The organism is uncultured Dokdonia sp. (genome assembly GCF_937910895.1).
GTDB lineage: Bacteria > Bacteroidota > Bacteroidia > Flavobacteriales > Flavobacteriaceae > Dokdonia.
Map to the genome: position 1 here is coordinate 1 of NZ_CALEMI010000019.1, position 57,671 is coordinate 57,671.

At 34.3% G+C, this 57,671-nt stretch carries 50 protein-coding genes (1 of these 50 running past the window's edge); 13 read left to right on the top strand and 37 right to left on the bottom strand.

The genetic code is table 11. The features are described 5' to 3' along the window. Nucleotides 1-127: 127 nt before the first annotated feature. Entirely contained in the window at nt 128-1,045 is a 918-nt protein-coding gene (locus tag Q0505_RS01875; protein WP_299208165.1) for a hypothetical protein, read from the bottom strand. 258 nt (nt 1,046-1,303) lie between these two features. Here Q0505_RS01875 and Q0505_RS01880 point away from each other — a divergent pair, with 258 nt between their 5' ends. The 6 genes from Q0505_RS01880 (at nt 1,304) to Q0505_RS01905 (ending at nt 15,408) form a co-directional block, all read left to right on the top strand. Beyond that, complete coding sequence (locus tag Q0505_RS01880; protein ID WP_299208167.1) at nt 1,304-2,959, top strand: hypothetical protein; 1,656 nt, start codon at nt 1,304-1,306, stop codon at nt 2,957-2,959. A gap of 557 nt (nt 2,960-3,516) precedes the next feature. After that, a complete protein-coding gene (locus Q0505_RS01885) occupies nt 3,517-7,821 on the top strand; it encodes a hypothetical protein (RefSeq protein WP_299208169.1) in 4,305 nt (1,434 codons plus the stop codon). 159 nt (nt 7,822-7,980) lie between these two features. Continuing rightward, on the top strand, nt 7,981-10,224 hold the full coding sequence (locus Q0505_RS01890; protein WP_299208171.1) for an SH3 domain-containing protein: 2,244 nt from the start codon (nt 7,981-7,983) through the stop codon (nt 10,222-10,224). Between the two features lie 9 nt (nt 10,225-10,233). Further along, nucleotides 10,234-10,806 (top strand): hypothetical protein, encoded by a 573-nt coding sequence (locus Q0505_RS01895; protein WP_299208173.1) that lies wholly within the window; start codon nt 10,234-10,236, stop codon nt 10,804-10,806. Nucleotides 10,807-10,811: 5 nt separating this feature from the next. Further along, nucleotides 10,812-13,835 carry a type IV secretion system DNA-binding domain-containing protein gene (locus Q0505_RS01900; protein ID WP_299208175.1) on the top strand — a complete coding sequence of 1,008 codons (3,024 nt, stop codon included), beginning with the start codon at nt 10,812-10,814 and terminating at the stop codon, nt 13,833-13,835. Nucleotides 13,836-13,914: 79 nt separating this feature from the next. Next, nucleotides 13,915-15,408, top strand: coding sequence for a recombinase family protein (locus Q0505_RS01905; RefSeq protein WP_299208177.1), 1,494 nt, complete (start codon nt 13,915-13,917; stop codon nt 15,406-15,408). Here Q0505_RS01905 and Q0505_RS01910 read toward each other — a convergent pair. From Q0505_RS01910 to Q0505_RS01920, 3 genes are read right to left on the bottom strand one after another with little or no spacing between them, the layout of a single operon-like run. After that, nucleotides 15,329-15,916, bottom strand: a complete 588-nt coding sequence (locus Q0505_RS01910) for a DNA-processing protein DprA (protein ID WP_299208179.1) — start codon at nt 15,914-15,916, stop codon at nt 15,329-15,331. The two genes, Q0505_RS01905 and Q0505_RS01910, sit on opposite strands and share 80 nt — an antisense overlap. A 49-nt stretch (nt 15,917-15,965) precedes the next feature. Continuing rightward, nucleotides 15,966-17,126: a hypothetical protein gene (locus Q0505_RS01915; RefSeq protein WP_299208181.1), complete on the bottom strand. Its 1,161-nt coding sequence runs from the start codon at nt 17,124-17,126 to the stop codon at nt 15,966-15,968. A 1-nt stretch (nt 17,127) separates the two neighbouring features. Next, nucleotides 17,128-17,388, bottom strand: a complete 261-nt coding sequence (locus Q0505_RS01920) for a hypothetical protein (protein ID WP_299208183.1) — start codon at nt 17,386-17,388, stop codon at nt 17,128-17,130. A 265-nt stretch (nt 17,389-17,653) separates the two neighbouring features. Here Q0505_RS01920 and Q0505_RS01925 point away from each other — a divergent pair, with 265 nt between their 5' ends. Then, a complete protein-coding gene (locus Q0505_RS01925; protein ID WP_299208185.1) occupies nt 17,654-18,589 on the top strand; it encodes an SPOR domain-containing protein in 936 nt (311 codons plus the stop codon). 149 nt (nt 18,590-18,738) lie between these two features. Further along, nucleotides 18,739-19,257 (top strand): acyl-CoA thioesterase, encoded by a 519-nt coding sequence (locus Q0505_RS01930; protein ID WP_299208187.1) that lies wholly within the window; start codon nt 18,739-18,741, stop codon nt 19,255-19,257. 158 nt (nt 19,258-19,415) lie between these two features. On the opposite strand, the gene Q0505_RS01935 is transcribed toward Q0505_RS01930, so the two are convergent. The 19 genes from Q0505_RS01935 to Q0505_RS02025 form a co-directional block, all read right to left on the bottom strand. Next, complete coding sequence (locus Q0505_RS01935) at nt 19,416-20,648, bottom strand: peptidoglycan DD-metalloendopeptidase family protein (protein ID WP_299208189.1); 1,233 nt, start codon at nt 20,646-20,648, stop codon at nt 19,416-19,418. Beyond that, nucleotides 20,638-21,414 (bottom strand): DUF4292 domain-containing protein, encoded by a 777-nt coding sequence (locus Q0505_RS01940; protein WP_299208191.1) that lies wholly within the window; start codon nt 21,412-21,414, stop codon nt 20,638-20,640. The genes Q0505_RS01935 and Q0505_RS01940 overlap by 11 nt, the downstream gene beginning before the upstream one ends. Next, on the bottom strand, nt 21,411-22,790 hold the full coding sequence (locus tag Q0505_RS01945; RefSeq protein WP_299208193.1) for a hypothetical protein: 1,380 nt from the start codon (nt 22,788-22,790) through the stop codon (nt 21,411-21,413). Before Q0505_RS01945 ends, Q0505_RS01940 begins: the two co-directional genes overlap by 4 nt. Before the next feature lie 28 nt (nt 22,791-22,818). Then, on the bottom strand, nt 22,819-23,838 hold the full coding sequence (locus Q0505_RS01950; RefSeq protein ID WP_299208195.1) for a sugar phosphate nucleotidyltransferase: 1,020 nt from the start codon (nt 23,836-23,838) through the stop codon (nt 22,819-22,821). Nucleotides 23,839-24,025: 187 nt separating this feature from the next. Further along, nucleotides 24,026-24,460, bottom strand: a complete 435-nt coding sequence (gene dut, locus Q0505_RS01955; RefSeq protein ID WP_299208196.1) for a dUTP diphosphatase — start codon at nt 24,458-24,460, stop codon at nt 24,026-24,028. Further along, entirely contained in the window at nt 24,457-25,887 is a 1,431-nt protein-coding gene (locus tag Q0505_RS01960) for an oligosaccharide flippase family protein (RefSeq protein WP_299208198.1), read from the bottom strand. Before Q0505_RS01960 ends, dut begins: the two co-directional genes overlap by 4 nt. A 93-nt stretch (nt 25,888-25,980) precedes the next feature. Then, nucleotides 25,981-26,520: an outer membrane beta-barrel protein gene (locus Q0505_RS01965; protein ID WP_299208200.1), complete on the bottom strand. Its 540-nt coding sequence runs from the start codon at nt 26,518-26,520 to the stop codon at nt 25,981-25,983. A 1,253-nt stretch (nt 26,521-27,773) separates the two neighbouring features. Further along, on the bottom strand, nt 27,774-28,634 hold the full coding sequence (gene atpG / locus Q0505_RS01970; protein ID WP_299208202.1) for an ATP synthase F1 subunit gamma: 861 nt from the start codon (nt 28,632-28,634) through the stop codon (nt 27,774-27,776). Nucleotides 28,635-28,763: 129 nt separating this feature from the next. Beyond that, nucleotides 28,764-30,341, bottom strand: a complete 1,578-nt coding sequence (gene atpA / locus Q0505_RS01975; protein ID WP_299208204.1) for a F0F1 ATP synthase subunit alpha — start codon at nt 30,339-30,341, stop codon at nt 28,764-28,766. A gap of 67 nt (nt 30,342-30,408) precedes the next feature. Beyond that, nucleotides 30,409-30,951 carry an ATP synthase F1 subunit delta gene (atpH, locus tag Q0505_RS01980; RefSeq protein WP_299208206.1) on the bottom strand — a complete coding sequence of 181 codons (543 nt, stop codon included), beginning with the start codon at nt 30,949-30,951 and terminating at the stop codon, nt 30,409-30,411. A gap of 6 nt (nt 30,952-30,957) precedes the next feature. Continuing rightward, a complete protein-coding gene (locus Q0505_RS01985) occupies nt 30,958-31,458 on the bottom strand; it encodes a F0F1 ATP synthase subunit B (RefSeq protein WP_299208208.1) in 501 nt (166 codons plus the stop codon). 89 nt (nt 31,459-31,547) lie between these two features. Then, a complete protein-coding gene (gene atpE / locus Q0505_RS01990) occupies nt 31,548-31,769 on the bottom strand; it encodes an ATP synthase F0 subunit C (protein ID WP_299208210.1) in 222 nt (73 codons plus the stop codon). A gap of 69 nt (nt 31,770-31,838) precedes the next feature. Beyond that, on the bottom strand, nt 31,839-32,957 hold the full coding sequence (gene atpB, locus Q0505_RS01995) for a F0F1 ATP synthase subunit A (RefSeq protein WP_299208212.1): 1,119 nt from the start codon (nt 32,955-32,957) through the stop codon (nt 31,839-31,841). 108 nt (nt 32,958-33,065) lie between these two features. After that, the gene (locus tag Q0505_RS02000; protein ID WP_299208214.1) at nt 33,066-33,449 is read right to left on the bottom strand and encodes a hypothetical protein; all 384 of its coding nucleotides are present in this window, start codon (nt 33,447-33,449) and stop codon (nt 33,066-33,068) included. Between the two features lie 7 nt (nt 33,450-33,456). After that, complete coding sequence (locus Q0505_RS02005; protein WP_299208216.1) at nt 33,457-33,678, bottom strand: AtpZ/AtpI family protein; 222 nt, start codon at nt 33,676-33,678, stop codon at nt 33,457-33,459. Then, nucleotides 33,647-34,054, bottom strand: a complete 408-nt coding sequence (locus Q0505_RS02010; RefSeq protein WP_299208218.1) for a polymer-forming cytoskeletal protein — start codon at nt 34,052-34,054, stop codon at nt 33,647-33,649. Before Q0505_RS02010 ends, Q0505_RS02005 begins: the two co-directional genes overlap by 32 nt. Before the next feature lie 19 nt (nt 34,055-34,073). Further along, on the bottom strand, nt 34,074-36,578 hold the full coding sequence (locus tag Q0505_RS02015; RefSeq protein WP_299208219.1) for a hypothetical protein: 2,505 nt from the start codon (nt 36,576-36,578) through the stop codon (nt 34,074-34,076). A gap of 307 nt (nt 36,579-36,885) precedes the next feature. Continuing rightward, a complete protein-coding gene (locus Q0505_RS02020) occupies nt 36,886-37,593 on the bottom strand; it encodes an ABC transporter ATP-binding protein (protein ID WP_299208220.1) in 708 nt (235 codons plus the stop codon). A 4-nt stretch (nt 37,594-37,597) separates the two neighbouring features. Then, nucleotides 37,598-39,067, bottom strand: coding sequence for a DUF5687 family protein (locus Q0505_RS02025; RefSeq protein ID WP_299208222.1), 1,470 nt, complete (start codon nt 39,065-39,067; stop codon nt 37,598-37,600). A gap of 95 nt (nt 39,068-39,162) precedes the next feature. On the opposite strand from Q0505_RS02025, the gene Q0505_RS02030 reads away from it, so the two are divergent. The 3 genes from Q0505_RS02030 (at nt 39,163) to Q0505_RS02040 (ending at nt 41,493) form a co-directional block, all read left to right on the top strand. Continuing rightward, on the top strand, nt 39,163-40,218 hold the full coding sequence (locus Q0505_RS02030) for a ferredoxin--NADP reductase (RefSeq protein ID WP_299208266.1): 1,056 nt from the start codon (nt 39,163-39,165) through the stop codon (nt 40,216-40,218). A gap of 322 nt (nt 40,219-40,540) precedes the next feature. Then, complete coding sequence (locus Q0505_RS02035; RefSeq protein ID WP_299208224.1) at nt 40,541-40,834, top strand: hypothetical protein; 294 nt, start codon at nt 40,541-40,543, stop codon at nt 40,832-40,834. Continuing rightward, nucleotides 40,831-41,493 (top strand): ATP-binding cassette domain-containing protein, encoded by a 663-nt coding sequence (locus tag Q0505_RS02040; protein WP_299208226.1) that lies wholly within the window; start codon nt 40,831-40,833, stop codon nt 41,491-41,493. Before Q0505_RS02035 ends, Q0505_RS02040 begins: the two co-directional genes overlap by 4 nt. A gap of 4 nt (nt 41,494-41,497) precedes the next feature. Here the strand turns inward: Q0505_RS02040 and Q0505_RS02045 are convergent, their stop codons facing one another. The 5 genes from Q0505_RS02045 to Q0505_RS02065 form a co-directional block, all read right to left on the bottom strand. Beyond that, nucleotides 41,498-42,463: a nitronate monooxygenase gene (locus tag Q0505_RS02045; protein ID WP_299208228.1), complete on the bottom strand. Its 966-nt coding sequence runs from the start codon at nt 42,461-42,463 to the stop codon at nt 41,498-41,500. 52 nt (nt 42,464-42,515) lie between these two features. Continuing rightward, entirely contained in the window at nt 42,516-43,529 is a 1,014-nt protein-coding gene (locus tag Q0505_RS02050) for a glycosyltransferase family 9 protein (RefSeq protein WP_299208230.1), read from the bottom strand. Nucleotides 43,530-43,576: 47 nt separating this feature from the next. Continuing rightward, on the bottom strand, nt 43,577-44,188 hold the full coding sequence (locus Q0505_RS02055) for a DUF4254 domain-containing protein (RefSeq protein ID WP_299208232.1): 612 nt from the start codon (nt 44,186-44,188) through the stop codon (nt 43,577-43,579). Nucleotides 44,189-44,192: 4 nt separating this feature from the next. After that, complete coding sequence (locus Q0505_RS02060) at nt 44,193-45,188, bottom strand: DNA adenine methylase (RefSeq protein WP_299208234.1); 996 nt, start codon at nt 45,186-45,188, stop codon at nt 44,193-44,195. Nucleotides 45,189-45,277: 89 nt separating this feature from the next. Then, the gene (locus tag Q0505_RS02065) at nt 45,278-46,204 is read right to left on the bottom strand and encodes a DUF6427 family protein (RefSeq protein ID WP_299208236.1); all 927 of its coding nucleotides are present in this window, start codon (nt 46,202-46,204) and stop codon (nt 45,278-45,280) included. Between the two features lie 85 nt (nt 46,205-46,289). Here Q0505_RS02065 and Q0505_RS02070 point away from each other — a divergent pair, with 85 nt between their 5' ends. After that, nucleotides 46,290-46,553, top strand: coding sequence for a uracil phosphoribosyltransferase (locus tag Q0505_RS02070; protein WP_366519359.1), 264 nt, complete (start codon nt 46,290-46,292; stop codon nt 46,551-46,553). Here the strand turns inward: Q0505_RS02070 and purD are convergent. Continuing rightward, nucleotides 46,548-47,816: a phosphoribosylamine--glycine ligase gene (purD, locus tag Q0505_RS02075; protein ID WP_299208238.1), complete on the bottom strand. Its 1,269-nt coding sequence runs from the start codon at nt 47,814-47,816 to the stop codon at nt 46,548-46,550. The two genes, Q0505_RS02070 and purD, sit on opposite strands and share 6 nt — an antisense overlap. A 218-nt stretch (nt 47,817-48,034) precedes the next feature. Between purD and Q0505_RS02080 the strand changes: the two genes are divergently transcribed. Continuing rightward, the gene (locus Q0505_RS02080) at nt 48,035-49,342 is read left to right on the top strand and encodes a phenylacetate--CoA ligase family protein (protein ID WP_299208239.1); all 1,308 of its coding nucleotides are present in this window, start codon (nt 48,035-48,037) and stop codon (nt 49,340-49,342) included. Between the two features lie 3 nt (nt 49,343-49,345). Here Q0505_RS02080 and Q0505_RS02085 read toward each other — a convergent pair whose 3' ends face one another. The 8 genes from Q0505_RS02085 to Q0505_RS21390 all read right to left on the bottom strand — a co-directional run. After that, nucleotides 49,346-50,137: a glycosyltransferase family 2 protein gene (locus Q0505_RS02085; RefSeq protein ID WP_299208241.1), complete on the bottom strand. Its 792-nt coding sequence runs from the start codon at nt 50,135-50,137 to the stop codon at nt 49,346-49,348. After that, nucleotides 50,121-51,476, bottom strand: a complete 1,356-nt coding sequence (locus Q0505_RS02090; RefSeq protein ID WP_299208243.1) for an exopolysaccharide biosynthesis polyprenyl glycosylphosphotransferase — start codon at nt 51,474-51,476, stop codon at nt 50,121-50,123. The genes Q0505_RS02085 and Q0505_RS02090 overlap by 17 nt, the downstream gene beginning before the upstream one ends. A 3-nt stretch (nt 51,477-51,479) precedes the next feature. Further along, the gene (locus tag Q0505_RS02095) at nt 51,480-52,469 is read right to left on the bottom strand and encodes a UDP-glucuronic acid decarboxylase family protein (RefSeq protein ID WP_299208245.1); all 990 of its coding nucleotides are present in this window, start codon (nt 52,467-52,469) and stop codon (nt 51,480-51,482) included. Between the two features lie 2 nt (nt 52,470-52,471). Beyond that, nucleotides 52,472-53,779 carry a UDP-glucose/GDP-mannose dehydrogenase family protein gene (locus Q0505_RS02100; protein WP_299208247.1) on the bottom strand — a complete coding sequence of 436 codons (1,308 nt, stop codon included), beginning with the start codon at nt 53,777-53,779 and terminating at the stop codon, nt 52,472-52,474. Between the two features lie 197 nt (nt 53,780-53,976). Continuing rightward, on the bottom strand, nt 53,977-55,200 hold the full coding sequence (locus tag Q0505_RS02105; protein ID WP_299208249.1) for a WcaI family glycosyltransferase: 1,224 nt from the start codon (nt 55,198-55,200) through the stop codon (nt 53,977-53,979). 41 nt (nt 55,201-55,241) lie between these two features. After that, nucleotides 55,242-55,787, bottom strand: coding sequence for a putative colanic acid biosynthesis acetyltransferase (locus Q0505_RS02110; protein WP_299208251.1), 546 nt, complete (start codon nt 55,785-55,787; stop codon nt 55,242-55,244). A gap of 17 nt (nt 55,788-55,804) precedes the next feature. Further along, nucleotides 55,805-56,884 (bottom strand): glycosyltransferase family 4 protein, encoded by a 1,080-nt coding sequence (locus Q0505_RS02115; RefSeq protein WP_299208253.1) that lies wholly within the window; start codon nt 56,882-56,884, stop codon nt 55,805-55,807. Next, on the bottom strand, nt 56,871-57,671 hold the 3' portion of the coding sequence (locus Q0505_RS21390) for an O-antigen ligase family protein (RefSeq protein ID WP_366519360.1). It continues 426 nt past the right edge of the window; the window shows 801 of its 1,227 coding nt (coding positions 427-1,227); its start codon lies off the right edge, out of view — the gene reads right to left on this strand; the stop codon is at nt 56,871-56,873. Before Q0505_RS21390 ends, Q0505_RS02115 begins: the two co-directional genes overlap by 14 nt.

The following is a 57,671-nucleotide window of genomic DNA, read 5'->3' on the forward strand; positions in this document are numbered from 1 at the left end:
CTGATTTTAAATACCAATTCCTCTGGGGCTAGCCCCAGAGGAATTGAAACAACAGACAGAGTTTAATTTACAGACCCAGAGGATTCGGAAATATAACTAATTAGAAAAAATTCATTTCACATCCACTTTATATTTTTTTTATCGTTCCTTCTCCAAGGTATTTTCGAAGCCCTTCTTGTATATCTATAGTAGGTTTTTTTAAAACATCAGAGGGTATTTCTGTTATAGATTTTCTCAGTAAATGTGCAAGTTCGCTAAACAAGAATTCACCATTATTACTATCTACCTCTAATAACCTTAAGTCTTCTAATTGTTTTAAAAAAGTCGTATGGGCGATAATCTTATCATCATCGGAACTTTTATCGTATAAAGTAGCAAATGATCGTATTGTTGAACTATCAGATAATTTTAAATAACTAGAAAAAGAAAAATAGACAATAGTCTTAAGCTTATCTATTTTTTCATTATTGTAATTATAGAGCCTTTGATTGTTGTCAACTATTCCTTGTGTGTTTTCTAATTTTTTTTCAACTTCATTAATATCTAGTTGCTTATCTACAATAGTACTTTTTAATTTTTTTATTGTATCGTTTTTTTCTTTTAATTCTCTCTCGTTAGCTGATAGAGAGTCCCTAATGCTTTCTAGTGAGCTTAATAATTCATTTCTGTCTAGTTCTAATCTGCTATATCGCTCCTTAGTTACAATGTTATTGGAGTCTATTTTACTATCTATCCAAGGCTTTATTTTAAGTTCCGAATAATTCACAATAAACCTAGAGAGGTTTAATAGCACATAGGATAATGAGAGAATTAGGAATGTTACTCCTAGATTTATTAATAAACCATAGAGAAAGCTATTTTCAGTCAAATAGCTTTTCATATAGGTTAACCTACTTTCTAAATTAGTACTACTATCAAAATAGATTAATGAATAAATAAAATCCCAATTTCGTAATATCCAGACGAAAAGATACGTCCCGAAAAATGGGTTTTTTATTTTACTCCCCGTAAAGTCTTTAGCTGATTCAAATAATTTGATAATCATATATGATAATTGAAATTTTAGGGAAAGATAATTCTAATCTTCTAAACTAGAAATCCTTATAAGGATCGCTTATTTTAATTATAGGGAAATCCCGTATTGATTAGCGATTCTTGAATAAACATCTTTTTTCTCAAGTTCATTACGGTTTTCCGTAATGAAATAACAAATCCTTTACAGATATTACACAATTGTTTTGATTCCCAAACTCAATAGCAAGCTTACTTATGTAAAATGGTAAAGTAACCAAACACAATTTTTATGAAAAAATTTTTACTATTACTCGTTTTTCTAAGTTTCTACTATTCTGCATTTTCACAAGAATATCAATCTTTTTTGAAAAACACTGGCATAATATTAAAGTCAGGAAATGTTACTGAAGAACCTATCTTAAAAGTTATTCAAAATGAAAATGGTTTTTATACTGTTATTATTGAATCTTTCAAGGATAGTAATAGAGGAACTTCATTCAAGATGAAACCTTTCTCTTATGTTTTGTTTAAGTCAAAGTTCATAATCTCTTTTCCAATACTAAAACAAAAAGGGTTGGTCCCAGATGTTTATGATGATGCATTGGCTGCAAATGAAATTGAGTTATTAAAATTATATTCAGACATTGCTTCATACTTTTATACGATAAATGAAAGACCACAAGTCGCAACAGTAAGTTTAAAAAATGAAGAATTTGAAGTATATTCATCTATAAGGCATGAAAAATCTGTTGAGAATAAGTTAAAAAGCCATAGTGCTGATAGGAAGGTTGGTAAATTAATAAATCCTGTCATAGAAATATCTTTTTATGCAGGGTTTATTGAGAAAATTGAAGTTCGAGGGAAAATAGATGATATAGATGTAACATTTGTAAATAAATATTCTATTGGAGTATCTTCAATAAGTAATATCGGGGGGTTTAGAAAAATGAGGTTATTTAGTCTTTATGATTATGATGTAGAAGTTAATGATATTCAAACTCCAACTACTCCAATATTTGTTAGTGGTAAGAATTTCAATGTAAAAATTGAAGATAAGTCTGAACAAGTTAAAAGTGGTTATAGCCCAACACATAGCACTGAAAAATTATTTATTTATGTAAATGATATAATAAATTATCAGAGGATTATTGATGTAAACGCCAATGATATCAGCCCTGACAAACAAAAAATAATTTTAGATAAACATCAACAATCATCAAATTTATATAAAGAAGAATCTACTAAAATTCTTGAAGCTATTGTCTATTCAGATTTGCTTGGTGCATTAGAAGAAGAAAATCCTAATGGAATTGTACAAATAGAAGTAGCTAAACGTTTTAATATAAATACTGCTAGAGGAGACTTATTTGGTGGAGGTGGTGGGTTTCTTGAATATCTAGATGGAAAAATACTGCTCTCTAAAATCGAAGAAAATAATAAATTTTTGCAACCGACAAATAATGTATTTGACAATTTGGACTTGTATCAATATCGAAATTTTTCAGCAGGGGGATCATTTAATTTAGTTTCCTTTGAAAATCAAAACTTGAAGCTAAATGCATTTCTTGAAACAGGTCTAGAGTTTTCTAGAAGCGGATTTAGATTTTCAGATGATGAAGAGGGGCAGAATGCAAATTCTTTAGAATGGACAACCCAAGTAAAAGCCCACTTCTTTCCAGAGAGAAGATATGGAGTTCAGGTATCAGATAAACTATCTTATTATGAAATTTTAAGTGATCAATCAGATTTGTTGAGTGCTTTAAATACTAAAAGTAATTGGATAAATACTATTGAGTTTATGGCATATTTAGATATCTCTACTTCATCTAAACTATTTGTCAGATATAGTATTGTACATGATCTTGAAGATATAAATAATAACTTTTCAAGGTTTCAACTCGGAAGTGCATTTTACATTCTAGAAAAGAATAGAAAGGATAAATAAAAAGTATGCGAGTTTCTCAAAATGCCTCTTTTAGACTGTTAGTCACCCTATATTGATTAACAATTCTTAAACAAATATCTTTTTTCTCAAGTTCATTACGGAAACCCGTAAGAAATTAAATATTATTATTCAGTTATTTATGTCTATAAAATCAAACTATTAAATATAATATAAAGACTATGGCAAAAAAGGCACCAACTAACGCACCAAGTAAGACAGGAAATCCATCAGGTCCAAGAAGAGGAAATAATCCACCTAGTAAACCTACACCAAAACCAACTCCTCCCAAAAAATAGCAATCCTAGTTATACTTATTGGAATGGATCAAAATATGATATAAAATCTTTTAGTTACTCTATTACTAAAGGTCTGTTTTGCTAAATAATGATAGAATATCAGGTATAAATACGTGGTTATATTTCTACATATTCTATTAGATTTATAGCAATAATTCGCTGAACCTCAGTTTTATGAGAATATATATTGTTACAGTAAGCCTATAACAATATGACTTCGCCCCTCCTAAATGTTTAAAAGTTAATAATATTATTATTGTAATGGCCGATTACGAGTACTCTAATTTAAAAGAAATCTATATTGAACTAAAAAACTATAAATTCTTTCATAGCCCATCTACCGTAGATAAAATAGACGAACGTTTCAGAGGAAGAAATCAAATAGAAACCAAATTATATAATATATTAACAAAAAGTGAGGTTAAGTCTGGTGCTTATCTAATTACTGGATATAGAGGTGTAGGAAAGACTAGTTTAATAAACAAGGTTTTATTTCGCTTAGTACACTTTAATCTCCCTTTTAAATTAAAAAAAATAAATCCGCCAATAATTGTTAAGATTAACCTCGGGCATGAAGAATTAAAAGAGAAGGATATACTAAATTTAATTGCCAAGTCGCTTTTAGATAAATATATCAATTGGCATTCAAAACTTATTTTTAGTATTTTATCTATTACATTTATTCCATCTTATATTGCATTTTGCATATTATACTTATCAGAAATTATTGGTTTAGAGGATATTTACACCTTCTTTAAAGCTTTCAGTAGTTTTAAAATATCAAGCTACATATCTATAAATAGTAAGATTTTAGATACTTCATTTTTTATAGTGTCCACAATATTATTTTTCAAATTAATTAGATTTTTAATACACAGGACATTCTATAATATTTTCCCCAATCATTTTTCTGCCATAAAAAAATTAATTTTTTTAAATAACAGAATTGATACATACATAACAGAAGAAAATAAAATAAGTATTAAAAATTCTTATTTGAATAAATTATTCAGTAAGAAATTAGCATATACGATTGCAGGGTCTAGAGATATTGAAATAGCATTATTAGATATATTTGAATATATTGATAGGATTAAATTTTTCTTTAAGCCTAAGTTCATATTTGTGTTTGATGAGCTAGATAAAATTGAAGCACATAGGAATACAACAATTATAGAAAAAGAGGAATTCTTAAAGAACTCTAAATATACTACCAATGCTGAGTTAACAAGAAGTAGGCAAGAAGCTACTTCAAAAATTTTAGCAAATTTAAAACACTTCTTCTCAACAGCGAGAGCTAAATTTATTTTTATTGCTGGAAGGGAAATGTACGACGCAACTCTTGGAGATATAAGTAATAGAAATTATTTTTTAGGGAGCATCTTCCATGATGTTATCTACATAAATAGTTTCTTAACAGAAGATCCTGTTTCATTAAAAACACCATCTGAGGATTCTTATGAATTTTCTCATGTTTCGTATTACCATTCAATGGCTGAGGAATTTGTATGTCAATTTTTAATGCCTAAAAAATTTGACTATAAAGATAAAGATAAAAAATACAAAGCGCGATTAGATAATCCTAAACGGATCAGAAGAGAAACATCAAAATGGATTAAGTTTGGTTTTTTGAAACCTGAAAGAAGAAAGAGTATATCATTAAAGACTTATAATTTATATCTAGAAGCATGTTCTGGACTAAGCCAAACAGATATTAAGAAGATTATTTTTTCACTTAATCAATTCATAATATATCTATCACATAGAAGTTCAGGTTCTCCTAAAAAAATGACACATTTATTAGAGAATTATATATGTAAAGATAATAACTGGTTAAGTAGAGGAGATAATCAGTATAGGGAAATAAGATATCTTTCTGTTGTCGATACAAGTAGAAAACGAAATAGAGATACCCTTTTTCTTCATTTTGATTATTATTCTCAACATGTCTTTGGATTTACTAACTACCTATCTATACCCTACTACTATAATATTTCACGTTACGTGAGACGTTATAACGATAAACTAATGGTTTCAACATCTTATTTAATAGACCATTTATATAAATTTCATGATTTTGGATTTTCTTGGAGAAACTTAGAAGTAACTCCTGAAATAATTGATGTTAATAAAGCTCCTACTCTACGAAAATTAATAGAAGATATTGTTACTTTTCTGAGCTATACACATTTGCAATATATCGTTAGTGGCTTGTATGATTTCAAATTCAAGAAGAAAATATCATATGAGATTAATTTTTTGTCTAAGATTTCTGATAGAGAGTCAGCCGCTCTTAATTTTACACTCGATGAATCACAAGAAGTAAAAGGTCATTTTTATAAAAAATTAGAAATAATTAATAAAGATTATAGTAACAAGATAAATGAAGATTATATTCATTCAAAAGGGTATATCCAACAAAGTCTTGCGGATCTCTATTACTATGATCAAGAATACGACGATGCTTCTGTTATATATAAAGATGCGATACAGAGTATAAGATCAAATGATAATGAAGAAATTAGTATTAGATTAATAATTGTTTTGTCGAGAATAATGTTAAAACTGGCACTAAGTTTTGAAAAAAAGAAAGCTTACACCTCAGCATTTATGGCTTATGTGGAACTATCTGATTTAATTTTGAGTAGTATAGAAATTGAGTTAGAGAAAATAGGTTATGTAAAATTAAAAGAGAATAATGATATTAATGTTTACAAAGTTGGTAAAGATGGGAAATTAGGCTCTAAAGAAAATGAATTCTTCATCAATTATTTTACAGATATTTTTAATCAACCCATATCTTCAGAAAGTCACAGGGGAGTTCTTAAAACTACTGTTTTAGAAACTGTTAGATTACTTTATCAGCCTTTTATAGCAAAACTACATGTCCAAAATAAAGAAAAGTTAGGTGGGATAACTGATGCAGACATAGAACTTACACTTAAAGAGGTCTCTTTTTTAACAAAGGTCACTAATCCTATTTTAGAGAAAAAAATATTATCTGAATACCATAACAAAATAGGCGATCTACTATTTTTTTCTAACTATAATACAGATAAATACGATGCTAATTTTATGTATTTAAACGCCTTGAAACTATTTGCGCAAAGCACAGATCCTACGAGCGAACAAAATGATAATGTAGTTGATATTATATTTGATTACCTGATAAATCAAGAAAGTGATAGATTAAGTTTTGAAGAATTAAAAATGGTAGCTAGTAATTTGAGTGATTATGGAGACTCTCTTTTATCTGAAGTCAATAAAGACGATCAAGAGCTAAATTTTAATATTGACACCTTAGACTTACTTGAAAAAATCATACAAGATCCAAAAAAATTAGATAGTCTAAAGAAAGATATTATAAGTGTATATAACAATGGAAGATTGAATACTGTTTTTTGTTGTTATGCTCTATCTTATTATTTTTATTTTAAAAATGATGATCATAGTAAGGCTTCTTTTCAATTCATAAAAATATTACACGTATTAGAAATCAATAAATCGGAGTTAATTAAAATATTTGACAACATTTCACGTAAAAAAGATTTTTTTGAAAAATTAAAAAAAATAGTAGAAAAAATTCTTTATTCTATATATAGATCATATCATTCCTCTACCAGACAAGAAATAGATAGGATAAAGAGTATTTTTAAATTAAGAGAAACCAAGGATATTGATCGAGAATTCCATTATATACTTAATAACTTGCCTTCAATCAGTGAAGCCCATGAAGTTTTAATGTTATACAAGCTTTTAACAATCGATTTCGGAATTGATAATCCAATAAGTAATTCTCCGGATGGAATAAAAGAATACTTACAAAAATATAATCCGAGTATATATTCAAGTTTTAATGGTATGTATAGTCGCCTTAATAACTTATATATTAAGGTTAAAGTGAATCATCAAGTTTTCTCTGTAGTTAAAAAGGAATACAAAGAGTATTTTGAAAGACCAACAGATTTTCCAACAACAAGAATTAACACTACTCTACAATCAAATTGGGAGGTAATTAAACATGACAGAGAATTAATAAAATACTTAATTGCTGATAGTATTTATTGTTTAACCGAAATGATTCGTATTTTGAAAATTTTTGGTGTAACATATATAACCAACCACTCTACGTTTGGTTTTGCCTATGAGAAGAGGAGTGTTTGGTGTAATTATTTCGACGATTACGATGCTATAGAAAGAGACCCTAAGTGTCATATAGAAAGGGCTAATGAGGATGATATAGGAAAAACAACTTTGTATATAACAATAAGAAATCTCATTGGATCTCAGGCTATGTCAAATTTGAAAGCTAAATATAACTTAGAAAAAGCTATTTCTCATTATGTAAAATCAATTGAATCACATAATGGCAAATTTGCGTACGATAGAATGACTGAAAACTTATACTACCTAGATAATGATTTTAATGATAATCATTTACATTTTTTCGCAAGTTTAGAGAGGTATAAAATCAAAATAAGAGACACATATAGTAAGATACAAAATTGTAAAAATGAACTTCACGAATCTAAAATATATGATGTTGATAATTACATGAAAAAATAATCCTAGGTTATTTTCCAAGTTAATAATAAGATGATTATTCAAATCTGCATTCACACGATTTTTTCATGAGTATTGATATAATAATATAGGGAAATCCCGTATTGATCAGCAATCAATTAGAATATACATTCGCTACATATCATCAATACAATAATGATTATGAGCGATATACGAAATAAAGCCATTGAACATTTCAGTGACGGAAATCAAATGTACAAAGTTGATTCTTTTGAAAAAGCTCTTAATAAGTACTATGAAGTAATTGAAATTGATCCAACTTTCTACAATGCTCATTTTTGGATTTCAAAAACATTAATACAATTAAAAGAGATTGAAAAAGGGATAGAATATTTTCAAAAGCATAATCATCTCTTTCCAAAATTAAAAAGTGAGAAGTATATTTTACAACTAAGTAAAATATTAAGTGCTAAAGGTAAACATTCAGATGCATTAACAATTATTGAATTATTAGATAGTAACTCAATAAAAAAGCACGTGTTTGAATATGTGTCAATTCTTTTGAGCAATAATAACAAACAAGATGCTATACACACGCTCCTTTCCCTTAATAATATAGAAGAAATTCAAGTTCAATATAAAAAAATACTCGCTAATAAAAGTATACCTCCTTCAATAACCCAATCTTTACAAGAAGAAAAAATAATATCTACTTTTCTTATTAATTTAACTCATATTAGACATCTTGAATTAAACAAGAGCGTAAAAAATAAAAACTATCATAATAGTTTAAAAGATGCTAATAAATTCTTTCAACAGATGAAGGAAGATAAAACTTGTGATTATCTTTTTTCATTAGGGGAAATAGAGAAGTACATACTCAAGGCACAAATAATATTATCTCAGCAAGTACAGGAAGCTATAAAATCTAAAAATATTTCAGATGCTGATAGAGGGCTAAACACACTTATTAAAACAAAATATCCCAAGGTAGGAGAACTCGTTAAAAATTTGAGACTACTAAAAAGAGAAAAAAAGAGAAAAAATCTGAAGGTAACTGTATTTACTACTATTACGATTATAATACTTTCTGTTTCAACATATTTTATCTACGAAAGAAATAAGAGAATTCAAGCTTACGACAAGGCTATTAATTCTGAATCATTTAATGGATATACAGACTATTTGAAAAAATATGGAGATGATGAGAAACTACACACTTTACGAGAAGATCTACTCTATACCAACGCCATAACAACGAATAGTAGTGAAGATATCAATACACTCCAAAGATTCTATCCAAATAGTAATTATCTTAAAACTATAAATATCACAATTCTTGACTTACCAAGTAAACAAAATTTGTTAGTCAACTTCTATGGAATAGGTAGTAATACTATAATAAATAAATATAGCGAAAATAAAGTACAAGTACCTATAGGTTCTAAAATCAAATACTCTATTTATTTTTTAGATAAAATCCCCATTGAACGTGTTTTTACTGTAATGGAGAGCATGACGATATCAGAAAAATTATATGATATTAAATCACTTGTTTTTAAAGATGACTTTGAAAATAATCAAAATGGGTGGAATGTTTTTAATGAAACTCAGGTAGTATATAGAAGAGAAAAAAATAAAGGAGTTAAGGTAGAAAATGGAAGCCTTAATCTCTATCATGAATATGATGATAATAAATTCGTACATAGTACTACCTATCTCTCTAAAATTAAAAGAAATTCTGACTTTGAATTGGTAGCGAAAATAAAGAGAAATACTAATGATAATGGCACATTTCTCGTGTTCGGTGCTACAAAACGTGCATTTAATTTTATAGCTTATTCTAAGACAGGCAGTTTTTCATTTGGTTATAATAATTGGGACAAACCTAAAGAACAATGGATTTATCAAAGTGATAAGTGGAAGTATTCTTCCGCTATTTCAAGAGGTAGTAATTCCATTAACACCATTAAAATAATTAAGAAAGATAAAAATCTAAACTATAGTATTAATAATCAATTTTTAGGAGAAGTTCCATTAAAAAAATGGTATGGTAGTCGAATTGGATTTGGTATAAATAATAATACAAGTTCTAGTATTCTTGATGTAGAAATATACCAATATAATACTCTTCCTAAGACAACTTTTGCTGACGGAAATATATATTACTGTTGGGTAGAAGAATTAAACGTTAGATCAGGTGGTTCTACAAAAGACGAAATTCTTACGACGATTACTTTGGGGGAAGCTGTAAAGTATCTAGGCGAGATGGGCGATAAAGAGGTATCAGCGACCTTTAAAGAAAAATATAGTCCTGAATATTATTATAAAGTTGAACTATTGGACGGTACTATTGGTTGGGTGCATGGAGGTGCACTCAACCCTATAAATACTCAAACTAAAATTCCTTTTAATGAGTATAAAAATCAAAAAATAACTAAATAACTTTTTACGATGGGAGACATACTATTTGCGCTATACGTACTATTTTGGATTATCATTTTGGTCTGTACAATTTATTTTTATTTGAAAGATAAACCATCCGTGGCACATTCAACTTGGGATCATTTAATAAATGATTTTTCATTTTCTTCTAAAGAGTTTTATACGCTTCTCACAAAAGAGTTGCAAAGTAAAGGTATTACTGGAGTGAGATTTCAAAGAGTAGCATTGAAAGAAGGGAATATTTTTTCTTCACGACGAGAATATTTAAGAATACATTGGAAAGAGTATCACTTTGATATTTGTGCAGCTCCTTTTGGAAAAGGATTTTTTCTTTCTTGGTGGCTTGTCTACAACTTTAGTTATTTAGAACTATTTATATCGTATATCCCTTTTTTCGGTCCTTGGTTAGTGAAAAAATTATTCACTATTACGTTTTACAAAATAGATACTGCAACCATGTTTATGACTTTTACTCATAGGTCAGTGTTAAGTGTTCTTGATGAGTTAACTGTTGAGGAGGGTGTTCCTTTGATACGTGATGATGAGCGTAAACCTCTTCTTAATAATATTTTTAATCGTTAATAAATATGTCATTGTCTGCATTAGAAAAGGCAACACTAAATTTTTATGAATGGGATTATTTAGGAAGGGGCTATCACTCATATAATGAGCAAGTTGATATTGAACCAAATTATATTCCATTCAAGCATACGAGTATTTCCTATGAAGGATATATTGATGATGGAAAAGTACCGAGTCTTTTAGATGACTTCATAGGACTCTTTAATAAAAAGGAAGAGAAAAAAGAAGTAGTCGAGCAACCTAAAATAATCAAAGCGAATGAATCTTCGTATGCTGATCTTACAGTTGGGTTTTCGATATCATTCAAAAAAGGAGAAGAAATTTCATCTACAATTTCTCGTGAGTTTCTCAATATGCTCTCTTTCTCTGAAGCTCCTATTTCATTTGAAATTATCGGAACGTATGAGAAAATCATCATACAAATAATCTGTTCTAAAGGTGATAAAGGTCGAGTTGAATCTCACCTTAAAGCGTATTTCCCACTCGTAATTATCAAAGACATTATCATTGACGATCTTCCATTCAATACAAATCAGGTAATTGGGATATGTGATTTTGGTATCAATGATGAACTTGCTCGTCCTTTGGCAACATCCAAATCATACGATATTGATCCACTAACTTCTATTATTGCAACAATGGATCATCTTCATTTCGATGATGTCATTGTGTTTCAATGTATTTTTAAAGGTGTTACCGCGCCGTGGGGAAGAGACATAACCTATGCTGTATCTGATGGAGCGGGTGGTAGTTTTTTTTCCGATAATCCTGAAATGGTTAAATGCGCAGAAGCAAAGGTATCAGCACCATTATTTAGTTGTGTCATGCGTATTGCAACACAAGGCGATACTCAACGCAAAACGCAGTATCTCGCAACTCAAATTAGCAATAGTATTACGACAATTTCAACTTCAGAGTTTAATAAGCTGATACCCTTGACAAATAAAGGGTATGAGTATGAAGATCATTTGTATAATCTCTACCATAGAACAAGTAATCGGATTGGGATGATTCTCAATAGTCACGAGTTATCATCATTCGTGCATTATCCAAACAAAACAATTCATTCATTAAAAATTGGACTTTACGGAGGAAAGACAAAACCCATTCCTTCTGATGCTGTATATCAGAAATATACTTTAGGCGTAAATATTCATAATGGTATTGAACAAAAAGTCACTTTCAATGATGAAGCACGATTACGTCATACCCATATTATTGGTGCTACAGGTGTTGGAAAGTCAACCTTGATAGCTAATATGATGTTTGAAGACATTCGTGTTGGTAATGGTTGCGCGCTCTTTGACCCTCATGGAGATATTATTGATGACATTATCAAGCGAATACCCAAGGAGAGGCAGAGCGATGTTGTATTGATTGATCCTTCCGATTCTAAATATCCAATAGGTTTTAATCTCTTACAAGCCCATAGCGAAGCTGAAAAGATTGTCTTGTCCTCTGACCTTGTGACGGCTTTTAAACGTCATGCGACAGCGTGGGGGGATAATATGACAGCGGTACTATCAAACGCTATTAATACTTTTCTTGAAAGCACGAGAAGAGGAACCCTTATTGAATTGAAGCGTTTTCTCTTGGAAGACAGATTTAGAGAAGAATTTTTAATGAGCGTTGAAGATCAATCAATACTCTATTATTGGCATCACGAATATCCAATGATAAAGAAGGGGATTACACCGCTCTTAACCCGCATTGATACCTTTCTTCGTCCTAAGATCATACGATATATTCTTACTCAAAAGGATGGTGTTGATTTTAAGACTTGTATTGAAGGAAAAAAGATTATCCTTATCAAACTATCACAAGGACTCATTGGGGAAGAGAATAGCTATCTCTTAGGCTCTCTGTTTCTCGCTAAGATTAATCAAGTAGCGCAGGGAAGACAAGCATTATCGAAAAATAAACGCGAACCATTCTATCTTTACTTGGATGAGTTTCATAACTTCATTACTCCGTCAATTACATCAATACTCAGCGGCGCGCGTAAATATGGTTTAGGACTCATATTAGCTCATCAAGAACTTGCCCAAATTGAAGAACCAAAAGTTCTTAATTCTGTTATATCTAATCCCCATACTCGCATTTGTTTTCGCTTAGGGGATAGTGATGCAAAGAAGTTTGAATCTGGTTTTTCATACTTTGAACACGATGATTTACAAAGTCTCGGTATCGGAGAAACGATTGTTCGTTTAGGAAGTAGTCAGCATGATTTTAATATGACAACCTATGACCTAGCATCTATTGGCGAAGAAGAAGCACAGGAGAACACCAATACTATTGTTGCTCATGCAAGAAAGCATTATGCAACCCCATTGGAGGAAGTTCAAAAAATCCTTAATGCACAATTGCCTCGAGGAAAGAGTATAAAAAAGAAAACAGAAGATACTCAGGAACCTATTATCACAATAGATAATACGGAAATCCTCCCAAAAGAAGAATCATCAAAAATATCTACTTCACCCTTAGAACAACAAAAAGAACAATATCTTAAAGATACACAGGAGCTTGAAGAAGTACGTAAACATCGAGCATTACAGAACTATGTAAAGGCTCTAGGTCAACAACGAGGATATAAAACAGTCATTGAAGAACAAACAGCTACGGGTGGTCGCGTTGATATTGGATTAACGCGAGATGATATTCGTATCGCTGTTGAGATTTCAGTAACCAATACCCTTGATTATGAAGTAAAGAATATTCAAAAATGTATAGATGATGGATATAACCATGTATATATGGTTTCAGAGAGCATGATACATCTCAAGAATATTACCACCAGAGCAAAAGCCACCATAGAAAAATCCTTACTTAAAAAGGTAAAATATTTAACCCCTCTACAATTACCACAACATTTAGATAATTTCATACAGGAAAAGCCTCAAAATGTTAAACGTATTAGAGGGTATCGCGTGAAGTCAAATCACATTGATATTGCATCTTCAAGTGCAGAAGAAAAGAACGACACCCTTCAAAAAATCATTCTCTCAAGTTCGCCTAAAAAAAAGCCATAAAACCCCTCTAAAACAAGGGGTTTTAGTTGCCTTTGGCACACACATTTTGTAACTTAAAGTCTAACGAAAACAAGGTAATATGACTAAAAAGAAGATAGGGGTTTGGATACGTGTTTCAGATCCGAAGCAAGTCCAAAAAGATGGACATGTTCATCAAGAAATTAGAGCACGCGATTTTGTAAAATCACGAGATTGGGAAATAGTAAAAATTTATAGACTTGAAGCAATGACAGGAAAGTCTGTCTTGAACTATCCACAGACAAAAGAGATGATGCATGATATTAAAACAGGAGTTATATCAGGTATTGTCTTTGCTAAACTTGCCCGTCTTGCGAGAAACACCAAAGAACTTATTGAAATATCAGAATATTTTATGAAATATGACGCTGACCTCATTTCTATGGATATGATGATTGATACATCAAGCCCTATGGGGCGACATATTTTTAGGCAAATGTGTAGTGCTGCTGAATGGGAACGAGAAGTAATAGTCCAACGAGTAAATGAATCAATTCAGACACGTGCAAAACTTGGAAAATCTATTGGAGGACACGCTCCTTTTGGATATAGATATAATGAGAATAAAATGTTAGTTATTGATGATAAGGAAGCTCCAATCTGTAAACTTACATTTGAACTTTTTCTTAAACATAAACGTAAAAGAACAACTGCTCGTATGCTTAACGATAAAGGATATCGTTCACGAAAAGGAAATCTCTTTTCTTATGCATCAGTTATGAGAATGTTAACTGATCCAGTGTACAAAGGTTTACGAAGAATGAATTACAGTACTTCTAATGAAAAAGGAAATAAAATTTTTAAACCTAAAGAGGAATGGTTTTTTCATAAAGTTGATCCCATTGTATCTGTAGAGATATGGGATGAGGTAAACGCAATCATTCAAAAACAAACAAAGTCTCATATCCAGCCACTCAATAGAAGGGTAAATCTTTTTACTCGATATGTTTTTTGTACGTGTGGAGGAAAAATGGTTACACGAAATAGTAGTAAAAACTACATCTGTATGGATCAGTGTGGAAATAGAATTCACAAGGACGATTTAGAAGAAATCTTTAAATCAGAACTTTATAACTACATTGTTTCTGAACAAAGTGTAGAACATTATTTTGGACAACTTCAAAGTGTTATTGCTGACAAACAAAAGCAATTAGATGTCTTAGAAAAAGAAGAAAAGAAACTGAATACCTCTATAGAAAATATTCTTAATCTCTATAACAATGGTCAAATTGAGACAGATGCTTTCAAAACATATCACGATAAACCTTACTTACGATTACAGCAGATAAAAGAGGAAGTACAAGAAATACAATTTGAAATCTCTAATTTTTCAAGTCAAAAGAATGCAACACAGTCAGTTTTTAATGAAGCCAAAAATCTTTATGATAAATGGGATTCCTTTTCTCTTCCAGAAAAGAGAGATATTATCGAAATCATTACAAAAGACATTACGGTAAGCGATAATGAAATTACCATCAACCTCTATAAACTCTTGCCTGACGGCTTTGCTCCGCATTCTTTGGAATTAACAACAAATGGGCAACACAATCAATAGTTTGAAGATTATTGGCAAGGGCTGCTTTATGTGCGGTAATATCTACGCCATAGGCAAATCCAGACACAATCACAGGATTAAAAGGGGCTATCTCCTCTATAAACTTTTCAACAAAAGTAGTTCCGTAGGAAGTGATTTTTCGAGTGCCGACAATACTAATAATCTTACGTTGATTAAGTTGTATATTCCCTCGTTGAAAAAGAATAACGGGGCCGTCAATACAATGTTTTAATCGTTGTGGATAGTCATCATCTGTATAACAACTATAGGTAATGTTGTACGTTTTTATATGTTCTAATTCTGCTTTCGCGAAAGCGGCATACTTCTCATCCCAAAAGGATTGTAATTTATGCTCACCGATTCCTTCTATCTTAAGAAGATGTTCCTTTTTTTGTTGTAAGACAGCAGTAGCGCTTCCAAAATGTTGAATCAGCTTTTTGATACTTCCATCTCCTAAATGAGGAATATGCTGTAACGTAAGTAAAGAAACAAATTCATTTTCAGTCATGAGGATATTCGATAAAAAGCACCTATCATATTCATTTGATGTTTAGTAGTTACTCTTCTTCGCATACTACTGTAAGGCCTAACTCCATACTTTCCTGAGTGATTCTATTTATATAACCACTAATGTACTTTTTTGTAGCAGCACATGTGTTTTTTCTTCCAACGGTACTTCCCAGAGAATCTTTTTGAGTACAAGTGATACAGTATTTTGAAACGTAAAGATCTACAGAACTTTTTATTTCTTTTCTAGAGAGGTTAAGAATAGTATCTAAGTCTATTTCTCTATTTTTTAAATTTATTTTGATCTCGTCTCCAAGCGAAGAAAAATCTACGTTTTTAAACGTAAAATTTCCATTATCGTTACTTTCTGTTGTCTGATCAGATTTTATTAATCCTACCCTAATATCTTTCATGGGTTTATCTCCAAAATACACTGTCCCAGAAAAATCTTTCTGACAACTTTTAAAATCATCTACCTGTGCAGGGTTAAAAAAGAAAATAAGAGCAAATACGGCGAGTGGTCCTCCTGCAGAAACAACTTTGTTGGAGAAACCAATGGTTCCCGTAATCGCCATAGCAAAGGCAGCTCCAGCCAATGCTAAAATTATTGTAAAAATTTTATCCGATTGTTGAACCTGACAACCAAAGACAAGTGTGATTACCATCAAGGCAATTAAGAATACAACACCTGTAATAAGACCGAATGTAATTTGCTGTTTTTTAGTCACTATAATAGAATTTACTGGGTTTATTTTTTTCTTGGCTTCAAAGCCGTTTGTGGGTAATTTATTTTTTGAGAATTTTTGTTGTAAAGCTGTAGCGCTTTCTGGATCATGTGATTTTAAGAACTGTTGCATAATAGTATATGCATCTTGATGGGGAGAAGGAATAGAAAGCTCATCGATGGGTTTGTAAATGCTATCAAGTAATTGCCAAAAATTTAAAATAGTATCTAAAATTATTTTTGTGCTATTTATTTTCGCTATCTGAATATTCGTTCCTGCTTTAAAATCCTCACTTTCATAAAGCGAAATTGAAGATTCAAACTTCTTAAAGTAGTCATTTCCTGACTTAATTGTTTGATTTATTGAATTTTGTAATTTATTAATATTGTCAGGTTCAGATTTTTCTATGGCAATTAATTTTTCCAAAGAGTTGTAGAATACATCTCTTTTGATTTCAATCTCTTTTTCATATTCAGAAATAGTCATCTTAGTTTCCCTTTTTTTTACGAAGCTTTTTAAGCTGTTCAAAGAGATTGAGAATATCACTATTATCAGTAGTCGTACGGAAAGTTCGGGAAAAATCACCTAAATCATGCTTCTCTAAAAGCTTGTCTATATCTAGGGTCTCTTTGTTTTTAAGCTCTTCTTCAAGCCCTAAGAGTAATTTATTAAAGTCCTCTTTAGGAATTTTTTCTGTGGAAACTCCTAATGATTCAAGGAGTGCTTTTTTCTCTTTTTCAGAATACATAATTATAGATCTAAAGCGTTTAAATAATTTACTCTTTCATATTATTTTTGACACCTCAATATAGTAATTGTTTGATTAGATACAAATTATAATTTTTCTTTATTTGTCTAAGCTAATTATATACAGATTACAATCTTGATTTTATCTTTTTTTTAAATATGATGATAACATATCTAAGTCTAGGAGGTTTGTTTTCATTTTATATTTGTTAATAAAATATCGTTTTGATTCTTTGTAAGGTTTTAAAAAAAAGTATCTTTATTTTATGCAATTAGACCAATACATAAGTGACCTTTTATATCGTTATGAGTGTGTGATCGTTCCCGGTTTTGGAGCGTTTTTAACACAGTATCAGCCAGCTATTATCCATGAGACTACACAGGCTTTTTATCCACCAAAGAAAAAGCTTTCTTTTAATGCGCAGCTTACAGATACCGATGGACTATTGGCTAACTATATCGCAAAAAAAGAAATGATTCCTCACGAAGATGCAAATGCTAAAATTGTATCTTATGTACGTTTTCTATTTGATAGTTTACACAAAGGAAAAGCTGTTGAGTTTAAAAATATAGGTTCTTTTCAATTGAGTGAAGAAAATACACTTCAATTTGAACCTTCCTATCATCTTAATTACTTGACCACATCTTTTGGACTTTCTTCATTTACGTCTCCTCAAATTGCACGTGAAGTCTACAAAGAAGAAGTAGAAGCTTTAAAAGAAAAAGAACCTATTGCTTTTACACCAGAAAGAAGAACCTCAACGGGATGGATGAAATATGCAGCTATTGCTGTGATAGGTTTTGGAGTTGCTGGATTTGGAGGGTTTAATTACCTAAAAAATATAGAAGCTCATAATTATGCAGCTGAGCAAGAAGCAAAAAGTCAAATTGATGAAAAAATACAACAGGCTACTTTTATCATAGAAAATCCACTCCCTGCTATCACGCTAGATCTTATACAACCTAAAGGAAACTATCATGTAGTTGCTGGTGCTTTTAGAATTAAAGAAAATGCTGAAAAAAGAATACAGCAATTGCAAAGCAAGGGATACGATAAAGCAAGACTTGTTGGTATGAATAAATTTGGTTTACATCAAGTAGTTTATGGAAGTTACCAGACAGGTCAAGAAGCACTCGTTGTTCTTCGTACCGTGCGAAAAGAAGATAATAAATCTGCTTGGCTGGATGTAAGAGAATTATAAAAGACACCTTTTCGACTTTTTAATTAGACCATTTATTTAACACATGATTCTTACTCAAAAAGAGTGCGTTAAATTACACCTTATTTTCTGACGACATACTTCCTATTTCGTGTCATACCCACTACCTTTGTCAAAAAAATAAGCCTCTTATGCAATCACGCACGCCTAGTCAATCCAAAACCATACTTACCGATCTCGTTTTACCTAGTGAAACAAATCCTTTAAATAATTTATTTGGTGGAGAGTTACTCGCTCGTATGGATAGAGCAGCGAGTATTGCTGCCAGAAGACATTCTCGTAGAATTGTAGTCACTGCTTCTGTAAATCACGTTGCTTTTAATAAGATGATTCCTTTAGGAACTGTGGTCACCGTAGAAGCCAAAGTTTCTAGAGCTTTTAAAAGCTCTATGGAGATTTACATTGATGTATGGATCGAAGACCGCGAGAGCGGAATTTGTAGTAAGGCAAATGAAGCAATTTATACCTTTGTGGCTGTAGATGAGCAAGGAACGCCTGTTCCTGTTCCACAATTAATTCCAGAAACCGATGAAGAAAAAGAGCGTTACAATGCTGCACTACGTCGTAAACAATTAAGTCTTGTACTTGCTGGAAAAATGAAGCCCAATGATGCTACAGAATTAAAAGCTCTTTTTATACAAGAGGATTAAAGCTCTTAAGTGTCAATTCTGACGTATTATATATTTTATAAATTGCCTTTATACGCTTTCGCGAAAGCGTACTCTAAAGAATACTAATACGCTCATGTTAAAACCTAAAATCTGCCTACAATTTGTATAGGGGTATGTAAAATGTAAGAGCAAGCTTTTTACATCCCTTTTACCCAATCTGCAGGGTTAAGCTTTGTTTTGTTTTTTTGAACTCTAAACTTGAGTACCGTTTTACCACTGAATGCATTGAGACCTACTTCTCCTATAGGTTGTTTAAAATCAACTTTATCTCCCACTTTTACATTTACTTTTTTAATATTAAAATAAATTGTAATGTAATCCCCATGACGTACATATACGGCTAGATTACTCCCTGAAACATCTTGTATTTTTAATACTTCTCCTTTAAAAACAGCTCTTACCGTAGCATCAGGAGTCGTCTCTATTTCTACACCACTGCTATAGGTCGTGATGTTAGGAAGTGTAGGATGTCTTGAGGTTCCAAAACGCCTAGAAACACGTCCGCGTTCTACAGGCCATATTAAACGCCCTTTGTTGGATGCGAAGTCTGAGGCGAGGCTCTCTTCTTCTGGGGTCAAGGCAAAGTTTGTGTTGGTATATGATTTTCCAGCTTTTACATTACTTGCGGCAATAGCATCTGCAATAATCTTATCTATTTGGCGATCTATTGCATCTGTCTGTTGTTGCTTCTTTTTAATCTGAGTTGCATATACGTTTGATTTTTTACGTATTTGTGCTATTAGGTCGTCTTGCGATTGTTTTTCTATGTCAAGCTTTTCCTTGGCAATTCTATTTTCTGCAATCAGGGTTTCTTTATCTTTTTTCTGCTGAATAAGCGCTGTATTTACTTGTTGTAATAATACAGTACGTTCTTTGATTTGCTCTCCCTGTTTTTTGCGATAATTGGCGTATTGCTTCATATATTGCATACGCTTATAGGCTTGTTTAAAGCTTTCGCTGGAGAGCAAGAACATGATTTTACTTTGTCCGCTTTTACTCTTGTATGACTTTTGAATCATAAGTGCATAGTCATCTTTAAGATCTTTTAATTCATCTCTCAGATTTTCCATTTTATTGAGATTTTCATTAATCTCTTGTGTAAGTAAGTTGGCTTGGCGATTGGTTACTTTTATGATATCAGAACGCACCTTGATTTGTTGATCCAAATCTTCAACTTGTGTCAATAAAGAGATTTCCTTTTTTTTATTGCTTTCGCGCAAGCGTGTTAATTGTTGCATTTCTGCAATCAGAGAAGCTCTGCGTTCTTCTAATTGCTTACGTGTAGGCTTTTGGGCATACGCCGTTTGAAAACCTCCTAAAAGAAGTCCTACAATTAAAATGAGGACATATCTGGTTTTGTTAGAGCTCATCCAACGTTATTTTTTTATAATCAGAAGGTATTGAAAAGGGGAATCGTACGGGAACATCTACATCCACACTTCGGTACTCTATTTCAATGAGGGTTTGATCTGTATTTTCAAGCACTTGAATACCAATACTCTCAGGAAACGGTTTTCCGTTCACAAGCTGATGTGCTGCATAGTTTATAGTTAAAGAGAGATTGTCTTTCGGTTGTGTGACTTGTTGCTTTTTGATCAAGAAATTTTGAGGCTCCATATAAAAAAAGAGGTTCAATAGCGCTAATTGTTTTTTGGGTGCCATCTTGTATAAACCATCTACCTGATCTACTCGATAATTTCCTTCTCTAAGATTATATACGGTTTGCCCTATGAGTAAGCGTTGTAATTGCTCAAAATTCATCTGAACGCCAAAATATTGGCTCAGAAACGAAAAATCTCCTTCAAAATAGCTTTTATTAATCTTTTCATAAAAAGAAACTTTTTCAGGGGTAATTAATGCTTTTGCACCAGTGATTCCTAAAATGGAAGCACTCATCCATATTTTTTTATCCTTTTCTATTCTGATATTTACGGTAACTGTTTGTCTCGATTTTTTATCTTCATAGCGAACACGCGTACGTGCAACGAGCGTTGTAAAATCAAAACTATTGGCATAGTGATTTTCTATAAGACGGACGGTAGCAATATCTTCGGTGGTTGCCTTTTTGGTGGCTTTTTTGGTGCCACCACAACTAGCTAGTACACTAATGACAAGAAGGAAGAGGAGTCTTTTCATTTATTTGTTTGTGCTTTTAAAGCGTTTGCCTTGTCTATATGTTGTTGTCCTTTTGTCATGTTACCAGTTCCTATGTATGCTTCTCCTAACTGCTGGTAAAAATCGGACTCCATTTTTATATCATCTATAATATAATCTATACCGACTTCTAATTGCTCTATAGCGTCTTTAAATTTAGATTGCCTATTGAGCGCCACACCATAAGTGAGATATAATAAAGGCTGAGAAGGATATAATTCTAACGCATCTGCTGCTATTTCTTCTACATCTTCATACGCGCCTGTATCTAATTGTACTAACAACGTACTCTTGATGATTTCTATATTCTCAGGATCGTTTGCGAGGGCTTTTTTAAGATACGGCAGGGCTTTATTATTAATACCCTTGTTTATAAAATAACTCGCTAATTCTTGATAAATTTTTGAATCTGCCACTTGGGAATCAAAAATCAAAATAGCTTCTTCCAGTTGTTCTTCATATTGAGGATTCTCATTTACAAAAAGTAAAAAGTCGTTTAATACTCTATGTTTTGCTTTAGGAGTGATTCTCTTGCTCTCTAAGACGTTTTTCATTGCCACAATAGCATCTTCTGTCTTTCCGTCTTCTAAATACAATTTATAAAGTGCGAGGTTGACCTCTTCTGCATTGGGATTAATTTCTTTCAATTTTAAAGCAGTCTTGTAGGCTTTTTTTGTCTCTCCTTGTTCACTATATAAGTATATCAATTTAAGATAGTCTGCCTCTGCAGTAGGATTACTCGCTATCTTTTTTTCAATGGCATCGGTACGTCCTTTGGTATTTCCAGAAAGTTTATAAATACGATCCCGTAATTCATCACGGTATATATCGCCACCTTTTTCTGTATCCAACTCATCTAGTAGTTGTAATGACTCTTCATAGCGTTTTGTCGCTATATAAATACGAGCTAGATCTTCTTTGTATTGAATATTAAAGGGAATGAGTTGTTTTGCAGTATTTTCTGCTTTTTCATAATCTCGATTCTTATAATACACTTCATAGAGCGCTTCTAAAACAGATTCTTTATTCGGTTTTAGAGAGAGTGTTTTAAGAAAATCTTCTTCGGCCAAATCATATTTTTTAAGCGCTTCGTAGTTTTTTCCTCTCTCAAAATAAAGGATAGCTTGTGTAGGTTCTAGAGAGATACATTTGTTTAGGGCAACAATAGCGAGTTCATAGTTTTCGATCCCTTTCTGTTTCAGCGCTTCAAAAAAGGTTTCTTGAAATTGATCAGATACATCTCCAAGATCATCTACATTTTGATCTGCAAATGGTGTTGGGTCTTGTGCGTATATATGCTTTCGCGAAAGCATACTTAGACACAAAAACAATAGAAGTATGTACTGATTTCTTTTCATTGTTATTTCATATTGCCTAAAAGGCGTACTATTCTAAAACCGTGTAATCACCTAAACTCACTTGTGTGAAATGACCATCATATTTGACATGGTTTCCTATCATCGCTTGATCTAGTTGTACATTTTTAATCACGCTATTTGATTGAATCAGACTATTTTTTACAGTACTGTCTTCAATTACCGTACCAGCTCCTACAGAAACGTTGGGACCTATGGTAACATTGCGCAACACTACATTTTCTGATATATAACATGGCGGAATAATGCTTGCGTTTTCTAATACGGCACTGTCTGACACCAATTGCTCTTCACCATCATCATGTAAAAACTGAAGCATTCTGCCATTGGTTTCTACTGTCACCGTTTTATTTCCACAATCCATCCACTCATCTACCGTACCTGTTTTAAAGATACGTCCTTCTGCCATCATTTTTTTAATACCATCATTAATCTGATATTCGCCTCCATTCATGATATTTTCGTCCAAAATTTCCTGAAGCTTCTCTTTAAGAACGGCTACATCTTTAAAATAATATATTCCGATGACGGCTTGGTCAGAAACAAACGTTTCTGGTTTTTCTACAAGCTCTACGATTTCTTGTTTTTCATTCAATTTTACAACACCAAAAGCTTCTGGGTTGTCTACTTTTTTGGTCCAGATCACACTATCTGCTTCTGGATCTAGGTCAAACTTAGCACGTATAAGTGTGTCTGCATACGCAATCACGGCAGGACCAGAAAGCGACTCAGCAGCACTCATAATAGCATGACCCGTTCCTAATGGTTGATCCTGACGATAGATAGAAGGCATAGCGCCTAGACTTTCAGCTAGATCTACAAGACTTCCTACCACTTCATCTCCAAACCAAGCAGGATCTCCTAATACAAAAGCTATTTCTTCTATTGGTTGGTTCAATACTTTGGCAATATCGCGTACCAATCTGTGTACAATAGGTTTTCCTGCAACAGGAATTAATGGTTTTGGTACAGTTAAACTATGTGGGCGAAGACGACTACCGCGTCCAGCCATTGGGACTATTATTTTCATAGGTATGCCCGGCAAAAGCGGGTGTTATTTCATTCCCTCGAAGGAGGGAATCTCATATTAATTAGTACTACTTTTTAATCTAAATTTACTTGTATCCTTTTGACCTCTCTAAAGAAATATTTCTACTTTAATAAGACTTCTGCATTTAGAGATTTTACTTTTTTAAATATAAGGCCTCCATAGGAATCTATTTTACCCCCGTACTTCCAAAACCTCCAGCACCTCTCTCTGTACTAGAAAGTTCAGTAACCTCTTCCCAGACTGCTTGTGCATGTTGAGCAATGATCATTTGTGCAATACGTTCACCATTTTGTATTGTAAAAGGCTCATTGGATAGATTCACCAAAATCACTCCGACTTCACCTCTATAATCTGCATCTATAGTTCCAGGCGCATTAAGAACCGTAACGCCTTTTTTTGCGGCAAGACCACTTCTTGGACGTATTTGAGCTTCTGTGCCTATAGGAAGCTCTATAAACAGACCTGTAGGTACAATAGCACGTTCTAACGGACCAATAGTAATCGATTCTGAAATATATGCACGCAAATCCATACCTGCACTCGCAATGGTTTCATAATGTGGTAATGGGTGACTTGATTTATTTATGATTTTAACTTTCATGATCTTTTGAGTATTGCTTTTAACTGTTTACGCTCCATAAAGAAAATAACCAGTGCAAATATCCCTAACAAGATAGCACTTACCAAGTAATTTGCTCTGAAAATATAAAAGGAAATCCCAGAACCTACAATAGCTAGTAGAAGATATGTACTTATGCGTTTAAGCTCATACGGGATAGGATAATATTTTTTGCCAAAAGTGTAGGAAAGGATCATCATAGTACCATACGCTGCAAGCGTAGCATACGCCGAAGCCATAAATCCAATAACCGGAATCAGAAATACATTCAAACAAATAGTGATCATAGCTCCTATAATGGAAAAGTACATCCCATATTTTGTTTTGTCTGTAAGTTTATACCAAACCGCAAGGTTATGATAAATACCAAGGCAGAGGTTTGCCAATAATACATAAGGTACTATCTCCATAGCAAGATGGTAAGAAGCATTTTTTATCAATTCATTTTTTATAATATCTACAAAAGCTGTGATTAATAATAGTCCAAAAGCACCTACAATAACAAAGTACTTCAAAATAAGTGCGTATGTCCCTGCTGCATTTTTCTCTTTTGCATGATTAAAGAAAAAAGGCTCGGCTCCCAATCTAAATGCTTGAATAAATATGGTCATAAAAACAGCTATTTTATAACAAGCCGCATAAGCGCCTCCTATGTCTTTATCCATCATTTTATTAATAAAAAGTTTATCGAGCTGTTCATTAACTACAAATGCCAATCCTGCAATCATAATAGGCCAACCATACGACCAAAGTTTTTTAAAGATACGTTTATCAAAAACTGCTTTTACTCTAAAAAATTCTGGAAGAATGAGTAATAATGTAACTACACTTGCCGCCAGATTTGCAATAAAAATGTATTGCCTTACATCTGTCGTGTCATACCAACTAAATTGCCAATCAAATTTTGGAATAGCCCATAAAAAGAAAAAATTAAGCACAACGTAAATACATAAATTGGCTAATTTGAATCCTGCAAATCTTAAGGCTTTTCCTCTCGCTCTTAAATAAGCAAATGGGGCAACTACTAGTGTGTCTAATAAAACAACACCTGCTAAATACCAAAAATAAGATGCTGGTAATTCTAACACTTGCAAAATTGGTGTTTTACACGCATAGAGTAGTAAAGAGATAAGTAGTGTACTTGCCGTTAATGAAATAAAAACTGTACTGTATACTTTTTCCTTTTGATCACTTTTTGAGAAGAAACGAAAGAAAGCCGTTTCCATACCGTAGGTCAAAATAATATTAAGAAACGCTGCTCCAACATAAAAGGAAGCTACATCTGCATACCCATCTCTAGGAAGTGCATCTGTATGAAGACGCACTAAAATAATACCCATTACCCTAGGCAGCACTGTCGCTAATCCATAAATAACAGTGTCTTTAAAAAATCGTTTAAGTGTACTCAAAAAAGGAAGTATTATCTTATGTTAAAAGTAACAAATTTATAGGCGCTGTATTTCTATTGGATATAAAACTATAAACAAGATATTACTATATCATTATAATAGATAACTCACCCCAATAAATGGAGCTACTCCTTCCACCTCTGTAAAATCAAATGATATGTTTTGCGCTTTAAAATAAGGAAGTTGCAATTTTAAATACCATTTATCCCCGATTTTATAGTGTGCTCCTGCGCCAAGTGCACCAACGGTAATGGCGCTATTTTCAGAACTTCTAAAGCTTCTGTCTGTAAACCCAAAACCATATCCTACAAGTCCATAAACAGTCCATTTTTCTTTATTTACAAAATAATACTGCAAAGAAGGGATGACACCAAACGCGTTAAATGATATATCGCTTGCGTTATTAAACGTTGTATTGTTGGAATAAAAAGCACTTGTAACTAAAGAGAATCGATTGGTAAATAAAAACTCAGCATCGGCTTTTGCGATCACTCCAAAATCTTTTTCACCGTTAGATGTTGTGGGGTAGGGTGCAAACGCAATAGAAAATAATTGGTCTCCTTTTTCTAATTGAGCAAATACAGTACAGCTTAAAAATAAGCTTATTAATAGAACGATTCTTTGAGATTTCATAGTGTGTTATTTTTAAATGATGACGATCAAATATAAGAGAGCAATTTGTTAAAAATCCTTAATTAGGAAAACGTTGTGAGCAACTGTTAAACTTGAAATAAACTAAGCTTTGATGACGCAACTAAGAGATGTATATCCATAAAAATAGACTCTTAACTTTAAGATATTGAGGTTTCCGCTTTCGCGAAAAAAACTATCGTATCACTAAAACCCTTCCCTATCTACCAAAATTAGGTGCGTAATGAAAAAAATTAGATATGCTATGAAAGCACTGGTTATACAATTATAAGATTCCCGCCAGAGTTTATCCTAAGCATAATCAAAGGACGGGAATAAAGATACCCCCCGAGAAATTGTATATCTCGAGGGGTATAACTCAAACCAAAATATTTGTGAAGAAAGTGCTGTAAATATAAACTCAACCTTCACAAAGCCAGTGAATCCCGATCATCGTTTCCTTTAAAGCCCATAATTAATACTCTATTACGATAAGCATTAAGTAGAATTTTTATATGCTTTCAGCAACGCCATAGTGTATATTAAGTTTTAGGTATTTTAATATAGTTGCGACAATCTACATCATACAGTCTCATATTTGTACGTAGACTATACTATTGTCAAAATAAGTATTCAGTCTGGGGTATGTATATCTTAGATCTCCATTTTAAAGAGCCTTTACTGAAACGAAGTCACGTAAGAAAATTAAGTATAGCTGCTTACTTACGTCTTTAAAATCCCGCCTCTTGGATATAGGGAAGAAAGTCTTGGAGTTAACGATTGAGAGGTTCTCGCATACGTGATGAGAGTTCTAGATATACGATTATGGGATTCCTGCTAGAGTTTATTCTGAGCATAGCTGAAAAGGCAGTAGTAAAAGATATTAAACCATAGATCCCGTTTTTCAGCGAGATTAGTTCAACTAACTATTTTGTATGCGTCTTTCAGACTTTACAAAACAGTGTTTCACAAATAAAAATACCCTCCGAGAAATTGTAGATCTCGAAGGGTATCACTCAAACCAAAATATTTGTGAAGAAAGAGCTGTAAATATATTCTCAACTCGCATAAAACCAGTGAATCCCGATCATCGTTTCCAAAACAAAACAAAAGATACGAAGCAAAAAATCGAAAAACACCTTTAGATATAGGCACTAAACAAGGAAACCTCAATCTTTCACAGATTGGGGTTTCGTGTTATTTTTAACTTAGAATTTTGGGATTCTGGAGTTAGAGATACCTGCCTTTGCAAGTATTTAATTATTCAATGCTTCTGCTCCTCCTACGATCTCTAGGATTTCGTTTGTAATAGAAGCTTGACGTGCTTTGTTATATTGTAATTTAAGCGCATCTCTAAGCTCTGTTGCATTATCTGTTGCTTTATGCATTGCCGTCATACGTGCTCCGTGCTCACTTGCAACTGAGTCACGTATTCCTTTAAATAATTGTGTTTTTAATGCTTTAGGAATTAATCCTTCTACAATCTCTGCTTTTGAAGGTTCAAAAATATAGTCTGCATTAGAAGTTTCTGCGGTTTCTATAGGTAAGATAGGCAAGAACTGTTCTGTCGTTACTATTTGAGTTGCTGCATTTTTAAACTTGTTATAGATGATTTCGATTTTATCAACCTCACCTGTTGCAAAACGCTCCATTAAGTCTTCTGCAATAGCTGCTACATTATCAAAAGTAAGCTCATCAAATATTTGATTATTATTTGTAATCACTGTATTTGATTTTCTAATAATATCGTTTGCTTTTTTACCTATAGTTATAAAACTAACTTCTTTATTAGCATACGTGACTTCAGCCAATCGTTTTGCTTCTTTGACAATATTTGAATTGAAAGCTCCTGCAAGACCACGGTTAGATGAAATTACTACGATGAGTACTTTATTCACCTCACGGTTGTCTGCATAATTACTTCCAGAATCACTATCTAGTCCTGCACTTAAGTTTTGCAGTAGCTCTGTAAGCTTATCTGCATAAGGTCGCATTGCTGTGATAGCATCTTGCGCTTTCTTCAACTTTGCAGCAGATACCATTTTCATGGCACTAGTAATCTGCATCGTAGAAGATACGGAAGAGATTCTATTTCTTATTTCCTTTAAGTTTGCCATATTCTCTTAATTCCCGCGAAGGCGGGAATTTAGTCCCGTTGATCACGATGTTTTTTAATCTTGACAAGTCTCTCGTTTTCACGGGAGCATTATAAATTTTGTTTCCGCTTTCGCGAAAGCAAAATACCATTACTTATACTTAGCTGAAAGATCTTTAGCAACAGCAACTAATGTATCTGTTACCTCATCTGTAAGCTTTCCTGCTTTTAGTGTATCTAGTATATCTCTGTGCTTCGCATTTAAAAACTCTAAATAGCGTGCTTCAAATTCTTTTACCTTGTTTACAGGAACATCACGTAATAAGTTCTTAGAACCTGCATAGATAATTGCGATCTGATCTTCTACCGTAAATGGCGTGTTTTCAGGTTGCTTAAGAATCTCTACGTTACGTCTTCCTTTTTCAATTACATTTAATGTCGCTGCATCAAGGTCTGATCCAAATTTGGCAAACGCTTCTAATTCACGGAAAGCCGCTTGATCTAGTTTTAATGTACCAGATACTTTCTTCATAGATTTAATCTGAGCATTACCTCCCACACGTGATACTGAGATACCTACGTTAATTGCTGGACGTACACCTGAGTTAAATAAATCTCCATCTAGGAAGATCTGACCATCTGTAATCGAAATTACGTTTGTTGGGATATAAGCAGATACATCACCCGCTTGTGTCTCAATGATAGGAAGTGCTGTAAGAGAACCTCCTCCTTTTACGATAGGTTTTAAACTATCAGGAAGATCATTCATGTCTTTAGCGATAGCATCATCATTAATCACTTTTGCTGCACGTTCTAATAATCTTGAGTGAAGATAAAATACATCTCCAGGATACGCCTCACGTCCTGGTGGACGACGTAATAAAAGAGACACTTCACGGTAAGCAACAGCTTGCTTAGATAAATCGTCATAAATAATTAAAGCTGGACGACCTGTATCACGGAAATACTCTCCAATAGCTGCTCCTGCAAACGGTGCATATACTTGCATTGCTGCAGGGTCTGATGCGTTTGCAGCAACAATTGTTGTGTAAGCAAGTGCTCCAGCATCATCTAGTACTTGAGCAATATTTGCTACGGTAGATGCTTTCTGACCTATGGCTACATATATACAATATACTGGCTCACCAGCATCGTAAAATTCTTTTTGATTAAGGATGGTATCAATACAAACTGTAGATTTTCCAGTCTGACGGTCACCAATCACCAACTCGCGTTGTCCTCTACCTACAGGAATCATAGCATCAATAGATTTGATACCTGTTTGTAATGGCTCAGTTACTGGCTCACGGAAGATTACTCCTGGTGCTTTACGCTCCAATGGCATCTCATACGTTTTTCCTGCGATAGCTCCTTTACCATCTATAGGAAGTCCTAGCGTGTTAACAACACGCCCAACAATACCTTCTCCTACGTTAATAGAAGCGATACGTTGCGTACGCTTTACAGTATCTCCTTCTTTGATCGCTGTAGAAGCTCCTAGAAGTACAACTCCTACGTTATCTTCTTCAAGGTTCAAAACGATTGCTTCAAGACCGCTTTCAAACTCTACTAATTCTCCATATTGAGCGTTAGCAAGTCCATATACACGAGCAATACCATCACCCACGGTTAATACGGTTCCTACTTCATCAAGTGAAGCTGATGCTTCAAAGCCTGAAAGTTGCTTCTTTAAAATTGCTGAAACTTCTGCTGGTTTAACTTCTGCCATTTTATATGTATTTATTGGTTGATCCTTTGCCTAGACTCAGGATACATTTCACAAAAGTGAAATTTAATTATATACTATTACTAAATTCTCTCTTTAATTTCCCTAACTGGCTAGCAATACTTGCGTTATACTGCGTATCACCTATGCGTAATATAAAACCACCTATGATGCTCTCATCAATAGTGTTTGTTAATCTTACATCTGTACTTCCTGTTAACTCCGTTATTTTTGCTAACACTTTTGCTTCAATGTCAGGAGTTAATGCAACGGCTGTTGTTACTGTTGCTAGTTGCACTCCTTGGCTTTTATTATAAAGGTCTATAAAACTAGTTGCTACATTTCCTAATATTGTAACACGCTTATTATCTACCAAGACATCAATAAGCCCTAAAGTATCTTTTGAAACTGTTTTAAAAACTTCTTTTAAAACCGCTCTTTTGTCTTCTGTTTTTATAATCGGACTTTGTAACGCAAGGCGAAGATCTTTACTTGCGCCCAGAACTGCTACAACAGATTTCATATCATGAAGTACAACATCTGTAGTTCCTGAATCTTTAGAAAGATCAAGCACTGCTTTTGCATACCGTATTGCTGCTCTTGTACTACCCATGTTGGTTTAGTTTAAAGTGGCTTTGCTTAACATCTCTTCTACAAGACCTAGTTGCTTGTCTTTATCTGAAAGTTCATGCTTCACAACCTTTTCTGCGATTTCTAAAGATAGAGATGCTACTTGGCTCTTAATATCTGCAATTGCCGACTTACGTTCTGCCTCAATCGCTGCTTGAGCTTGAGAGATCATTTTGTCTGCTTCTGCCTTAGCATCGCCTTTAGCATCTTCGATCATTTGTGCTTTGATCTCACGAGCATCCTTAAGCATAGCTTCACGTTCTGCGCGTGCTTCTTTGATTAATTTCTCATTGTCTGCTTGAAGGTTTTGCATTTCCTTCTTTGCTTCTTCTGCAGAGGCAAGTGCATTTCTAATTCCTTCTTCTCTTTCGTTTACTGCGTTAAGAATAGGTTTCCATGCAAACTTGCGTAATAGAAATAACAATCCTATGAAAAGAACTGCTTGCCAGAAGAAAAGGCCTAATGAAAATTCTTGTATTAATTTTTCCATTTTATGATATACTAAAGTGGTGTTTTCTTTTTAATGTAAACAAGCAGCTGCAACCAACCGTTACAGCTGTTTGTTTGAATACTGAATGATTATCCTGCAAAAATTGCAGCAAAACCAATACCTTCAATAAGCGCCGCTGCAATAAGCATCGCTGTTTGAATTTTTCCATAAGCCTCAGGCTGACGTGCAATAGCTTCCATCGCTTTTCCACCAATCATACCGATACCAATACCAGCACCGATTACGGCTAAACCTGCTCCGATTACTGTAGGTATTTCTGTAGCTTGAACTAACATCATTGGAATTGTCATAAAAATATAGTTTAAAAAAATTAAAAATTCATTGTTGTTGTATACGCTTTCGCGAAAGCGGTATACTAATTAGTGAGCAACTTCTGTTTCGTGATCATGCCCGTGATCATGTTCTTCTACTGCAAATCCAAAGTACAGTGCTGCAAGCATTGTAAATATATAGGCTTGTAGTAAAGCAACCAATACCTCAATTAATGAGATTGCAAATGCGAGTCCAAAGGATAGCGTTCCCCCTACCCAGTTTTGGAATATAAAAATAAGACCTATTAAACTTCCTAATACTACGTGTCCTGCTGTCATATTTGCATACAAACGAATAAGAAGGGCAAAAGGCTTAATAAACATTCCTAATATTTCAATAGGAACAAGAATGATATAAATAAATATTTTACCGAACCAAGGCATTCCATCTCCTAGTGGATCAAAAATATGCTTCCAGTAATCTTTCTTTCCTGAAAAGGTGGTAATAAAAAATACGATAACAGCTAGTGCTGTTGTCACTGCAATATTTCCAGTAACGTTTACGCCTAATGGTGTTAATCCAAATATGTTGAGGAACCATATAAAAAAGAATACGGTAAGCAAGTAAGGCATAAAGCGCTTATAATCTTTTTCTCCAATATTTGGTCTTGCAATATCGTCTCTTATGTATAAGATAATAGGCTCAAAGAAGCGACCTGTCCCTTTTGCAATTCCGCCATTTTTAGCATAACTTTTTGCTAGACTGCGAAAAAGTAAGAACATTAATATACAAGTAAGCAACATCATGAAAACTCCCTTAGTAATAGAGATATCTAAAGGCTTTTCATTGGTCGGATGATTGTCCTCATCATACGTCATTGTTCCAGCAGCATCTGTCTTATAAATTTTTGCATGCTCTAACTTGTAATAATTGCCATCTACTTCTGCTACGGTTTCTCCGTGATGAAATTTTGAAGAAGAAAATACTTTAAGACCTCCATCCCATAAAATCACAGGTAACGGAAAACCATAATGGTGTACCTCTCCAGAAGCATCTGTTTTTGAAAATAAACTAAAGTCGTGAGAATCTAAAAGGTGATGTTGCACATACTCCTTTACTTCTTCTTTACGCTCTTCTCTTGTTGTCGTAGGTTTTTCACCACATGAGGCAAAACAAACAAGTAGTACTAAAGCCGAAAGTAATCTAATCAACGTTTTTCTTTGCATATCGAACAAATAAATAGTGTTCTTAAAATCGGTGCAAAAATACATTTATAAATCTTAATGAAAAAACAATCCTGTCGGTTTTTTTTCTTGTAAGAAAAAAGGTTCTTTTTACTTATTATTAAGTGCTTTAGAAAGTATATATACTTCGTAGATTAAGCATATCAAATACGGCACAAAAAAAGAGGCTAATTCTACTCCAGAAATCTCCCCATCTACCTTAAACAGTGGTTTTAGAATAATAAAGAATAGTATAAATTTAAATGCACTTCCAAACAGAAAGACAAAACCTCCCTGTGCGCTTTCTTTTTTGGATGCTTTGGTAACCATAGCATAAATCACAACTGTTAAAGTGAAGTTAAGCGCGTAAGAAATAAGTAAATATTCTTCAAACAAAGGTAATTTTCTAACATAAAGTGCTAGAATATGTGCTCCAAAAATGAATCCTAAGATTCCGAGAAGTTTTGATGAAAAAGATAAAATGGGAGAATTCATAAAGATTTTACGGATTCAATTTTTTAGTTAATCTAAGAATTAAGAACATAGATATTGCAACGCCGGCTAATGTACCAATAACAGTAAATGCTTTTCCTCCTAGGTTATAATTTGCATCTAACCATTTACCGCCTTTTGCAAAAAGGAAAATAGTAAGACCCATCTGAATAGCGACGCTAGAAAAAACGGCCCAGTTTTTAAGCGCTTTTTTCTCCTTGTTTTTTACCATCCTTTGCTATCGATTTTAAATTGCCTTTCATATCACAAGAGGCATTAAACGTAGCGCCTGGTTCTACAGCAAGTTTGCCAACAGTAACTTCTCCTTCTATTAAAGCACTCGCTTTGATGGCTAGTAGATTACTTACTTGTATCACGCCTTCTATATGTCCTTCTATATCTGCATCTTTACAAATCAAAGATCCTTTTACAACACCAGTTTGTCCAATAACCACCTTGTTGGGCGTATTAATATTCCCTTCTATCTCTCCATCTATCCTAAAACCACCTTGAGATGTAATATCTCCGACAATCTTTGTGCCTTGGCTGATTCTATTTTGTTGATTGCTATGATCTACGTTTTTTCCTTTTTTATTATCTGAAAACATACTAGGGGGCGTTTAGGGGTTATCTTGTGCTTTGTTGTATATACTCTTCTAAGTTTTTATGAAGTTGTACTAATTTATAGTTTTCTGAAGCTATGATTGTATTCTCTTTTATAATTGGTTTTTTAAGCTCTTTGTTTATAGCGAGTAATTCAACAAGTCCTTCTGCTTGAGATTTACTGTTTAAATAATGTACTACGACAAAAGTTTGTCTATCATTATATACGTCAAGAGAGGTGGCATAATTAGAATATCCTAACGTTTCTAAGGCTGTGTCCAATTGTTCTTTTAAAGCTGTTGCACTTTGTATGTCCGAATTGGTAAATGCATAAACGATCTTCCAGTTTACAGCGGTATCTTCATTCCCGAAGCTTCTAAATTGCATTTTGGGAATCACTTTATTAAGTAATTGTTGTGCTTTCTTACCTTCATCTGTTCGTGGATAGGTAAGTGCAACGTATTTCAAAGCCTCATTATAGGCGTTATATCCTTTATATCTGCCTAATGCTGTTGCTTTAAGTAATTCAAATTTTGGTAAAAAAGGATCCCCGTAAAATTGTTCTATTCGTTCGTCAAGACTTGTTAACAGAGATCCAAAACGCTGGTTCTGGAATTCTCTAAACAATCCATTATAAATAGCCTCTGGAGAAGACGCATCTTGTTCTAGTGCTGTGTTAGGATTATTAAGTATAGATGCATAACGAGAGTCTGGATAGTTGGTCGTAATATCTTGTTTGTAGTTATTTGCTTTTGCGCCATGCGTTTCGCTTGGGAACAAAGCATCCATCTGCGTATATATCTGATAAAGATTATATTTAGCTGGCAAAATTAATTGCTCCTCTGGATCAATATCTAAAAGTTTCTCTAATCGATTGGAAGCTAATGGGTATTCTTTAAACTTCTCTTTATAAATAAGCCCTAATTGGAAATACGCAAAATCACGTTCTTTTTTGAGGCTGTCTAATGCTTTTTCTCCTTTGGGAATTTTTGCTAGGTAGTCATCTACCGTTAGCGACGTATCCTCTTCTCCCGAATCTACCAAAGAAGGGAGTGATCCTCCTTTAAGGGATACGGTTTGTCTTTCAGAAATACGCCATCCATCTGTTAAAGACCTTTTACCCCATCGCTTAGTAAAGGCTTGCCTTCCAAAAGCAACTGCGGTGGTATTGTAAAAATAGAAATCGCCTATTGAATTTCCTGAACTAGAGCCTCCTGATCTATCGCTAGTAGCTTTGTTATTACTTTTAAAGAATTCATTATTTCTAATTTCATCTACACGGCTAATAGAATCTTGACGTTCTTGTTCTTTGATTTTAGCAATGTATGTTTCAAAAAATACGCGTTGTTCTTCTTCAGAAAGTGATGTTAATGTTAGGATACTATCATTACGTTGTGAGAGTTCTTCGTACTTAATGACGTCTGTTAAGTTTTCTCTCTTTTTTCTGATGATTCTAAATTCTCTAGTGCGATCATCTAGTTCTCCCATCACACTATCGTAATAAGACCCTGCGGTTTGATATTGAGCACTATCAAAGTTATGTTCTGCTAATGCCAGATAATCTCTAGAATTCAAATATTTATCTTGAGAATCTTCTCTCAAGGACTTATTGTAGTTTGCAAGTGCAGAATCAATCTGATTGGTCTTTTTGAAATATGCTGCTTTAGCATAATAAATTTTGTCTAAAAAAGGTCTATTCTCTCTATTGTTCTGTAATTTTTCAAGCAATTCTAATAATACTAACTGGTCCCCATTTTCATAATCAAAATTACGTGCTTGTTCAATATGTGCATTAATCAAATACTTACGTGGAATCTTTCTGTTTAGGTCTATCACCTCTTGGAAAGCTAAGTTGGCACTGTCTTTTTCTCCAAGACCATTGTATAATTGCCCTTTTATAAAGTTATAGCGACCGCGCTCTTCGTTTCTTTTAGTGAGCCTTGTTGCTTCTTTTATATAAATGAGTGCGGTGTCTTTATGTTTTAAATTAAGATAGGCTTGAGCAAGCATGGCATACGCATCTGCTTTATCTTGGTCTTTTAATTTATCTTCTATCTTAAAGATTTTTAGTAAATTTTCAATAGCCACTTCATTATTATCTAAGCGAATATTTGTTTTTTGCTTCCAGATTTTAGCCTGCGCTATGTTATTACTTTTTGGATAGTATGCTAGTACATAATTAAAAGCTTCTAAAGCAGGTACAAAACGCTGATCAAAATAACGGGCCTTTCCTAATAACATAAAAGCCTCATCTATCTGAGGGTTGTATTCTTCTCCATCTATTTTCATGGAGTGTTTTTGTATTGCCTTTATCGCTTTTTCTTCAGCTTTTAAGAAATTTGGATCTCCATCATCTTCCTTAAGACGAATAGATATTTCATCTGAAAAAGCAATACGCTCTATAGGAAGAATGTCCCAATAGTTATCATTAAAGGTAGAGATCAACGATTCGCGACCTTCTTCAAAGGCAACTTCTCCATTATATAACGTATTATACTCTGTTGTGACCGCATGATAATTACGGCTCACAAAAGAATTTTTTTTGCGAGAACAGCTTGTTAAGAACAAAACTGAAAAGAAAATGCAACAACTATATTTTATACCTAGTTTCAAACTCACATTGTTTTTTGATAAAAACAGAAAATGACCATTTTTAGTATGGAAGCCCGTAAAAATACACTTCTTTTTGAAAAAATCGTGGGTTTACCTCTTTAAAATTGGTATCGTAGCCCTTATAGGCTGCATAAGGTAACAACAATAAACGCTATTTTCTTATATGCTTCTGCACAAGAAAATAGCGTTTTATTATATTTAAAACTCAATAGGTACTCGTTATTTACACTACTTCTTCTCCAGAAAAGTACTTTTCAAGCTCTTTAAGTGTTTCTGGAGACGTCATAATATCTTTAACTAGTTCTCCTTTTTCTAAGACAACAATCCGCTCACAAACCTCAGTCACATGTTGTAGATCGTGACTAGAGACCAACACGGTTACATCCTTATCTGCTGCTAGTTTTTTTATGATTCCTTTTAAGCGTATTTGTGTGGTAGGATCTAGATTTGCAAAAGGTTCATCCAGTATAATAACCTCTGGATTTCCTATCAATGTAGCTACAATACCTACCTTTTTTTGATTACCCTTCGATAAATCGCGTAGGTATTTACGCTTTCCAATAATTTCTCCATTAAAAAAATCTTCAAATCCAGCAAGAAGCGCATCAACATCTGCTTTGTTTTCTCCACGTAGATCCCCTATAAAGTAAAAGTATTCTTCTGGAGTGAGATAGCCTATTAAGAAGCTCTCATCAATAAAAGAGGCTGTATGTGATTTCCACTCTTCACTTTTATGAACTTCATACCCGCCGTTTTTGATGTATCCTGTCGTAGGCTGAATCAAATCTAACAGACTACTAAACAAGGTTGTTTTTCCAGCGCCATTGTTTCCTACAAGTCCAAAAGCCTGTCCTTTAGGAATGCTGATGCGCTCTAAATGTAAAACAGATACTCCGTTGTAGCTTTTTGATAAGTTATGTATTTCAATCATGGTGTTAGTTTTTTTGTTTGTAGGCTTGTAATGTTTTATACTTTTCTTTCTTATAGATCTTAATAATTAGATCAAATACTTTATCTCTCAAGGCAAATCCCGCGAGACCCACAATAGCAACCAGTGCAAATCCAGACACAGGACCTAATGTGAAGTGTCCGATGGCATAAAGGGCCATGGGTCCAACCATTTTTGGCAAACTCACTAAAATCGTTTTAAGATTAAATGAACTCTTATCGCCAAAGGCCTTCTTACCACTCTGTAAATCTATAGGAGTCTTTATATAAGCACCTCCCAATAAAACCAAGTGTGCATTGATTCCCATATTAAAAATAGCTCCTACCAAAACTGCGGCAAGTACTTCCCATCCAAAATACACGTAAGGAATACACAATATAGTAGAGATTGCTGTTCCTATGACCACAAGCAACCATTTAGATCGTAAGTACTCTTTATACTTAATATTTTGAGTCATCATAAGCGGATAATAGGCACTATCCCAACTTGGCACAAACTGTCCAAAACTAAATAGAAACCCTCCAGTCACAAATACCGCCGCAAACATTCTCCAGAAAACTCCATCATATACCTCAATGGCACTTGTAAAGAACAATAGTCCATAAAATAAAAACAGTACGCTCATAAAAATTGTAGTTTTAGAGCGTTTATTTCTTAAAATAAGCCGAATGTCATTTTTGAGGAATGTAGACTGTTTCCCAAAACGATCTACCCAACCTAAATCTCCACCAGAGGCTTGACTTACTTTTTTAGCTAAGCCAGCATCAAGATATAATCTTGCTAAAAAATACTTGAACGCAATAGTCGCTACAATAACTAAGAGTAACATAGGAAAAATAACAAACCACATATTTTCATATAATCCCTGGAAGAAAGGCTGTGTAAATAATGTAATATCAAAATATCCATAATATTGTACAAACCCAAATGCTGCAAATATCGCCCCCACACTAAGCACAAGCCATAACTTATCGTTTAAGAAAATATTGATGAAGTTATTTGCATAAATAAATGCCGCCATCCCAATATGCCAAGCTAAAATGCCCAGCGGATTAAAGTCATGCGCAATTAAAACGATAGAAAAAGGAATAAAGAAAAATGCATGCATCCAATTCCAAAAAGAGAGTACGGTTTTACCTAATGCAAATTTTACAATCTTCGTTTTTTTAAAAGGTAGTAGCAATAATGGTTTAATATTAACTACGGGCATTTTCTGTCCCACATACCGTATAATGAGATCTCCCACCACATAGTAAATCATAAACGTATTTATAGTAGAGAAGGGCTCATACTCCATTTTTTCAAGTACAAAATATACCCCAACACCCGCACCAGCTAAGTATATAATCATCATCAATACCCCAAAAATCATTAAGATTTTAAGGGCTAGATTCGTTTGGAACGATGCTTTTCTAAAAAAGCCTTTCCACTCTAGATTTAAAAATTGTTTAATCATTGCTCTTGATTGTTTACGGGGGGTTAGTGTTTAAAAAATGTGAAATGTTACATCTTCATCGTAATCCTTTGTATTTTTGCGCTCAAAAATATACAATGTCAAACTTCCATAAACTTACGATACAATCCATTACCAGAGAAACAGCACAAGCCATTTCTGTTGGTTTTTTGATTCCATCAGACTTACAAGACACTTTTAGCTATCAAGCAGGACAATATATCACTTTAAAAAAAGACATTAACGGTCAAGAAGTACGACGTGCCTACTCGCTTTGCAGCACCCCTCAAAGTGGTGAGTTGCGTGTTGCAATCAAGGAAGTAGAAGACGGTACATTTTCTAGGTATGCGAATAGAGAATTAAAGGAAGGCGACGTCCTTGAAGTAGCGCCACCAGAAGGAAAATTTCTATTGGATCCCGCTTTCGCGAAAGCAAAAAAAACCTATCTCGCATTTGCAGCAGGCTCAGGAATCACACCCATTATGAGTATGATCAAAACCACGCTCGAAGCATCTACAGAAAGTAGCTTTGTGCTAGTATACGGAAACAAACGTCCAGAAGATGCTATTTTTAGAGACGAATTACTCGCGTTAAGAGACCAGTATAAAGAGCGTTTTTCTATCGAATTTATTTACAGTCAGTCGCGAGAAGACGGAGCGCATTTTGGACGTATTATGAAGTCTACCGTTAACTTTGTTGTCAAAAACAAATATGCCTCTCACAACTTTAACGAGTACTACCTCTGTGGTCCAGAAGCCATGATCAAAGAAGTAACCAAGGTATTAACTTCTAATGGTGTTGACGATTCACGCATCCATTTTGAACTCTTTACAGCTTCTACAGAAGAAGTGGTTATCAAAGAAGCACTTGACGGACAATCACAGATTAAAGTCATTGTAGATGACGAAGAATTTGAGTTTACCATGTCTCAAGATACCCTTATTCTAGACGCTACGCTGGATCAAGATATAGATGCACCACACTCCTGCCAAGGAGGCGTTTGTAGTAGTTGTATTGCTCGAATTACAGAAGGAACTGCCGTGATGGAGAAAAATCAAATCTTAACCGATAGTGAAGTTGCCGAAGGGTTGATTCTTACGTGTCAAGCACATCCTACCTCAGCAAAACTGGTTGTAGATTATGATGACGTTTAAAAAAGATCGTTCACTTTGTTCGCTGATAGAAAATAGACCGCTCGCTATGCTCGCTGTTAGAATATAGAAGGATCTATTAGTCTGTAGTCGTTTGTACATGAGTATAGCTCACTCTTAGAAAAAACCTCATCCTAACCTTCTCCCAGAGGGAGAAGGAACTCAATTAAAATATTCCCTCCTAAAAAGGAGGGTTAGGGAGGTGTAAAATAGAGTAGTACTCTATTTTTTTGGTCTTGATTCTTGGTTCTAAAAGCGAAGCGATCTTTTTTTAAATTACCATTTCTTTTAGATTTTTGGGAATAAGAATTTGTATTTTTCGAAAATGTGGACATACTATCGGGATGTAACTTTATATACGCTGGCGATTACGTTGCTCACTTCTTTTGCGAGTGCGGCAATGTATAATTCTTTAAGTGCTCGTTTGTTTGATGCGGTATTGATTTTTGGCATCTTCGGAACTGGATTAGGTGTCTTGTCTTTTAATTACTTTCAGAAAGCGCAGTATTATATGTATTATAATCTTGGATTTACAAGACAACAACTCATTACTCGTACCTGGCTCGTGAATCTAGTCATTGCCGTTATTTTTATAGGCATTATAGTTCTTTTACGATGAAAAAAGAGCTGCAATTACATAATGTAAGCAAAGCATTTGGCAAGAAGGAGGTGTTGAAAAACGTTTCTTTATCCTTCGCTCAAGGCGAAATCATAAGCTTGTTTGGTCGCAACGGCTCTGGAAAATCAACCTTGCTTAAAATCCTATTTGGCACTCTTAAAGCCGACTCGATGGACTTAAGGATAGATAACAAACAAGTACACCCTAAAGATGTGATTCCGAAGCAGCTTATTGGCTACTTACCACAAGATAATTTTCTGCCTAAACATTTGAAAGTACGTGATGTGATTCCGTTGTTTTATAAAAACGGAGCCGATCAGGATCTTATTTTTAGAGCGCCTTTTATAGAAAAAGTAGCGACTCACAAAGTGGGCACTTTATCACTTGGTGAGCTTCGCTATTTGGAGTTACTTCTGGTGGCGCATCTAGAGCATCCATTTTTATTACTCGATGAGCCTTTCTCTATGATTGAGCCTTTGTATAAAGAGGTGATTAAGGAGTTTTTACTTTCGCTTAAAGCGAAAAAAGGAATACTCCTCACGGATCATTATTACAGGGATGTACTCGATATTTCTGATCGACATTTAGTGTTAGTCGATGGAACTACTCAGATCGCTAACGATGTAAGTGATTTAAAACGATTGGGATATTTGAAGTAACTTCTCAAGATTGAGTTTCACTAATAAACCGTTTGATAATCGTCTTGACAGGCTCAATGGCTGTCGTCTCTTCTATAGACGGTCCTGCCACCCAGACTGTTTTATAGGTAGCGCCTTGTGCAGCTTTTGTGGTATCACGCATCCCTTTTGCAAAACGGATCATTTTCACCCACTTTTTAAGATTTTTGTTTTTATTCAAAACACGTTCTAGCCATGTTTGTTTCGTACCTATTTTTTGAACATAAGGCGTATTAATCACGGTACAAGGTGTTCCAGATATTTTTTGGGTCATCACAATATCATCAGCGCCATAATCTACACAGGCTTGTTTGTACTCTTGAGAAACAGGCGCTTCTTCACTGGCTATAAAAGGACTTCCTATACTGGCGCCAACTGCTCCGTATGACATAGCTCTGTCTAAATCTGCTTTATTACTAACACCACCCGCAGTAATCACAGGAATGGCACAGTTTTCATTTAATTCTTTGATTAAATCTTCTGGAGTTGCACCACCTCGATGTCCGCCTGCCTGATTATTGACTGCCACTAATGCGTCACAGCCCATCGCCTCTACCTTTTTAGAATAGGCAAGGTCAACCACGTCACAAAAGACCTTAATTCCTTTTGGTTTTGCTGCTTCTATGACTTTTTGAGGACTTCCTAAGGAGGTAATAATAAAATCAACACCCAATTCACACGCCGCTTCTAATTGTGCAGGGTATTTAAGATTTGATTTATTAACGATCAGGTTAATTCCGAAAGCACCACCAGGTACTTTGGCTGCTTTCAATTCTAAAATCGCTGCTTTTAACTCTTCAATGGTTCTGTAATTAAGTGCTGGGACACAGGCTGCAATTCCAGACTCCATTCCCGCTTTGAGCATAGCTACATTAGACACCAGAAACATAGGCGCCATAATAATAGGGTGCTTTATATTAAGAAGTTCTGTAAGTGGTGTTTTCTTGATCATGGTCTTGAATTTAGAGAGTCAAAGATACAAAATAGTATGCGTGCATAATAAATTACAACAAACTCATTATTTTAGTCACTACATCTTGTGGTTTTATCGTACGCATCACCTCTTCATAACCAGCGGGCACTTTATTTCCGTATGTGGATGTGGGAATGGCAGGATACTTTGTCCTATCTGATAACAAACAGTTGTCTTCTTGTTTAAAAGGAGCAAATCCTGCGTACGGATGTGTAACGCCCCATAAACTCACTGTGGGAACGCCATACATCGCTGCGAGATGCCCATTACCACTGTCCATAGACAGCATCGCATCTAGTTGCGCAATCAGGTTAATTTCTTGTGGAAATGTAAGCGTTCCAGCGACTACGTTTGCGTTTCTACTATCTTGTATCAATGTATGTAGAAGCGCTTCTTCATTTGGCGCTCCAAATAAGAATACGTGTATTCCAGCCTCTTGATCTAATTTTTGAATGACTTCTTTCATCAAGTCGAGTGGATATTGTTTTCCCTGATGTGCTGCAAAAGGAGCAATTCCTATAAGTTTATGTTTGGTTTTTCCTATGATCTTAAGCACCTCATCCACAGCATCTGGTCTTGGGAGTGCTTCTGGATTAATGTCTGAAAATCCTAGATTTTTAAAAACAGCTATATACCGTTGCACGGTTGTTTTAAGGGGTTTAAAATTCTTGTTTTCTGTTTGAGTTAATGCTTTTTTTTCGGCTCTTCCTTTGTCTATTTTGGCATTGGGAATTCCTAAAAAAAACCGAAGCATTTTTGATCTTAAGACGTTGTGCGTATCGGCTACGTGGGTAATGCCCAATTTTTTAAGTTGGCGAGAGAGTCTCCAAATCCCTAAAATGCCTTTATGGTGTGTTTTGGTTTCGGCAGCGACAAAATGCACATTGGGTACCGTGTCAACAATGGGCTTAAAGAAAGTTTTTGAAAGTACCGTGATTTTTGTTGCTGGGTACGCTTTCGCGAAAGCGTATATCACAGGAATCAACATCGCCACATCTCCCATAGCCGAAAGGCGAATAACGAGAATATGTTGTGGTTGTTGCATAGAATCCCTCACCTAAATCCTCTCCCTGAAGGAGAGGACTTTTTGGTTTACTTTTTAATGTTACGAAGGACTGGATTCAGCTCGTCGTCATTGTACATTTTCATTTGTTTGTACACTTTCATGTATTTATCTCCGTGCGCAATATCCTTTAATAACGTGTCTATGGCTGTAGAGAGATCTACACGTTGCTCCAGAAGTGTATCCAATTTTATTTTACAGGCATCACGATGCTCTTGAGATGCATTTTCTCTGGTTGCCTCTTCGTGCATGTGGTATACTTTAAGGGCAAGAATAGATAAACGATCTATTCCCCAAGCTGGGCTTTCTGTATTTATGGTAGCGTTTTCTTTTACTGTAACGTCTTTATACTTATCTAAAAAGTAGCTATCTATGTACTCTACCATATCAGTACGATCTTGATTAGAAGCGTCTATTTTACGTTTTAACGTAAGCGCTGCCACAGGATCAATCTGCGGATCACGGATAATATCTTCATAATGCCATTGTACGGTATCTATCCAACATTTACGATATAAAAGATGCCCAATGAGATCTTCGCTTTTGTTATATTTATTTTCGAAAGGTTGGTTGACCGTATTTAAAATGTGGTAATTTTCTATAGCTTCTATAAAAATACGGTTTGCTTTATCTGTAAACATAATTTTACTTTTCTAAAATGTGTAAATATTCTGTGGTGCCTACTGCTTTATGGTTTCTGCTTGTTGTTTTATCTGCTTTAAAACGTTTGTATGCAACGGTGGCAAGATCATATTTCCCGTATCGTTGCATCACTTGTCTTACAATGTCAGGAGGCATTAATCCTTCATTATTATAACTTAAAAAAATGTATTTAAATTGTGCATTTTTTATAAGTTCATCAAAAGCGGCTACTACTTTTACGCTACTACAATAGGCACTTTTATTATAGATGCGTAAGCCTGTTTTACCTCTGGGTGCAAAGGTATCATATTTTGCAATAGTATTAAGTATATGATAGTTTGCACCGTACTGCCTAACGTTATACGGCGGATCTAGATATAGAATATCTCCAGTGATCCTTTTTACAAGGATATTTCCGTCTTCTTGATATACGGTATGACGGGTTGTTGTTTTATCAAAAGTGGCAGGTTCTAATTTTATGGGTGTTCTTGCTGCTTTTTTAACTGCTTTTAAAAAAGCCCCATAAACAGATGCGGTATTTGCAATTTTATCGGCGCTTTCTATTAAAGAAGCTAACAATAAAAAATACGTGTCTTCTGAGATTTTTCCAGTATGTTTCCACTTTTCAATTTTTTGTCGGATCGCGTCTATTTTCTGAGCGTTTTCTTTTGAAAAATATAAACGTTTGCTATCACCCCCTTCTCCATAATGGTTAAAAAGAAATCCAGGGATTCCTTCTAAATTGTTGAGTTCTTGAAAATAACTTTCAGAATGTATTTCTTTGTGGTTTCCTATATAGTTTCTGTTTAAAACATAGCTATAATATTCAAGATCATTTGCAACCACAGACTTAACCAACGATTTAAAATTACGCCCTACACTACCCGTTCCTGCAAAGAGATCACAAAAAGTCTGCTGACTCAAGTCGTCTCCGCATACTTCTTTTACAGTTGTTTTTATAAATTCAGAGAGTCTATGTTTTGATCCGATGTAGTTCATGGTATCTTCTAGATAATAATCTTCGATGATTTATTTATCTACAGGCTGCAAATGTAAGAAGTTCCTGCTTTCTGACATGGAACTAAAGCTTATGATAAAAAATAATGTGCAAATGGCAACAATACAACAATCCAAAGTAAGAATTCTTTAAAGTATTTTCCTGAAGCTTTTTCAAGATAATTGGTCATGATAATCGCTAGAGGAATCAGGAAGAAATACCATTCGGCACCAGTTTTATTATTGGTAATCGCTACAATAAAAATCGCGATGATTGCCATAAAAATAACGAGCAAATACAATGGGCGTTGGGCTATCGTGGCGCGTTTTGAATCTTGTATGTATCTAAAAATTGTCCATATAAAGAGCGTTAAAAAAACCGCAATAGGAAGTAATATGGTTAATGCTGAATACGAAGAAAAGTCAAAAGAAACATCATCTATAATCTCTAAGATAAAAGATTGATCTCCTCCTGTAAAAATAACATAACACGTACTTAAGATTGCTACACAAATAATAGAAAGCAAAGGTATAAACCAATAGCGTAGCGTAGCTCCTCCATAAAATAAGAGTCCTGCTAAAATCAGCACAAAAAATGTCCCTGTCCAGAAATAGGTAATAGTTGTAAGAGATAACCAAAGACCTGCATCAAACAATTTACGCTCCATGTGTAGTCCTGACCTAAAACTAAGGATGCGTCGCAATGCTAACATCACAAACACACCCGCAATAATGATTTTTGGGGTTTGTAATGCTACGGGTATTGCAGACGCAAATACAGCAAATAGTAGGATTCTGTAGGAGTTTCGCTTTGTAAGATCATTTTTCTGAGATACAAAGTTTAAAATGAACATCGTTAGAATAAATAAAAACCATATTCCTGTAGTCTTTAAAAATACGATCCATGAAAAACCATCAGAAAACAAGGCATTATTCGCCATAAAGTAGCTTATGGACATATATATTAAGACAATAACGGTATGTATTGGCTTTGATGTGCTAAAAAAGCTTGTGAGCATAGGTGGTTTTTTCTATTTTTGCGCTATCGTAGGAAAAATATTTCTACGTATAGCTAAGATACCATTATTGTAAACATACGAACTTATGAGTTTGACAGGATTTTTTGAAGGGATTCAAGCATTTGCAGAAGAAACATTATTTGCACCGTTTAATGCACTTGCAGAAACAGAGCTGACTAACTGGTGGGCCGCAAACGGCATTAACTGGATCTTTATGCTTATTTGTTGTGCTGCCATTGTATACTGGATGCTTCAACTTAAAGAACACAATGCCGAAGGTGCTGAAAGACGCGACGCGATCTCTCATGGTTTCTTAGGAAACGATAGTGAACTAGAACATAAATTATAGGTCAAACCCTATATCTGTACGATAATACATCCTGTCAAAGTGTAGTTTTTCTATATTTTGATAGGATTTTTTTATGGCTTCTTTAAAATCATTATCAAAAGAAGTAACTGCAATCACACGTCCTCCGTTAGTCACAACAGCTCCATCTTTTGTGGTTGTTCCTGCATGAAATACAATAGAATCTTCGACAGTATCTATTCCTGTAATCACTTTTCCTTTTTCATACGCTTCTGGATATCCTCCAGAAACAAGCATCACTGTAGTCGCTGATCTTTCATCGATTTCTAAGATTTCACGAGATAGTGTTCCTTCAGAAACGGCTTGAAATAATTGTACTAGATCACTTTGAATGCGAGGGAGTACGACTTCTGTCTCTGGATCTCCCATACGTACATTGTATTCTATCACTTTAGGCTCATCCCCTACTTTGATCAATCCTATAAAAACAAATCCTTTGTATTCTATATTTTCTTTGGCGAGACCGTCAATGGTAGGTTTTACAATACGGTCTTCTATTTTTTTCATCAGTGCCTCATCTACAAAAGGAACTGGGCTTATCGCTCCCATACCTCCTGTATTTAATCCTGTGTCTCCTTCGCCTATACGTTTGTAATCTTTAGCCGTGGGAAGGATTTTGTAATTTTTGCCATCGGTTAATACAAAAACGCTCAATTCTATACCATCCAGAAACTCTTCGATCACAACCGTGGTACTAGCCTCACCAAACTTCCCGCCGAGCATCTTGGCAAGTTCTTCTTTTGCTTCTTCTAGATCTTGAATAATCAATACACCTTTTCCCGCGGCAAGCCCATCTGCTTTTAATACATACGGAGGTTGAAGTGTCTCAAGAAAAGCTTGCCCTTCTTTAAGTGTTGCTTCTGTAAAACTTTCATACGCCGCTGTAGGGATTCCGTGTGCTATCATAAACTCTTTAGCACGTTCTTTACTTCCTTCAAGTGTCGCTCCTTCTTTTGACGGACCAATAACCGCTACTTTTTTTAACTGCTCGTCTGCTTTAAAAAAGTCATAAATGCCTTGAACCAAAGGATCTTCAGGTCCTACCACAACCATCTCAATATGTTCTTTAAGAACGAGCGTTTTGAGGGCTTCAAAATCAGTAACGCCTATAGCAACATTCGTTGCTATTTGGGCTGTTCCCGCATTTCCTGGTGCTACAAATAAGGTATCACAATGTTTACTTTGTGCAATTTTATATGCAAAGGTATGTTCTCTTCCGCCAGATCCTAAGATTAAAATATTCATGAGGTTGTTGTTTTTGTCAAAGTACAAAAGTAGTTTGTCTACCCTTTTACAACAAGATAATCCTATAAAAATATTGAGGTCTATAAACACACGTTGGATTTCTAATTGCACTACTATTCTAAAACAACCTTTCTTTTTATTTTACGGTTAAAAAGAAAGAGATTCCCGTCTTCACGGGAATGAATTTGTTTGTAAATTGCCTTACTAATACAGTTTTCGTGAATTTATTTGATTTGACATTAAAAGTGAAAGGGTTTGATATCGCTTTCGCGAAAGCGGAATTATCCCGTATTCAATCTATACCTGAAGATCAATATGCTAGCTATATTGAGCAACAAAAACAAGCAATTGTCACCTATCACAAAATGTACAGTCCTTTTTATAAAGAGTTCACTTCCCAACAAGAAAACCCCTCTTGGGAAGCTCTGCCAGTACTCTCAAAAACAGATTTACAACAACCATTAGAAAATCGTCTATCTACTGAATATGCGCTCAAAAACGTATATATAAATAAAACTTCAGGCTCTTCTGGGCATCCGTTTATTTTTGCCAAAGACAAAGAAGCCCATGCACTTTCCTGGGCGAGTTTTCAAGATCGGTATGCATGGTTTGATCTGAATGTAAACACCTCCAAACAGGCACGTTTTTATGGGATTCCGTTAGATTTTGTAGGATATCGTAAAGAGCGCCTTAAGGACTGGTTGGGCAATAGATATCGCTTTCCTATTTTTGATTTGAGCGAACCGCAACTTGAAAAAATACGTCAAAAATTTGAGCGTACTTCCTTTGAATACCTCAACGGATACACCAGTAGCATTGTTTTATTTGCTAAATATCTCAAGCAACACCAACTCATATTAAAAGATCTCTGCCCTACGCTTAAAGCCTGTATTGTCACTAGCGAAATGCTTTTTGAAAGTGACAAACAACTTATGGAAACTCAGTTTGGAATCCCCGTGATTAATGAATATGGTGCGTCTGAGTTAGGACTGATTGCTTTTCAAAATACAGAAAATCAGTTTCAGGTAGATAGCGAATTGTTGTATGTTGAGATTCTTGACGAAAACAATCAACCCGTTCCTCATGGGGAATCCGGACGTGTGATAATTACGTCTCTCTATAACAAAGCCCACCCTTTTATACGGTATGATATTGGGGATATGGGTACGCTTTCGCGAAAGAGTACACCCAAAAAACCCATTCTAGAAAACTTGATAGGTCGTACCAATGATGTGGCGCGTCTCCCTAGCGGAAAAATTGTGCCTGGACTTACGTTTTACTATGTGACCAAAAGTGTGATTGAAGAAGACGGCAATGTCTCTGAATTTGTGATTGAACAAACGGCTTTAGACGCGTTTAAGGTAATCTATACTGCACAGCGACCACTAACAACCTCTGAAGAAGAAAAGATTAAGAAAGCGACCTATACGTACTTAGAAAAGGGCTTGACAATTTTGTTTGAAAAAACAGAAAAAATGGATCGTAGTAAACGTGGAAAATTAAAGCAGTTTGTTTCTAAATTATAAAGATTAATCTATTTTCTCAATCCACTTGGTTCTTACAAAAAAGTACTCATAAAAGAAACGAAGTAAATAGAAAGCTGCTTTCATCCAAGAATAGCTGAGATATTCTTTATAAAACTTAAAGTTATATTTTATTAAGTTCAACTTGTTGGAACTTATGGATCCTTCTCTGATTCTATAATATGCCAAATCTTCTTGAAGTCCTAGCGCAGGTCTATTACTTTTTTTAATCGCTTCTAGCCAAACCGCCCAATCTTGGCGTTTGCGGATGTTAGGGGCTATTATTTTACCTATTTCAGCTGCTTTATAAATGCCCGTCAGGTTTCCTATGTAATTATTGCTGTGTTGTTTTTTGTAGGTAAGTTCAGGAATTGCTTTGATACGTTTTCCGAGGGATTCTCCAGCTTCATTGATATGCACATAGCTTGTGTACGAAACGGCGGCATTATTTTCTTGCATAAACTGCAATTGCTTTTCTAGCTTTTGGGGATGCCAAAGATCATCTGCATCTAGAAATGCGATGTATGCTCCTGTAGCAATTTCTGTCGCTTTATTACGGGATTGGGCGGCACCACTATTTCGCGAAAGCGTAACCACTTTAATTCTTGAGTCTCTTTTTGCAAATGATTCTACAATTTGTAATGACGCATCTGTAGATACATCATTTACAATAATATGCTCCCAATGAGTGTAGGTTTGGTTTTGGATGCTTTTAATGGTTGCAGTGATATAGTTTTCTGCATTATACAGCGGGGTAATAATTGAGACAAGTGGCGGATGATTAGTAGGCTTTATCATCTCCTGCTAGTGCCTTTATAATCGTTTGAATAACAATTTTTATATCGAGAAGTAATGACCAATTTTCTACATAGAAAATATCAAATTTTACTCGATTTATAATATCATGATCTGACTCTACTTCTCCTCTATATCCGCTTACTTGCGCAAGTCCTGTAATCCCTGGTTTTATAAAATGGCGTACCATAAACTTATCGATACGCTCTGCATACATATGTGTATGGCTTACCATGTGGGGTCTTGGTCCTACTACAGACATATCTCCTTTTAAAACATTAATAAATTGTGGCAACTCATCTATACTAGTAGAGCGTATGGCGCGTCCTAAGCGTGTGATCCGTTGATCATCCCTACTCACCTGATGTAAATCTGCTGTAGGATTAGGTTGCATCGACCGAAACTTATAACAGTAGAATTCTTTGTAGTCAAGTCCGTTGCGTTTTTGTTTAAAAAACACAGGTCCTTTGGAGTCTAGCTTAATTAAAATAGCCATAATAGGTGTGAGCCAAGAAAGCAATCCTACTAGGACTATGATAGACATCACGATATCAAACGTACGTTTTATAAACTGATTGAGAGGGGTGTCTATTGGGATCGTACGTAAGGATAATATTGGGGTAATCCCAAGGTATTGATAGTTGAGTTTTTTAGTGAAAATTTCTTTGTTGTCGGGTATAAACTTGAGAATCTTAAGGTTATTGTCTGCAAATTCTGAGATCTCACGTATTTGCTCATTCGTAAATTCTGAAGTGGAACAGTAAATCTCATCAATACTATTTTCTATTATAAAAGCAAAACATAATTCTAATGACTGTTCTCCAGAAGGTTGCACATCAAATTTATTAATGACCTGATATCCGTAGGCTTTATTAACATTAAAAAAGTTTTCTAATTGTTGTGTTTTGGGGTTTACTCCTAAAATAACAATACGTCTAAAATTACCTCCTAATACTGTTCTATATTTCTTAAGAAGATAGAACACACCTAATTTCACAATCGTTATCCCAATAAAAACATATAATATGTAGGCAACTATTTCTTTAGGTTGGCTATTAATCTCGTTGAAGAATCCAAAAAAGGCAAAGACCAATAGGGTAAATAAAATCAATTGAATTCCTAGTAACGAAAAGATTCTAATGAGAGGGGTGTATCGATATACTTCATAAAAATTAGATTTTATGGAAGAAACGATCCAAGTAAAGGTAATAAACCCAATAAACAGAAAGAGGTGTGTGTCCATCACAAGACATACCTTAGCGAGTATGATAATGATCAAAAGATCCATACTATAAATGATTGGTCTTATAAAGCCAGAATATCTTCCTTTTTTGTAGGCCATTCTTTATTTTACTATGTGCTTAGAAAAATCTTTATGCTCACTTTTATGGAGTTGTTCTTTGGTAAGGCTTTTAAAATAGGCATAGGTACGTTTCATTCCTTCACTACGAGATACTTTTGCTTCCCAACCCAAAATCTTTTTTGCCAAACTTATATCGGGTTTACGTTGCATTGGATCATCTATAGGTAATTCTTTATAGACAATTTTCTGATCCGTTCCTGTTAATTTTATGATCTCTTCTGCAAACTCTTTGATGGTAATTTCGTCATCGTTTCCAATATTAACTGGTAGTGCATAATCGCTCATCAATAATCTATAGATTCCTTCTATTTGATCGTCTACATAACAAAAAGAACGCGTTTGTAAACCGTCACCAAAAATTGTTAAGTCTTCTCCTCGTAATGCTTGTCCCATAAAGGCAGGGATCACTCTACCATCATTAAGTCGCATTCTAGGACCATAGGTATTAAAAATACGAACAATACGCGTTTCTAATCCATGAAAACGGTGATATGCCATGGTGATTGATTCTTGAAAACGCTTTGCCTCGTCATATACACCTCTAGGTCCTATTGTGTTTACATTACCGAAATAGTCTTCTGTTTGAGGATGTACCAATGGGTCTCCATATACCTCTGATGTAGATGCGATAAGGATGCGTGCATTTTTCTCTTTGGCTAATCCTAAAAGATTGTGGGTTCCTAAAGATCCTACCTTAAGTGTTTGGATAGGTATTTTAAGATAATCTATAGGGCTTGCAGGTGATGCAAAGTGTAATATATAATCGAGATTTCCTGGTACGTGAACAAACTTTGTCACATCATGATGATAAAACTCGAACTGTTCAAGTTTAAATAAGTGTTCGATATTTTCAAGACTCCCTGTGATGAGATTGTCAATTCCCATGACGTGAAATCCCTCTTTTATAAATCGATCACATAGATGAGAGCCTAAAAATCCTGCTGCTCCTGTTATTAAAACTCGTTTACGCATAGTTATGCTTCTTTTCTACCAATGGATATGTATGTGAATCCTTCATTCTCCATGTCTTCTACATCATATAAATTACGCCCATCAAAAATTACAGGTTGATTCAAATTGTGTTTTAGTTTTGTAAAATTTGGAGTTCTAAAAATACTCCATTCTGTACTGATGACCAATGCATCTGCATTTTCTGTAGCTTCATACATATTGGTAGCAAACTCGATTTGATCTTCGTATTTTGCTTTTACATTGTTCATCGCTTCTGGATCAAAGGTTTTAATTTTTGCTCCTTTAGCGAGTAATGCATCAATCATATACAGTGAAGGGGCTTCTCTGATATCATCTGTCTCTGGTTTAAATGCCAATCCCCAAATGGCTATTGTTTTAACAGTGATGTCTCCATCAAAGTGATTCATAATTTTAGGAATCAGTTTCACTTTTTGATGATTATTTACGTCAATAACAGCATCTAATATTTGAAAATTATATCCAGATTCCTTCCCCGATTTATGGAGTGCTTTTACATCTTTAGGAAAGCAAGACCCTCCATATCCTATACCAGGAAATAAAAATCGTTTTCCTATACGTGAGTCTGTTCCCATCCCACGGCGTACCTTATCTACATCGGCGCCTACGAGTTCGCAATAATTTGCAATCTCGTTCATAAAGGTAATTTTTGTAGCTAGAAAAGAGTTGGCTGCGTACTTGGTAAGCTCTGCCGACTTTTCATCCATAATGATAATAGGATTTCCAGACCTTACAAAAGGCTTATAGAGCTTTTCCATAAGCGCTGTCGCTCTCTCTGATGAAGATCCTACGACGATACGTTCTGGTTTTAGAAAATCATCAACCGCAAATCCTTCTCTTAAAAATTCTGGATTGGACACCACATCAAAATCAATGGTTGTTTTTGCTGCAATGGTCGCTCGTACTTTTTCTGCCGTTCCAACAGGAACAGTACTTTTATCTACAATCACTTTGTAGCTTTTCATTTTTTCTCCTATATCATTGGCAACACCTAGCACATAGGATAAATCGGCAGAGCCGTCTTCATCTTCTGGGGTTGGTAATGCTAAAAATATAATATCTCCGTGATCAAGACCGTGTTGAAGCTCGGTGGTAAAAGAAAGCCGTCCTGCTTTGATGTTTCGGTCAAAGAGTACGTCAAGGTGAGGCTCATAAATAGGTACCTCTCCATTTTTCATGCGGTCTACTTTCTTTTTGTCTATATCTACACAAACGACTTCATTCCCTGTCTCTGCAAGGCATGTTCCTGTGACTAAACCCACATAGCCTGTTCCTACTACGGTTATTTTCATCTCCTTAAAAATTTTTATTTTCTATAAAAACAAATAAAAAATTTCTGCTTAGATCAACCGCTACGCTTTCGCATAAAAAATCTAAATTAGTAAGATTGCTATACAAAAAATTTAATTTGTTTATGCTCATTTCATATCTCAACTTGGTTAAAACACAAAAATAGGGAAGTATTTACAGTCTTTTATCTCGATAGGGATTATAATTGCGAGAGTTCTTTTAAAAAGGAGTCCAAAATTTGATTTTTAGCAAAGTTAGAAACTACGTAGTCTCTTGCTTTGATGCCCATTTTTTTAGACACTTCAGGAGAATTTGCAAGCGCATCCAACTGATTTATTACTGTATGCACTTCTTTTTCAGAACTGTAATACCCTCCTTGAGACAGTGACATGGACGTGGCTACTTCAGATTGTGGATGTCCTGTGATAATCGAGGGTTTTGCGCTTGCCATCATGCCTAAAATCTTAGAGGGCATGACGGTGTCTACTACTTCAGGTTTTTGAAAAAGGATATGTACATCGGCGCTACATAAAAGATCTGATAATTCTTCATAAGGAACGGGAGGGTACAATGTAATACCCGAGTATGATTTTATTTCTTCTTCCAACCATACGCGTTTTGACCCGTCTCCTACGATGATGATTTCAAACTGTTTTTCATCAATAGCTTTGGCAAATTTCAAGAAAAAGTCCCAGTCTTGTTTGTCTCCAATATTACCAGAATACAGGATTTTAAATTTCTGAGATGTTAGGTATGGGTGCGCTTTCGCGAAAGCGGGATTTATCTGTTTTTCATCGATCCAATTAGGTAAAAAATACGTAGGAGCCGTTGTTTTTTTCTTGAGTTTTTCAATCATTGTATGACTGATGGTGCTTACTTTGTCTGCTTTTGAAAATAATGACTTTTCAATCCACATCAGGAACCGATAAACGACTCCTCCTTTTTGCTCCCCACTCTTGGTAAGCCCCGATTGAAAGGCAGCGTCAAACTCAAAGTCTTGTATATGAATCCATGATTTTGCTTTAAAACGTTTCTTCTGAATATACCCTAAAAGGGTAGCGCTTGTAAAAGGGACAATAGAAATTACTATGTCACACTCTTTAATTTTCCAAAGGTTCCAAAAAGAACCCCAAGTAAAAGAAAGAATATGAATGATTCTTTTAAAAAAAGTAGGGTTTGCAGGTACGTACTGCTTGTATCTATACAGATTTATAGTGCCTAATTCTTCCTTGAGATAAGAGGGTTTGTCTTGATAGTCTGAAGCAATCTTCCATTGCGGATAGTAGGGAAATGCGGTAATTACATCCAGTTGGATATTATGATCTTCAAGATACTGTGCAAGTTGCGTAGAATACAGTCCAATGGCTGTGCTTTCTGGATAGAAATTAAGACCAATGAGTGTAATATGAGTGCGTTTCTTCAAGAAAAATTTGTTAAGCTACAAAGAACGTATTTTTTGTGAAGTTATACACGGTCTCGTATTGGTTTTGCTGGATTGCCTATACATATTTTACCTGAGGGTAAGTCTTTAAAAACACTGCTTCTTGCGCCTACCACCGTACCTTCACCAATAGTGACTCCTGGAGCGACATAGGTATTTGTAGCAAGCCAACATTTTGCTCCAATGGTTATTTTTTGGGCATAAATTCTAAAATCTGGAGATTCATAATCATGCGTGCCTGTGCAGATATATCCTTTTTGAGAGATCACTGCGTGTGCTCCTATTTCTATTTCTCCAAGGGTATATAAAACTACATCATCTCCAATCCAGCTGTAATCGCCAATAGTCAGCTTCCATGGATAGGTAATTTTTGCTGTGGGACGTATGATTACACTCTTGCCTATGTTGGCGCCAAATGAGCGTAGTAAAAAACGGCGCCATCCGTATAAAAATTGGGGAGACCAAGAGAACAAAGTTGCCTGTACGATCCACCAAAGCTGAACGGTGAATTTAGATTTTCCTCTAAAGTCTTTTGGTGTTTGATATTGATCTAGGTTTTGATATTTCATTATTCAGGATTTTTCCTTTATATAATTCCTAAGAGTCTCTCTTTAAACTGCAATCTAGTAAAGTTCTCCTTAAAATATACTTTATTAGCTTGGCTGATTTGGGAGATCTCTTCCATATTCTCAGTATAATATATCAAAGATTTGTACAAATCTTGAGGGTTTCTTTTTTTAAAGAACTGTCCGTGAATTTTATCTTTTACCACATCTGGAATGCCTGCATGCTTTGTGGTTAAAATCACATTTCCTGTAGCCATGGCTTCTAAGATGGAGATAGGCTGTCCTTCCATTTTGTAATAGGTAGGAAGTACAAAAAGATTTCCCCAGTTTAATAGATCGTTTTTTTCATTCCCTTTTACAATCCCTACATACGAAGTGTTACTGAGCGTAGAAAAGCGTTTTTCTATTTCTTCTTTTTGTGTATGATCTATTGCTCCAGCTATTTTGGCTTCATACCGAATATTATTTTTTTCAAGCAATCTTAATGCTTCTAGAAGATCAAAAATCCCTTTTTCTTCCATCAAATTGCTCAAATAGATGATTTGAAGTTTCTCAAAAGATTTCTCAGTTGATGTTTTAAGTAAATAGTCTTCAGCAAAGTTTGGAAGTACTTTTACTTTATCCTTTGCTATAAAAGGCGTCATATTTCCTTTGAGAGATTCCGAAAGTACAATCCCTGTGGTGGTTTTAGAAAGTAAATAATAGAAGATTTTTTTCTTGATCCCTGTTAAGGTTTTGTACTCATTTCCTAGATGATTTCCGTGTACATGGATAATAATCTCACTTCTTAATAAAGCGCTTAATAAAATAAAGGCTGCATATTTTACAACCCCAAAAAAGGTTTGCCCTGGCGTTATATAAATTATCTTATGAAAAAATATTTTATACGCTTTGGGATAAAAAGACAGGTTAAAAAACAATTTGTGAAACGAGAACTTCCCTATAGCTTCATCAAATCTTGAATAGGAGGTGTTAATGACGCCTACCTTTGTATTTGACTGTTCTTTTAGGATATCACACACCACTTTGTTTGCTAAAGAAACCCCTGTTGTAGGCTCTGGAAAAGGACCAATAATAAGTATAGACTTAGTCTTCTTCATAAACATATAGACTTTTAAGACCAAAGAAATTTAAAAAGAAGGCAAAGAATATAATGCCAGATTCTCGTTCCAAAATGTTTTCTGTAAACATCACAATCATGTAAAAAATAAGCAGTAAAATCAATAGTTGATTGTTATAACGAATCGCATATATGAGATTTATTCCTACTGTAGTGAAAAAGGCTAGTAAAGCCATCATCCCTCCTATTAAAAGCAAACTTACATATTGATTATGCGCATTATATTTACCTTCTACAAGTAGCTGATTTCCATCTTTATCATACTTTTCTAATAATACATTATTGTAATCTCCTATTCCATACCCTAGTAATGGGGATTGTATTATTAATTCCTGAGTTGTTTTATAAATGGTATATCTAATGTTTGATGGAGTAATCTTTGCAACTTGTATGTCTTCGATTTTAACTAATTCCATAAAACTATTTTTAGTTTTTGGCACCAAAAAAATTATAAATAAGACCGCAATAAAGCTTGCCAGATATACTTTTAAAAATTTCTTTTTAAATATTAATAATACATATAATACTAAGATTACAAAAAGACCTATGAGCACTCCTTTATTAGAAAGTATCATCAAAAAAAAGATGAATGGAATACTAACTAACGACAAGAAAATCTTATTATTTCTAGTCTTTTGTTTAAATAAGATATAGAAAGAAAATAATAGTCCAATGCCCAAATGAATAGATAGATATATGGGATGTATGCTATACTTTCCTAAATCGGTTATAATCCTTTTAGGGAAAAGAGTTGTAAGGGATAAAAA

Bases quoted from the DNA above. Each gene is read 5' to 3' on its own strand.
- Q0505_RS02110 (WP_299208251.1), bottom strand. From the start codon at position 55,787: ATGAAATATCAAAACCTAGATCAATATCAAACACCAAAAGACTTTAGA.
- Q0505_RS01915 (WP_299208181.1), bottom strand. From the start codon at position 17,126: ATGACTATTTCTGAATATGAAAAAGAGATTGAAATCAAAAGAGATGTA.
- Q0505_RS02115 (WP_299208253.1), bottom strand. From the start codon at position 56,884: ATGAAGAAGACTAAGTCTATACTTATTATTGGTCCTTTTCCAGAGCCT.
- Q0505_RS02070 (WP_366519359.1), top strand. From the start codon at position 46,290: ATGAGTTTGACAGGATTTTTTGAAGGGATTCAAGCATTTGCAGAAGAA.
- Q0505_RS02025 (WP_299208222.1), bottom strand. From the start codon at position 39,067: ATGATTAAACAATTTTTAAATCTAGAGTGGAAAGGCTTTTTTAGAAAA.
- Q0505_RS02030 (WP_299208266.1), top strand. From the start codon at position 39,163: ATGTCAAACTTCCATAAACTTACGATACAATCCATTACCAGAGAAACA.
- Q0505_RS02100 (WP_299208247.1), bottom strand. From the start codon at position 53,779: ATGAAAATAACCGTAGTAGGAACAGGCTATGTGGGTTTAGTCACAGGA.
- Q0505_RS02035 (WP_299208224.1), top strand. From the start codon at position 40,541: ATGTGGACATACTATCGGGATGTAACTTTATATACGCTGGCGATTACG.
- Q0505_RS02060 (WP_299208234.1), bottom strand. From the start codon at position 45,188: ATGAACTACATCGGATCAAAACATAGACTCTCTGAATTTATAAAAACA.
- Q0505_RS02020 (WP_299208220.1), bottom strand. From the start codon at position 37,593: ATGATTGAAATACATAACTTATCAAAAAGCTACAACGGAGTATCTGTT.
- Q0505_RS02040 (WP_299208226.1), top strand. From the start codon at position 40,831: ATGAAAAAAGAGCTGCAATTACATAATGTAAGCAAAGCATTTGGCAAG.
- Q0505_RS01940 (WP_299208191.1), bottom strand. From the start codon at position 21,414: ATGAAAAGACTCCTCTTCCTTCTTGTCATTAGTGTACTAGCTAGTTGT.
- Q0505_RS01885 (WP_299208169.1), top strand. From the start codon at position 3,517: ATGGCCGATTACGAGTACTCTAATTTAAAAGAAATCTATATTGAACTA.
- Q0505_RS01930 (WP_299208187.1), top strand. From the start codon at position 18,739: ATGCAATCACGCACGCCTAGTCAATCCAAAACCATACTTACCGATCTC.
- Q0505_RS02010 (WP_299208218.1), bottom strand. From the start codon at position 34,054: ATGTTTTCAGATAATAAAAAAGGAAAAAACGTAGATCATAGCAATCAA.
- purD (WP_299208238.1), bottom strand. From the start codon at position 47,816: ATGAATATTTTAATCTTAGGATCTGGCGGAAGAGAACATACCTTTGCA.
- atpA (WP_299208204.1), bottom strand. From the start codon at position 30,341: ATGGCAGAAGTTAAACCAGCAGAAGTTTCAGCAATTTTAAAGAAGCAA.
- Q0505_RS01880 (WP_299208167.1), top strand. From the start codon at position 1,304: ATGAAAAAATTTTTACTATTACTCGTTTTTCTAAGTTTCTACTATTCT.
- Q0505_RS01945 (WP_299208193.1), bottom strand. From the start codon at position 22,790: ATGAAAAGAAATCAGTACATACTTCTATTGTTTTTGTGTCTAAGTATG.
- Q0505_RS02055 (WP_299208232.1), bottom strand. From the start codon at position 44,188: ATGTTTACAGATAAAGCAAACCGTATTTTTATAGAAGCTATAGAAAAT.
- Q0505_RS02045 (WP_299208228.1), bottom strand. From the start codon at position 42,463: ATGATCAAGAAAACACCACTTACAGAACTTCTTAATATAAAGCACCCT.
- Q0505_RS02050 (WP_299208230.1), bottom strand. From the start codon at position 43,529: ATGCAACAACCACAACATATTCTCGTTATTCGCCTTTCGGCTATGGGA.
- Q0505_RS01935 (WP_299208189.1), bottom strand. From the start codon at position 20,648: ATGAGCTCTAACAAAACCAGATATGTCCTCATTTTAATTGTAGGACTT.
- Q0505_RS01950 (WP_299208195.1), bottom strand. From the start codon at position 23,838: ATGAAAATAATAGTCCCAATGGCTGGACGCGGTAGTCGTCTTCGCCCA.
- Q0505_RS01900 (WP_299208175.1), top strand. From the start codon at position 10,812: ATGTCATTGTCTGCATTAGAAAAGGCAACACTAAATTTTTATGAATGG.
- Q0505_RS01895 (WP_299208173.1), top strand. From the start codon at position 10,234: ATGGGAGACATACTATTTGCGCTATACGTACTATTTTGGATTATCATT.
- Q0505_RS01965 (WP_299208200.1), bottom strand. From the start codon at position 26,520: ATGAAATCTCAAAGAATCGTTCTATTAATAAGCTTATTTTTAAGCTGT.
- Q0505_RS01920 (WP_299208183.1), bottom strand. From the start codon at position 17,388: ATGTATTCTGAAAAAGAGAAAAAAGCACTCCTTGAATCATTAGGAGTT.
- dut (WP_299208196.1), bottom strand. From the start codon at position 24,460: ATGAAAGTTAAAATCATAAATAAATCAAGTCACCCATTACCACATTAT.
- Q0505_RS02000 (WP_299208214.1), bottom strand. From the start codon at position 33,449: ATGAATTCTCCCATTTTATCTTTTTCATCAAAACTTCTCGGAATCTTA.
- Q0505_RS02085 (WP_299208241.1), bottom strand. From the start codon at position 50,137: ATGATAAAGCCTACTAATCATCCGCCACTTGTCTCAATTATTACCCCG.
- Q0505_RS02065 (WP_299208236.1), bottom strand. From the start codon at position 46,204: ATGCTCACAAGCTTTTTTAGCACATCAAAGCCAATACATACCGTTATT.
- Q0505_RS01910 (WP_299208179.1), bottom strand. From the start codon at position 15,916: ATGACTGAAAATGAATTTGTTTCTTTACTTACGTTACAGCATATTCCT.
- Q0505_RS02090 (WP_299208243.1), bottom strand. From the start codon at position 51,476: ATGGCCTACAAAAAAGGAAGATATTCTGGCTTTATAAGACCAATCATT.
- Q0505_RS01925 (WP_299208185.1), top strand. From the start codon at position 17,654: ATGCAATTAGACCAATACATAAGTGACCTTTTATATCGTTATGAGTGT.
- Q0505_RS02005 (WP_299208216.1), bottom strand. From the start codon at position 33,678: ATGGTAAAAAACAAGGAGAAAAAAGCGCTTAAAAACTGGGCCGTTTTT.
- atpH (WP_299208206.1), bottom strand. From the start codon at position 30,951: ATGGGTAGTACAAGAGCAGCAATACGGTATGCAAAAGCAGTGCTTGAT.
- atpG (WP_299208202.1), bottom strand. From the start codon at position 28,634: ATGGCAAACTTAAAGGAAATAAGAAATAGAATCTCTTCCGTATCTTCT.
- Q0505_RS01985 (WP_299208208.1), bottom strand. From the start codon at position 31,458: ATGGAAAAATTAATACAAGAATTTTCATTAGGCCTTTTCTTCTGGCAA.
- atpB (WP_299208212.1), bottom strand. From the start codon at position 32,957: ATGCAAAGAAAAACGTTGATTAGATTACTTTCGGCTTTAGTACTACTT.
- Q0505_RS01890 (WP_299208171.1), top strand. From the start codon at position 7,981: ATGAGCGATATACGAAATAAAGCCATTGAACATTTCAGTGACGGAAAT.
- Q0505_RS01875 (WP_299208165.1), bottom strand. From the start codon at position 1,045: ATGATTATCAAATTATTTGAATCAGCTAAAGACTTTACGGGGAGTAAA.
- Q0505_RS01905 (WP_299208177.1), top strand. From the start codon at position 13,915: ATGACTAAAAAGAAGATAGGGGTTTGGATACGTGTTTCAGATCCGAAG.
- Q0505_RS02095 (WP_299208245.1), bottom strand. From the start codon at position 52,469: ATGCGTAAACGAGTTTTAATAACAGGAGCAGCAGGATTTTTAGGCTCT.
- atpE (WP_299208210.1), bottom strand. From the start codon at position 31,769: ATGACAATTCCAATGATGTTAGTTCAAGCTACAGAAATACCTACAGTA.